The organism is Bacillus sp. sid0103 (assembly GCF_019219025.1).
Genome location: NZ_JAHUWN010000011.1, coordinates 1 through 57671 on the forward strand (window position 1 = coordinate 1; position 57671 = coordinate 57671).

The window sequence follows — 57671 nt, forward strand, 5'->3', positions numbered from 1 at the left end:
ATGACCTACTATAACAATTTTAGATATCAATGGAATTTAAAGAAGATGACTCCTGTTGAATACAGAAATCATCTTCTAAATGTAGCATAACCTTTTTAAAAATGTCCTTTACAACGGGTACAGTTTACATTTTAACTGAGACCTGACCTTTTTTTATGTATTTTGTTATATATTCTCTCTTCTTTTCCTTTTTTGGACTTTCATGACAATTAATCCTGCTAAAATTAAGCCAAGACCAGTGACCATATAGTTGTACATTGGTGATGCTGTGTTCGGTAACTCATTGCCCGTTTCTGTAACAGAGTCGTCCGTTGCTGGGCTGCCTGTATCCATTGGAGCAGGATCTGGATCCGGATTGTTCCCTTTATCGCCAGGTGCAGGGTCTGGAGTGTTTCCGGTATCCCCAGGAGCAGGATCTGGGTCTGGGTCTGGATTATTACCAGGATCTCCAGGAGTCGGATCTGGATTGTTCCCTGGGTCACCAGGGTTAGGTGTTGGATCGTCTGCTTTTATGTTTTCGATCTTAATTGATTTAAAGGCTTTGGCGCCTTTGCTGTCTCTGACATAAATCGTATAGGTTCCATTTTCAGTAACCTCGAACTTGTTGTCTGTAATATTGGTCCCAACATCGACGGAGGCGAAATCATCAATTGTTTTTTCACCTGCAAGCCATTGCATTGCCAGTGCTTTCTTTGCAGTTGTGGACACAGTAATGGTCACAGGGTCCTTTGTTTGTTCTGTTGTTGAAGGGGTTAAGTCGATTGAAATCTCTGCAGGAACTTGTGCGGCTAATAGAGCGGTTGATAAACTAGCTAACACTTGATGACCCGTTTCATTCGGATGAACATCTCCGCCTGGAAAAATATAAGCTGCTTGATTTCCTTTAAATGCAGCGTATGCATCCGCTAATAGTGAGTTGGATTGAACAGCTGCAGCCAGGAATCCTTGGTTAACGGATGGAAGGAATAGTTCGCCAATTGGATAGAGGGCAGCTAATGTATCCGTAAATGGATTGTAAATGTTGTAAATAATAATTTGAGCATCAGGATTTTGAGCTTTAACTGTTGTCATGATCGCACCTAAGTTAGTAAACAGCTTACCCGAAATTTGCTGAATCACTGCGGTGAATACGACTGGGTCAGGTGGTGTAGAAGGGTTAGCCCTTAGAGCTTGAATATTTGGATCTTGTAAAAAATCATTACTGCCAATATCAATTGTAATGACATCCGCATTGTTAATAGCTTCGAGGTTTTCAGGTTTGTTAATCTCGGTTAACAGGCGTTCAGAAGTCCAGCCCCCGCCGCTGATATTTTTCGCGACGTCATATTTCCCATTTCCAATTAAATAGGGAAACGCCTTTAAGGATTGATGAGAGTTCGTTGGATCAGTATCTTTCTCTAAATTCCAGCCATATGTAATTGAATCGCCCAGTGAAACAATGTTTGGCTTGACGTTACTTTCCGCAAAAACAAACGATGAGAAGAATGAATGGAGTGCAAGCATTAGTATGAACAGAACGGATAAACGTTTAACCTTCAAAAATATTCCTCCTTTTAACAAATTTTTTCTACCAAAATCTATTATAATCTTCGTTTTTTCGAATATTCAATATATATAATTCTACAAAATATGCATTTAGTCCTATGAAGAAAGATTCAGATAAATTTAGCTGTAAAAAAAGAACATGTACAGGATTTGGTCACTTTTCGAACTTGTATGTCCAAACTACAAACAAAAATGCACGGCAGCATCTAGCTATAAGGTAAATGGTTAGAGGAAACCTCTCTGGCACAATACTTGCATAATAATAAAATATCATTCTTTTATGGGGGTTAAAATATGCAAATGAATACGTGTCGGGCAGTCGTTACAGGAGGCGCTTCAGGGTTAGGAGAGGCGACGGTTCGAAGAATTGTTCAAACTGGGGGAAAGGCGGTTATTTTTGATCAATCTGAAGAAAATGGTGTCCGGCTCCAAAAAGAATTAGGGGACGCAGTATTGTTTATAAAGGCCGATGTCACCAAAGAAGAGAACGTTCAAGAGGCAATTCATCAAGCAGCGGAATATATGGGCAGTGTAAATACAGTTGTCAACTGTGCAGGGATTGGTATTGCAGAAAAGGTGATTGGCAGAAATGGAGTCCATAATCTTTCGTTATTTTCAAAAGTTATTCATGTGAATCTAATCGGTTCTTTTAATGTGATTCGCATTGCTGCGGAGAAGATGACCACTAATGACGTAAATGAACAAGGTGAAAGAGGTGTGATTATTAATACTGCTTCTGTTGCAGCCTTTGACGGACAAATTGGTCAGGCAGCCTATAGTGCTTCAAAAGGAGGAGTTGTCGGTATGACTCTGCCAATTGCAAGAGAGTTTGCCCGCTACGGGATTCGCGTAATGACGATTGCACCTGGACTATTCCACACACCGATGTTTGATACCCTCCCGCAAGAGGCAAAAGATTCACTTGGAAAAATGGTGCCTTTCCCATCAAGGCTCGGATATCCAAGTGAATATGCACAACTCGTCCAAAGCATCGTCGAAAATCCGATGTTAAATGGAGAAACCATCCGGCTTGATGGGGCAATAAGGATGCAGCCGAAATAATTTAGGAAACAGTTATAGTGCTTAAAGAAGAGGGGAATTCCATTAGGAATCCCCTTTTGTTCATCACCCTCCAAAAAATAGGTCAATGATATTTGAAGCAGTGGATGTTTTTTTGTTATAAAACTCTGAGTAACCGCAGTTCTTGCAAAAAACAACCGTGAAGGTATTGTGTTGAATGTCAAACATCTTTGACAACCCCGTTCCTGTCATTGCTACATCCTTCGTACCTGTATCTCTGCTGCCACATTTAATACAGCCCTTTTCACTCATAGACTCACTCCTCGAATGATTTACACTTAATATTTACGATTAAGGCGGATAAAAGTTTCCGAATAGATTTGATATTGTTGAAATATTCAAAAATATCCCTCACTTTTGTTACAATAAGGATAGGTAAAAAAGGGGGAGCACAAAATGATCCAATTTAACGAGTTGATGACGCCAGTCGACTGCATGGTCACCGAGGATACGCCACTATCTGAAGCTATCAGTCTGATGAACAATAGGAAGTGGAACCTGCTGCCGGTAACAGACATGAGCAGAAAACTGGTTGGCGTTTTTACGAGAAGCGGCTTATTTCAAATGGTTATGGAAGGGAAGCCCCTTACCACCCCTATCAAAACATATATTAAAGAACAGGTTGAAACACTGCCGATTGCCACTCCTTATGAAAAAATTGAAATGATTGTGAAAAACAGTCAGGTGGGTACCGGTGTGGTTATTGATGATCAGAATCGGGTTGTTGGCATCCTCACGAAAACAGATATGGTCATGTCCTTGCTCCAAACCTCACAAGAATTAAAAACTGTAAAAACCTTAAAAAGAACATTAGAAACGGCATTAGATCATGCCTATGATGGAATTGTCATGACGGATGGAAAGAAAAACATCCAGATGGTCAGTCCTCCTCTACTCGAATTATTTAATCTTCAGCCAGAATCCGTTCTTTTTAAACCAGTTGCAAAAGTATTGCCTGAGCTTCTTCTAGACAATGTTTATCATTCTGAAACAGCTGAGGTTAGCGAATTTCTAGAGATCAATGGCATTAAATATATTGTCCACCGCATTCCAATTTTAGCGGATGGAAAAGTCGTCGGAGCGATCGGGAAAATAGTGTTCAGGCAATTAAACGAGGTCAGTGAGTTATTTAAAAAGCTACAAAAAGCGGAGAATAAAGCGAGCTATTACCATCAGCAATTTCAGAAATCAGAGTCTGCTAGGTTTACCTGGGAGAACCTATTAACCGTTGATCCATATATGGAAAAATTGAAGAAAAGTGCAGCAAAGGCGGCAAAAGGCAGGTCAACCATTCTTATACGCGGAGAAAGCGGCACGGGGAAAGAGTTGTTTGCCCAAGCGATCCATAATAGCAGTGCTAGAAGTTCAGGGAAATTTATAGTCGTAAATTGTGCGGCGATTCCAGAGGATTTGTTAGAATCAGAGTTTTTTGGTTATGACGAAGGGGCCTTTACGGGAGCGAGGCAAAAAGGCAAACTTGGCAAGTTTGATTTGGCTAATGGCGGGACCCTTTTTCTCGATGAAGTAGGTGATATGTCCCTCACATTACAAGCCAAACTGCTGCGCGTCCTTCAAGAAAGAGAATTCTACCGGGTGGGTGGAACGGTAAGAATTCAAGTGGATGTTCGAATCATCGCAGCTACCAATCGTAACCTGGAGGAAATGGTCAAAGAGGGACAGTTTAGAGAGGATTTATATTATCGTCTCAATGTAATTTCTTTATATGCTCCGCCACTTCGCGATCGACTTTATGATACAGATCATTTGATTGGTCGGTTCATGATTGAATTGAATCAAATTTTAGGAACGAGCATTACGGGAATTGATAACAGGGCAAGAGAAGCGATGCTTAGTTATCCTTGGCCTGGAAATGTCCGCGAACTGCGTAATGTCATGGAACGGGCGATGACCTTTGCTGAAAATGGAAAAATTAAATTTGAAGATCTTCCAGACTATCTTGTGAAGCAGGTTTCGAGCAATGAACCTTCTCTCAATGTATCACTGGTCGAAAACGCGGAACTCGAAGCGATTAAAAAGGCACTTGTCCAAGTGCAAGGGAATAAGGTTAAAGCGGCTAGATTACTAGGAATCAGTCGATCCGGTTTATATGAAAAAATAAAAAAATACAAACTATTAACATAGAGGGAAAAGTGTCCAGGAAATGGACACTTTATTGTCCTTTATGTTTGGACGAAAAACATATCGTCATTTAATGTTGAAGCTTTTTTCAGTGCAGAGGGACTACATAATGATTTCGTGTAGATTGGCATAAATATTGCATGAAAATTAGAGAAGTCTTTTATTTGAGGGAGGATTCATGTATGAATATCGGAAGCCTATTAGTGCAAAATGCCCGCAAGTTCCCTGAACTACTAGCCATTGAATGTGAAGGAAGAAGCTATACGTATCGCCAATTTAATGAAGAAGTAAATAACCTCGCAAACGGCTTGTTGAAGCAGGGTGTGAATAAAGGTGACAAGCTTGCATTGATGATGAAGAATTCCGATCACTTTGTATTTACCTTTTTTGCAGCTGCTAAAATTGGGGCAGTTGCTGTACCAGTTAACTTTCGCCTTACTGCCTCGGAGGTTCACTACATATTAGAGCAATCCGATACATCCTTGGTTGTGTGTGATAAGGAATTTGAGCCAATCATTGCTGCAGCCAAACAAGGTACAGATGTCCGTTTGGTTATTATCGTCGGGGAACCAGAGGCAACTGGATACTATTCATATGAAAGCATTCTATCTGATAACGAAAATGAGCCAGAAGTGGTGGTTTCCGAGCAGGATGATTTAGAAATCCTTTATACTTCGGGGACGACGGGGCGTCCGAAGGGTGCTCTGTTTGATCATAGTCAAATTTTTAAAGTAGGGATTGCTGTCGTCATTAATATGGGGATTAGACAGCATGAACGAATTCTCCATCTCGCACCGCTGATCCACTCAGCCCAATTAAACCTATTTCTTATTTCGGGTGTAGCACTTGGTGGCACACATATTATCCATCGCGATTTTCATCCAGTAAAAACACTCCAAGCGATTCAAGAGCATAAAATTACCCACCTATTTGCAGTTCCAGCCATGTATAACTTTCTTCTCCAAGTACCAAACGCAGCAGATTATGATTTATCTTCTATTAAAAGAGTCGGATACGGGGCGGCTCCCATGGCACCTGAACTGGTCAAAAAAACCATTCAACTCTTTAAAACAGATCAATTTTATAACCTCTGCGGCTTAACTGAAGCGGGTCCAGGAGGAATTCTCCTCGATCCAGAAGGGCACAAACGCCATCTCGGTAAGGGTGGGAAACCTATTTTCTTAACAGAAACAAGGGTTGTCAATGAAGAGGGTAATGATGTAATACCTGGAGTAATTGGTGAATTTATCGTTCGCAGTGACATGGTGATGAAGGAGTATTACAAAAAGCCGGAGGAAACGAAGAGCACCTTGAAAAATGGCTGGCTCTATACCGGCGACTTAGCAACGATTGATGAGGAAGGTTATATCACGCTGGTGGATCGTAAAAAAGACATGATTATTTCAGGGGGTGAAAACGTATACTCTGTAGAAGTTGAATCCGTTCTTTTTGAACATCCGAATGTCCTCGATGCTGCCATTATTGGTTTACCAGATGAGGTTTGGGGAGAAGCGGTTTGTGCCATTATTGTACCGAAAGAAGGTGCAGTGATTGATGAGCATGAATTAAAAAACTTTTGCCGTCAAAAATTAGCAGGCTATAAGGTTCCAAGGCAAATTTTTATCGAAGAGCAGTTACCGCGTAATGCTTCAGGGAAAGTACTAAAGTATCAATTGCGTGAGAAGATGAGAAATGTAACCATATAGAGCTATTTATAGGGTTTGGGAATTTTATTCCAATTATTGAATAAATCTAGCACTGCTTTGTAAAAATGATAAACGTTTTTGTAAAAAAGGACTCAAAATTTGTAAAAAAACTTCATGTTTACGTAAAAAAATACTAAATATTTGAAAAAATTATCTTTTAATCTAGTGAATTCCAATATTTTTTATCAAAACCACAAAATGTAAACGTTACCACTTAGAAAGAGAGGTTTTTGGTATGAAACATCTTTACTTAAATGAAGATCATGAAATATTTCGCAAGTCATTAAGAAAGTTTTTGGACAAAGAAGCATATCCCTTTTATGAGCAGTGGGAGGAAGACCGGATGATTCCGCGTTCTTTCTGGAAAAAGATGGGCGAGCAAGGATTTCTTTGCCCAGATATCGATGAAAAGTATGGAGGCAGTGAGGTCGATTGGGGATTTGCGGTTGTCATTAATGAAGAGCTGGAACGAGTTGGTTCTGGTTTAGTAGGGATTGGCCTCCATAATGATATTGTCGTCCCCTATATTACCTCCTATGGGACAGAAGAACAAAAGCAGCGCTGGTTACCGAAATGTGTGACCGGTGACATCATTACAGCCATTGCTATGACGGAACCAGGCACCGGCTCTGACTTGGCTAATATTAAAACAACAGCAAAGCTTGACGGTGACCACTATATTGTTAATGGCCAAAAGACGTTCATTACCAATGGGATTCAATCCGACCTTATTGTCGTTGCCGTCAAAACCGACATAAATGCCGTACCGAAGCATAAAGGGGTCAGCCTGCTGGTTATTGAGCGTGATGCACCTGGATTTTCACGAGGGAGAAAGCTAAACAAGGTCGGTCTCCATTCCCAGGATACGGCGGAATTGATCTTTGAAGATTGCCGTGTTCCGAAGGAGAACCTGCTCGGTGAGGAAGGCAAAGGCTTTCTTTACTTAATGGAAAAACTCCAACAGGAACGGCTTCTTGTCGCGATTGGGGCACAAACGGCGTCGGAAGTTATGCTGAAAATGACGATTGACTATGTTAAAAGTAGGGAAGCGTTCGGCAAACCTGTCAGCCAGTTCCAAAACACCCAGTTTAAAATTGTCGAAATGGCTACAGAGATTGAAATGGGCAGAGCCTTTTTGGATCAGTTAATTGCAGAGCATATTGAAGGAAAAAACGTAGTAACGAAGGTCTCGATGGCAAAGTGGAAACTAACGGATATTGCCAAAAGGGTTGCCGCGGAATGTATGCAGCTCCATGGCGGTTATGGATATATGGAAGAATACGAGATTGCGAGACGATTCCGTGACATTCCAGTTTCCAGCATTTACGCAGGTACCAACGAAATCATGAAAACAATCATTGCGAAAAATCTAGGATTATAGAGAGGAAGAGATATATGCGTGAAGTAGTCATTGTTGAAGGCGTACGTACACCAGTCGGAAGAAGAAATGGCGTGTTAAAAGATATCCGTCCGGATGATTTATCAGCTCTAACCTTAAAGGAACTAGTCAATCGAGCAGGGATCGACCCAGCACTTGTGGACGATGTTATTTGGGGTTGTGTGACGCAAGCGGGCGAGCAGGCTGGCGATATTGCGAGAGTAGCTGCGTTAATTGCAGGCTTCCCAATCGAAGTACCGGGAACAACCATTGACCGTCAATGCGGCTCCAGCCAGCAAGCTGTGCATTTCGCAGCACAAGCAATCTTGGCTGGTGATATGGACGTGGTGATTGCAGGCGGTGTGGAAAGCATGTCCCGTGTTCCGATGGGTTCCAACTACAAAGGTGCTGAAGAACCTTTTAGCCCCAATTTAAGGTCAAAATATGAAATGATTCATCAAGGCTTATCCGCCGAGCGGATTGCCGAAAAATATGGCTTTACCCGGGAGGTACTTGATCAATTTTCCCTTGAAAGCCATCAAAAAGCGTTAAAGGCACAGGAAGAGGGGTATTTTTCTAGGGAGATATTCCCAATCGAGGTAAAGCTTCCGGATGGAACAACGACCGTTATCAAAGATGATTCTGGTCCAAGAAAAGGAACATCCTTAGAGGCATTGGCCGGTCTTCGCACTTCCTTTAAAGAAGATGGAGTTATTCATGCCGGAAACTCTAGTCAAATAAGTGATGGATCCGCTGCTTTATTACTCATGTCACGTGAGAAAGCAGAAGAACTTGGTTTGAAACCGCGCTTCCGTGTCCACACACGCGTGGTGGTTGGATCGGATCCCACATTGATGCTGACTGGACCAATTCCAGCTACACAAAAGGCAATGGAAAAGGCGGGCTTATCTATCGATGATATTGATGTATTTGAAGTCAATGAAGCCTTCGCCCCTGTCACCCTTGCTTGGCTGAAAGAGACAGGTGCTGACCCAGCGAAGCTAAATCCAAATGGCGGAGCAATTGCCCTTGGTCATCCGCTAGGCGGCAGTGGAGCCCGTCTAATGGTGACGATGATGTACGAGCTGGAGCGAACCGGCGGACGCTACGGTTTGCAAACGATGTGTGAAGGCCATGGTATGGCAAATGCAACGATTATTGAGCGAATAGATTAAAAGTTATATAGATTCGCTGATTGAATACTGAAATTCGCTGATTGGCCTGGAAAATCCGCTGATTGACCGGGAAAACCAGCAGATAGACTATCAAAAAATGAATAATGGAGGCGATTCAATGACGACGACAATTGGGAAAATCTTTGATTTGACGGTGAAAAAGCATCCAAACAAACAAGCCATTTATGATGTCAGGAAAAATGTCCGCTATACTTATAAGGAATGGAGCGAACAGGTGAATCGTCTCGCCAATGCCCTTTTAGAAGAAGGGGTTAAAAAGGGCGATCGTGTATCGACCTTCATGTTCAATACCGAAGAATTAGGGACAGCTTTTTTCGCTTGTGCAAAAATCGGTGCCATCTTCAATCCGATTAATTTCCGCTTAATGTCAGAAGAAGTAGCCTATATACTCTCGGATGCCACACCAAAGGTTGTTCTTTTTGAAAAGGATTTAGAGCCTGTCATATCAGCGATCGCTAATCGCTTTGAGAAGACATCCTTTTGGTTTATTGATGAAGAAACACCCGCTTATGCTGCAAGTTACCAGGAAAAACTGGCTGCATCTTCAACCGAGGATGTTCAGGCGGACGTGAAGGAAACTGATCTTTATGCGTTTATCTATACCAGCGGAACAACGGGAAGGCCGAAAGGGGTCATGCACACTCACCGCAATATGGTTGACCAAAGTGTATTCTGTATTGCCTCATGCAAATTTAGTGCGGAAGATGTTGGATTGGTAACTGCGCCAATGTTCCATTGTGCGGAACTTCATTGTGCTTTCCTGCCAAGGATTCATGCAGGGGCCAGTAACGTCATTTTGCACCAATTCAATCCAAAGGCGATTCTCCAATTAATTGAACAAGAAAAAATCTCAAAATTCTTTGCAGCGCCAACGATGTGGAATATGCTCCTTCAAGAGGACCTAAGCAAGCATGATCTATCGAGTCTAAAGCTTGGTTCATATGGTGCAGCTCCAATGGCACCATCACTCGTCCATGCACTCCATGACAATCTAGGTATTTCATTAATTCAAGCCTATGGAATGACCGAAATGGGTCCAGCCATTACCTTCCTTTCAGAGACAGACCAATTGAGGAAAGCCGGTTCTGCTGGGCAAGCCGCCCTAAGCCACGATATTCGGGTGGTTCGGACGAGAGAAGACGGTCCTTCAGATCCTGATGATGTCGTTCCAGTCGGTGAAACCGGTGAGATTATTGTGCAGGGGCCATGTATGATGGTTGGTTATTTCAACCGGGAAGAAGCGACGGAAAAAGCCTTGTATAAAGGCTGGTACCATTCCGGAGATATCGGTTATCTTGATAACGAGGGATATCTATATGTCAATGACCGAGTGGATGACATGATTATTAGCGGCGGCGAAAATATTTATCCAAGGGAAGTAGAAGATGTCTTACATGCCCATACTGGTGTCCTCGATGTAGCAATTGTTGGCCAGCCAGATGACCGCTGGGGTGAGACTGTTACAGCATTTGTTGTTAAAAAAGATCCAAATGTCTCGGAGCAGGAACTCGATGAATACTGCAAAAACAGCGATCAGCTCGCAAATTATAAACGTCCACGAAAATATGTATTTTGTGAGGTACTGCCGCGAAATGCCAGTGGGAAGATAATGAAATATATTTTACGAAAACAACTCGAGGAGCTCTTCACCCCTGGCTCAACTAATTCGTAAAAGAGGGTCCTAATTATGTTAAAAGGTATTAAAGTCATTGATTTCACGAACTACTTGCCAGGCCCTTATGCAACATTACGGCTAGCAGAACTGGGGGCTGAGATTATTAAAGTGGAGCCGCCGGAAGGGGATCCTGCCCGGCATACGGGACTATCCAAACAGGGCAATGGCCTGGTTTTTCTTGCTAACAACCGCCAGAAAAAAAGCATCATCCTTAATTTAAAGGAGAAAGAAGGATACGACACCGCTCTTAAATTAATTGCTAATGCAGATGTCGTTGTCGAAAGCTTTAGGCCAGGAGTTATGGAGAAACTCGGTTTAGGTTACGAGGCAGTTCAAAAAGTAAAGCCTGATATCGTCTACTGCTCTATATCCGGCTATGGACAAAAGGGGTTGTTAAGTAAACTGGGCAACCATGACCTCAATTATATGGCGTTAAGCGGTGTTTTGGCCCAGTTCAAGGACAATGCAGGCAAACCTGTCCATCCATCCATAACCGTGGCTGATTATTTAGGCGGTTATGCTGCCAATGAACGGATTTTAGCCGGACTCGTGTCGAGAGCTTTAACTGAAAAAGGAAGCTATCATTCTATCTCTATTACCGACCAACTGGTGTCATTATTAGGAAACCATGTTATGGTTGAAAAAGAAACCGGGGCGGGAAATGGCATTAATGTTTTAAACGGAAGCATTGTTTCTTACGCTTTATATGAAACAAGCGACGGCAGGTTTATGAGCATTGGTGCGCTTGAGCCAAAGTTTTGGGAAAATTTCAGCCGTGCTCACGGTCGTGAAGAATGGATCCAAGCCCATTTTTCCACAACCGATGATGCGAATCCTGTTTTTCAAGAGGTGACGGCACTTTTTAAAAGCAAAACCTTTTATGAGTGGATAGAATTCGCGCAAAAGGTAGATTGCTGTATGGCCCCTGTATTAGAGATTGGGGAATTAAACACTAACCCCTACTTCCAAGAAAAAGAGCTAATCTTTGCTTCTTCCTGGGGAGACTATCAAGTAAAAATGCACAGTGACTTAGAGCAGGAATCAATTTCCCCACCGCCTCAAAAGAACGGGCATAAAGATGAAATATTGAATAATATATTGATATAAACAAAAAACTAGACTGTCGAGAAGTAATTTTGGCAGTCTAGTTTTTGTTAACGGTTGTATGTCTGAATGTTTTTCAAATATATTGCTTAAAGTTAAAATCAACAAAGGACTCTGATCGAAGGGTTTTTTTATCGAAGTTTAAAAAAGATGTAACTTGATTCGGTATCACGATGCATGTTATTCCTGCTTCGATTGCGGCTATAGCTCCATTAATGGAATCTTCAATTGCCAGGGCCTCTTGCGGTTCGACCTGTAATGCCTCTAAAGCCCTAAGATAGAGCGCAGGGTCAGGTTTAACTTTATCGACATCTTCTCTTGTTTTAATAACAGAGAAATACTGCCAAAGCTTAAACTGTTTGAGGAAACCCTCGACCCATTCTCGTGAAGAACTGGAAGCAAGCCCAATTCTAAACCCGAGTTCCCTAGCTTCCTCTAATTTTTCGACGACACCTTCACGTACTTCTAAAATACCCCTTTTTTCTAGGAAGCGGTCACTTGCTAAACGATTTATTTCGTCTGCATCAATCTTCATGCCAGTCTGTGCTTCTAAGTATTGAAAAAAAACTTCATCTGTCGTTCCAATACTTTTTGCAAATTCCTCTAGGGGCAAGTCCATATTGAACTTCTCTTTAAGCAATTCCTCAAATACATGAAACCAAATGGTCTCTGTATCAATAATCGTACCGTCAAAATCAAAAATCACAGCTTTAATGGCCATGGGCTCCTCCATTCTAGTCCGCCACTATGTATTTAGGTTGCTAGATAATAAATAATTGCTATTTTTGTCACAAATTATCTACCAAACGATTTCAATTTTAGCAAAGATTTACTTATTTTTATAGAATAATTGCTTTTTGAAAATCGAATGACTAGCAGTATAATAGAGTAAGAATATCATCGTTAAAGGAGGAAAAATGTTGTTTGAAAAAGCACTGCCTTTATTAGAATCCCATTTCGGTTATAGTTTCTTCCGTACTGGCCAAGAGCAAGCCATTCGCTCTGTTTTATCCAGCAAAAATACAATTACTGTCATGCCAACGGGTGGTGGGAAATCCATTTGTTATCAAATTCCTGCGCTTGTCTTACCAGGTACCACGATTGTTATATCCCCACTAATTTCTTTAATGAAGGACCAAGTAGATGCCCTCAATCAAGTCGGTATTCCCGCAACATTTATCAATAGTTCGCTAAGTTATGGAGAAGCAAATAAGCGGATGCAAGAAGTCATTCAAGGTGAATACAAGCTTTTATATCTTGCACCTGAACGTTTGGAATCCCAAGATTTTCTTGAGGACCTTTACAGCATGGACATCCCATTAATTGCAGTGGACGAGGCTCACTGTATATCACAATGGGGACATGATTTTCGGCCAAGCTATCGCCATATTCAAGAGTTAATTAAAAGTCTGCCGCAAAGACCAAGGGTATTAGCTCTTACGGCTACAGCAACACCAAAGGTTCGTGAGGATATTTGCGATTTATTAGGAATTGATGAAGAGAATACGATTATTACTGGATTTGAGCGGGAAAATCTATCCTTTACGGTCATCAAGGGTCAGGATCGGGACAAGTTTATCAAAGACTATCTAAAAAGGAATGATAAAGAAGCAGGGATTATTTATACAGCGACAAGGAAGAATGTCGACCAAATTTATGAAAGACTACTCAAAGCGAACATTAAGGCGGCCCGCTATCATGCAGGGATGGGCGATGTGGAGCGAAACCGAGAGCAGGAACGATTTCTAGAAGATAAGGCAACTGTGATGGTGGCTACCTCTGCCTTCGGGATGGGAATAGACAAATCCAATATCCGTTATGTTATCCACTACCAGCAGCCCAAAAATATGGAGAGCTATTATCAGGAAGCAGGCCGTGCGGGCAGGGATGGTTTGAAGAGCGAATGTATTTTGCTCCATTCCTCGCAGGATGTCCAGATTCAACGTTTTTTGATTGATCAGTCTAGTGATCGGAGCCGAATGACACAAGAGTTAGAAAAACTCCAGCAAATGGTTGATTATTGCCATACAGAAAACTGTCTGCAGGAATTCATTTTAAAATATTTTGGCGAAACGGAAACAGAACCGTGCGGCAGATGCGGCAACTGCTTAGATACTAGGACAAGCATCGATGTAACGAAAGAAGCACAAATGGTGATGTCCTGCGTTATTCGGATGGGGCAGCGCTTTGGAAAAACGATCACAGCTCAAGTGTTAACAGGGTCGAAAAATAAAAAAGTAACCGAAATGGGCTTTGACAGACTACCAACCTATGGAATCATGAAGGATAGAAGTTCAAAGGATGTCAGTGATTTCATTGAATTTTTGATATCACAGGAATTAATAGCGATCGAACAAGGACAGTTTCCAACCCTGTTTGTTTCACCAAAGGGAAAAGATATCCTTTTAGGTAAGCAGCAGGTCCATCGCCGTGAGACCGTCCAGGTGAAACAGGTATCCAAGGATGACCCATTATTTGAGGTATTAAGAGACGTGAGGAAGCAAATTGCCGAATCAGAAAAGGTACCGCCGTTTGTGATTTTTTCTGATGCATCCCTAAAGGATATGTGTGCAAGGCTGCCAAAGACGACGGAAGAGTTTTTACAGGTGAGCGGTGTGGGAGAACTGAAGCTTAAAAAATATGGCCTTGAATTTATCCAGGTGATCCGTACTTTCTGTGAAACAAATGCAGATTACCAAAGTGAGTTGGTATCTGTTGAGAAGGCTCCAAAGAGACCCGCAAAAAAAAACGGTGTAACCGAATCCCATTTGGAGACGTTGAAATTACACCAAAGTAGTCTTTCCATAAATGAAATTGCCGAACAGCGGGAATTGGCGGTCAGCACGGTTGAAACCCACTTGCTTCAATGCGCACAGCAAGGTTTAGAAGTAGATTTTTCCAAATATATTCCGTCTGAATACTTGCCGCTTTTAGAAAAGGCCTTAGCGGAAGCAGGACGTGACCGTCTAAAACCAATTAAAGAACTTCTGCCTGAAGAAATAAGCTATTTTATGATAAAAGCCTATGTTTATTTTATTAGTAAACAAAAATAGGCTGGTAATAGAAAAGGCACACATGGGGTGATATCCGTTCCATGTGTACTTTTTATTTATCTTAGAAATAAATGTAAATTATGTTAATATTAAACTACTAAATACATAAGAGGTGATTAGCATCGAACTTAATCGAAAGCAAGAAGTGGTACTGTCAATTAAAGATTTAGAAAAAAACTATGATAGGAAAAACGTTCTTAAAGGAATTAATTTAACTGTCTATCGAGGACAAATTATCGGTTATATTGGTCCAAATGGTGCAGGGAAAAGTACAACCATTAAAATTCTGCTGGGTCTTGAAGGGGACTATAATGGTAAGGTTGAGATTTTTGGTGAAGAAGTGACGGAGAAGAATATCGATTATAAAAGAAAAATCGGCTATATTCCAGAAATTGCTGAACTCTATGATAATCTTACCGCGATGGAGTATTTAACCTTTGTCGGTGAGTTATATGGTATGGACTTTCATGCTGCGGATGAAAAAGCGCAACGATTGATGAAGGTTTTTGGACTCGAAGAGATGTACCACGCTAGAATCGCTTCCTACTCCAAAGGAATGCGCCAAAAAGTACTGATCATTTCAAGTTTACTACATAATCCAGATTTATTATTTTTAGATGAACCGTTAAGCGGGCTTGATGCAAATAGCGTTATGGTCTTTAAGGAGATATTAGCGATTCTCGCTGCCCAAGGGAAGACGATCTTTTACTCATCGCATATCATGGATGTGGTTGAGAAAATTAGCAACCGCATTATCCTCATCAATGATGGGAAAATTGTTGCCGATGGAAGTTTCAAAGAATTGAAGGAGCAAAATAGGGAAGGGACATTAGAACAGATTTTTAATCAGCTGACAGGTTTTAATCAATATAAGGGTTTGGCTGAGGAATTTGTGTCCATCGTTCAAGAGGTCTAAGCAATGAAAAACTTTAAAACACTGAGATTCCTTGATTTATTCCTAAGATTTTTTGAGAGGTTTGGGATTAATTATCCAGTCATGAGGAGAATATTGACGGTCAAATTAACGATGGATGGTCGGAGGACCGCGACAATCTTTAACCAACAAGGGAAGAAAAAGAAGAAACCCGAAGAAAATGGCTTTATCAAGTCATTAGGGATGTATGTCTTATTAAGTGTCATGCTCATTCCTTTAGTGATATTTGGCGAGAACTATCTTTATCAGATGAGCATCTTCTTTGGAATCATCATGTTTCTTGTGATGACTTCGATGATTTCTGACTTTTCCAATGTACTTCTTGATGTCAGGGACAAAGGAATACTCCTAACAAAACCAGTGGAAAAAAAGACGCTCAATGCTGCAAAGACGGTACATATTTGTATTTATTTGTTCTTTCTCACAGGGGCGCTTACCATTGCTCCAGTCGTGATAGGAACATTTAGACATGGTGTTTTATTCTTACTCCTAACAATCATAGGGCTTATTTTGGTCAATTTTTTTATTGTCGTGTTAACAGCTATTATCTACTATTTCATTTTGAGATTTTTTGATGGTGAAAAACTAAAGGATATCATTAATTACGTCCAAATCGGCTTATCCGTTTCGATTGCTGTAGGATATCAGGTTCTAGGAAGAGCCTTTAGTATTGTCGATATGGAAATTTCCTTTTCACCCAGCTGGTGGCAATTCTTCATCCCACCCATCTGGTTCGGAGCGCCCTTTGAGTTAATTCTACAAAGAAATTATGACTATTTCCTATTCATGTTTTCACTGTTAGCACTAATCATCCCGATTATTTCCATATTCATCTATAGCCGAATGATGCCTTCGTTTGAACGGAACCTGCAAAAAATAACCAATAATAGCGGTGGGAGTAAACGTAAGGAGCAAAGTTGGAAAAGTTGGCTTGTCCGTGTTATATGCAGAAGTAATGAGGAGAAAGTATTTTTTCGCTTCGCCAATAACATGATGAGGAACGAAAGGGAATTCCGTTTAAAGGTGTATCCTTCATTAGGATTGGCATTAGTTATTCCGTTTATTTTTTTGTTTAATCAAATTCAAGTCAATTCCTATGCTCATCTGATCGCTAGCAAATGGTATCTAGTTATTTATAGTTGTAGTTTGATGATTCCAAATGCGATTACGATGCTGAAATACTCGGGTAAATACAAAGGTGCTTGGATCTACAAAACTGCGCCTATCCAGAATCTAGCACCGCTATATAGTGCAGCCATTAAGGTATTTATTGTAAACCTTTTTCTTCCGGTTTATGTCATTTTAAGTGGTATTTTTCTATGCATTTTCGGATGGAAAATCATTGACGATCTTTTGGTCGTCTTCGTTACCGCTGTTTTATATACGGTCATTTGCTCAAATTATCTGAAAGAAACATTGCCTTTTTCTGAATCATTTGAGGACGCCAAGCAAAGTGGAGGAGTGAAGATTATCCTATCATTTCTTTTGATGGCTGTTTTTGCCGCTATTCATTTTGCAGGTACCTTCATTCCGTTTGGTGAAACGATATATCTTATCTTATTGGTTGCCTGCACTTTTTTTGCTTGGCGATTGGCCTATAAATCATGGTGGAATTATTCATAGGGTGAAAGATTACAATTGATTATATTTTTAGAATATTCTTAATTTTGTCGATAACCCTCTGATATTGTTGATATTTCCCCGGGAATTTGTCGATATCCTTCCAACAACTAAAAGAACAGGGCAGCATTTCAACTTAGCTGCCCTGTTCTTTATCGTAATCATCTAAAAAAGGCTTATTAGCATAATAGTACATCATGGCCATGAAAACTGCACCGCCAATTAGGTTACCAATCGTAACCGGCACTAGATTGTGAATGACTCCGCCCCATGAAATCGTTCCAGGATGGTTTAACACTAAGGCAATGGCAAACGTACACATATTAGCGATGCTATGTTCATAGCCGGAAATAAAGAAACAAAAGACAAACAGCATCATCGCAAACATCTTTGGTCCATCACCTTTTAACCCCATCGGAAGAAAAAAGGCCATGCAGACAAGCCAATTACAGAGGATGGCTCGGAAGAATAACTCCGTAATTGGGACCTGCATCTTAATCTCGACGACATGGAGTAAAAAGCCATTGACCTCTGAACTTTCATAAAGCCCCGTTGTAAAAATAATAAAGGCAAAGACAGCAGCCCCGAGAATATTTCCTGCATAACTGCAAACCCATAGTTTTATAACGTCAGTCCAATTCATTTTCTTGCGAAGCGCGGCATAAGTGTAGTAAAAGGTGTTCCCGGTAAACAAATCTCCACCGCCATATGCGATTAAAATGATTGCTGAACCGAAGGTAAGTGCCGCCATCGGATAGGCGAACGGGTTATCTTTAATATAGAAAAAGTTCCCCGTTTTAAATGCTACGATGACACCAAAACCGATAAACATACTGGCAAGCATTGCCCGTAATATATAACGAAGGATGCTTTGCCGAAAGATTTTCATCTTTTTTAGGGCGAGTTTCTCAGCTTCTCCTAAAGGCTGCATTTCCATATTGACGTTCCCACCATTCACGATTAAATAGTATCCGTTTATTATGTTTCTAAAAGGTTGGGGTTATGTATTTGGAGGTAAATATTTCATTAAACAAGCTTAGAATAATTATATTTTTTAATACATAAACTTTTGTAATGGTTTAAAATAGCAAATACATCCGGAAATCAGCTATAATAGAGAGGTTTTTTGAAGACTGATTTTAAGGAGATATTATGTCGACATTGAAAAAAATTACCCCTTCATATGATCCATGGGAAGCCTATTTAGATATCGAGCAATATGGAAAGCCTCAGCTCACCAATATCGAATTCACCACAACTACCCTTTGTAATATGCGCTGTGAGCATTGTGCTGTAGGATATACACTTCAAACAAAGGATCCGCAGGCCCTTCCTCTTGAACTTCTCATTCAAAGGTTAGAGGAAATTCCGTCACTTCGCTCGCTAAGTATTACTGGAGGAGAGCCGATGCTATCTTTATCTTCAGTAAAAAATTATGTGGTACCGATTTTAAAATATGCCCATGAGCGCGGTGTTCGTACACAGATTAATTCTAATTTGACCCTTGATCTTGATCGTTATGAATTAATCGTCCCTTATCTAGATGTTTTACATATTTCGCATAACTGGGGGACAGTGGATGATTTTGTTGAGGGTGGCTTTGCTCGAATGGAACGGAAGCCAGACTATGAACAACGGGAAAAATATTTTAAGAGAATGATAGAAAATAGTAGAGAGCTGGTAAAAGCAGGGGTGATGGTTTCAGCCGAAACGATGCTTAATAAGCGTACACTTCCGCATCTAGAGAAAATACATCGTCAGATTGTCGATGAAATGCTTTGTCAGCGTCATGAAATTCATCCTATGTACCCAAGTGACTTTGCTAGCAATCTTGAAACCTTATCCCTTCATGAAATCCGGGAAGCGATCCATCACATACTGGATATAAGAGACGAAAAAGTGTGGATGCTGTTTGGGACACTTCCATTTTATGCATGCAGCAGTGAACAGGAGGATCTAGCTCTGTTACAACGTTTGTATCAAAGTAATAACGTTACAGTCAGAAACGATCCAGACGGCCGTTCACGACTCAATGTAAATATTTTTAATGGAGATATTATTGTGACTGACTTCGGAGATACCCCGCCATTAGGAAATATTCAAACTACAAATCTATTAAATGCTTATGAAGCCTGGCAGTCATCCTCTCTAGCAAAGGAACTAAGCTGTCATTGCCCAGCTGTAAAATGTCTTGGACCAAATATATTAGTGAAGAATAGTTATTATAAGGAAATGGATTTTATGACTCGAACAAACAGAATAAATTCATAGACTAAAAGCACTTTAAGTGGCAATCCCATTTAAAGTGCTTTTCTTATGTGGCTAACCAAAAATGGAGAGTTAATCATACCAGTTGGGAATTATATTATTCCATTCCGGTTTATCCTATTTCAGCGGTGCTCTAAATTAAATTGAATGTTTTACAAGCTTTGGATGACGGTGCATAGAAACAAATAATATTAATCCGCTAATGATTAATAATGAGCTTGTGCTGATAAAGACAGCAGAAAAGCCGTAGTAACCAGAGATAAATCCACCTAACAATGGGCCGACGATATTCCCAAGGAAACGTAAGCTGGTATTGTAGCCTAACACCTCGCCTTGCATCGAAATCGGTGCCTCTTGGCGGATATAGGCAATTCTAACAGGAATAATTCCTCCAATCGTGATACCTAGGGCAAAGCGGATAATAACCAACTGCCAAAAGCTTGAAACCGCTGCTCCAGGCAAGTAGACAATTCCTGCTAGGAAAAGAAGAATAACTAATATTTTGATATACCCATACTTATCAGCAATTTTTCCCCATTTCCTCGACATCATCAGGTTGCCAAGTCCAGCAGCAGAAAAAGCAATCCCTGAATAAAAGGCAACATTGGTTGGGCCGTGCAGTTCACTAACAAATAAGGACAAAATTGGTTGAATGCTAAAGTGAGCAACTTGGACAAGAGATGAAATTAGCAGAACCGTTAGTAACACTGGATTCCTAATAATATGCCTTAACACTTCTTTGCTTGAATAATGTGTTTTTGCACCCTTTGAAACGGGAATCAAGAATTCCTTGGTGACAATGACTAGCAGGGCAGAAATAAAAATGGAAATTGACGTCCATTTGAAGGTGGTGGAATAGCCCAGGGAATCTGCTAAAATACCGCCGAGCATGGGTCCTAACAATGAACCAGTAATACTGCCTGTTTGTAAGGTTCCAAGGACACGTCCCGCAATCTCTTTCGGTGTTTGCGTTGAGATAAATGCCTGTGACATTGGTATGAAGCCTGAAAAAAAGCCCATGAAAAAGCGCAGTAACAGTAACTGCCAGACCGATTGGACATAGCTCATGAGAAAAATAGATAGCCCCATCCCTAATCCGGAAATGATAAGGATTTTTTTTCTTCCATATCGATCGCCAATTCTCCCCCAAATCGGTGAAAAGAGGAAGGCAGAGACAAATGTGATGCCAAATGTGATTCCCGACCAATGCTGGACATATTTTTCCGAAAAGTCACCGAATGTCTCAATGTACAAGGAAATAAACGGCATAACCATCGTCATGCTTCCGGCGACAAAGAAGTTCGCAAACCACATGATGATTAAATTACGCTTTGCACTTTCCTGCTGATTCACTATAAATAACACTTCTTTCTGAAATATATTTCGTTTTACTAAATATTATCATACCGAAATTTCTGACAACTTTAAAGGGATATCCTACCTATAAAGTTCGGAAATGCTTTTACTATTATTCCAAGGTCTTTACGGATTGGGAATAATAGCTCTATTAGAAATATTCAAAACACTATTGACAACTTGTTAATGGGAGACTAAAATCAAATTTATTACTTTAACTGAATAATACGTTCTCTTATCAAGAGTGGCAGAGGGACTGGCCCGATGACGCCCAGCAACCGTTCCTTTTTGGAATTGGTGCTAAATCCTGCAAAACAATTTTTGTTTTGAAAGATAAGAGAGGAGTAGTCCTTTAATTTTTGTGATGAAACCTCTCTTTTCTGGAGAGGTTTTTTTATTTTATTAAAAACCAACTTTTCCAATAGGGATAACCTGATATTGATAAGGATAAAAAGGGGGAGCTTTAAAAATGAAAAGAAATATCTTTAAAAGTACGTTTGTATCAGCATTAGCAGCAACACTTTTACTTACTGGCTGTGCTTCTGGGGGAGAAACCAAACAAGCAAGCGGTAAAAAGGTTACCCTTGAAGGGGTACCAGAAAAATTTACGAACGGAGACCAATTGAAAATTAAGGTTATCCGTAAAATCGGCGGTGACGATCACACGGCTCAATTCCTAAGTGGGGCAAAAGAAGAAGGAGAAGTACTAGGCTTTAAAGTAGACGTGTTTACAGCAAATGGTGATACGGCTAAATTCCATGATGCCATTAATCAAGCATTAGACCAAGATTATGATGGATTTATCATTTCCCATGGGGATGACGATGCGACCGTAAATGATGTGAAGAAAATTACTGAAAAGGGAAAAAGTGTTGTTACATTCGATTCCAATGCAAATTTAGCAACTGTTGACGGAGTAACACTTACATCTCAGGATGATGAAGCCTTAGCGACACTAGCACTTGATCAACTTGTAAAAGAAACAAAGGGGAAAGCGAATATTGCTTACCTTTGGGTAGACGGTTTCCCTCCAATGGTTAGACGTAACAAAGTTTATCAAGATGTGCTTGCCAATAATCCTGGAATTAAAGAAGTGGAACGTTTTGGTGTAGCTGCTGCAGATACAAGTGTACAAACGCAAAATGCAGTAGCAGCCATGTTAAATAAATATCCAAAAGGCAAACTGGATGCGATTTTTGCAACCTGGGATGCTTTTGCCATCGGTGCTGCACGTGCTTTAAAAGAAGCAGGCCGTGAAGAAGTGAAAATTTATGGTATTGATGTTTCTAATGCAGATTTACAAGAAATTCAAAGAAAAGGAAGTGCTTGGAAATATACAGCCGCTGTTGATCCTAAACTTATCGGTGCTGTTGATATGAGAATCCTTGCGAAAAAACTTGCGGGTGAAGAAACACCGAAGACCTTTGATTTAGAAGCTTCACTTGTTTCACAGGAGAATCTTCAGAAATCAAAAGACCCTGTAAATATGGTTAATCTTGCAAAAATTATCCCAGGCTGGGGCCAATCGGCTGCATTTGAAGAAGATTGGATTAAGACGTTAAAGAAGCATTATCAATAATAGTCGATAATCAACTAGGCACTCTCTTTTTCATTAGATTAAGAGAGTGTTTGCTTACGGAGGTGGATGTTAAATGAGTTCAACATTGGAGATGAAGAATATCTCGATAGAATTTCCAGGTGTGAAGGCACTGAATCAAGTTGATTTTTCAATGAAAACGGGGGAAATTCAGGCTTTGATTGGCGCAAATGGGGCTGGAAAATCAACCTTAATGAAGGTTCTCTCCGGTGCCTATGACCACTATACCGGTGAAATTAAGCTTGATGAGCAGGAACTGAAGATTCGATCTCCGAAACTGGCACAGGACGCAGGAATTCAAATCGTCTATCAAGAGGTAGATACAGCGCTTATTCCTTATTTAACAGTTGCTGAAAATATTTTGCTTCTAGATACTGTCCATAATATGGGGAAAAAGCAATGGATAAATTGGAAGAACCTTCATCAGCGTGCAGAGGAAATATTAGCGGCTATGAACATTACGCTTTCAACAAAAAAGCTTATCAGTGAGTTAACATTAGCAGAAAAACAAATGATTTTAATCGCTCGAGCAGTGTCTAATCAATGTAAGTTTCTTATTTTAGATGAGCCGACTGCCCCGTTGAGTCATACCGAAACCAGTGAATTATTTCGCATTGTTCGTGATTTAAAAGAGAAAAATGTCGGGGTTATTTTTATTTCCCACCGCTTGCCAGAGATTTTTGACGTCTGTGATGAAGTTACCATAATGAGAAACGGTGAAATTGTTGCAAAAAAGAAGGTTATCGATACATCGACTGACAAAGTGGTTGAATATATGCTGGGTCAAAAATTGGAAGAACAGTTCCCTGCTAAAAACGCTTCGATTGGAACTACGGTCCTAGATGTAAAAGGTCTATCGGATCGAGGGAAAATTAAGGATTTACATATTTATGTTAGGGCGGGAGAAATTATTGGAATTGCAGGGCTTGTTGGTGCTGGAAAAACAGAACTGTGTAAAGCGTTATTTGGCGCAGAGAAAGTAACGGCGGGAGAGGTTATTCTTCATGGGAACATGTTAAAATTAAGGACTCCCTATGACGCGGTCAAGAACGGAATTGCCTTAGTTCCGGAAGAACGGAGAAAGGAAGGAATCCTCGTTTTGGAATCGGTTGAATCCAACTTAACTGCAGCCAATTTAGGGGATTTTGCAAAGGTGTTTAGCTTTTTGGATCGAAAAAAAGAAAAAGAGACCGCCAAGCAGTTGGTCCGCCGCCTCGGGATTAAAACACCTTCAGAAGAAACAAAGGTTCAGAATCTTTCCGGAGGAAATCAGCAAAAGGTGGCAATCGGAAAATGGCTCGTAGCTGAAGCGGATGTTTATATTTTTGATGAACCAACCAAAGGCGTCGATGTTGGAGCTAAAAAGGATATCTTTGAATTAATCGCGGAACTGGCAAAACGGGGGAAAGCAATTATTTATGCTTCTTCGGAGCTTTCAGAGATTATCGGAATTACCGATCGCGTTTATGTTTTATATGATGGTAAGTCTGTTAAGGAAGTTGAAACAAAACTGACAAACGAAGAAGAACTATTATATTATTCAACAGGGGGCAGGTAAAAATGGAGGTAAATATCACAGCAAAGAAGCAGGAGGCCCCAGAAAAAAAAGTCTTTGAGTTATTCCACTTTTTATATAAATACGGGACGATTATTACGATTGTGGCACTTATTCTTATCTTTTCGGCAGCCAATCCGACCTTCATTCAGGGCAGCAATATCATTAATATCTTACGTTCTATCTCGATTGTAACGATCATTGCCATCGGGATTACGATATCTTTGTCCGTGGATGGCTTTGATTTATCAGTAGGGTCAGTCGCATCCTTATCAAACGCGATTGTCATTTCAATGTTCGTTTGGTTTTCCCAAAATACACTGGTAGCGATCATTTCTGCGATTGCTGCATCATTAGTTGTCGGTGCATTAAACTCATTTATGATAGTGAAATTAAGAATTCCTGATATGCTGATGACATTGGCAACGATGTTTATTATTCAAGGGACGGCATTGACCTATACAAAAGGGGCAACCGTTTCGCAAAATATGGTAATGCCTGATGGCTCTATGGCAACAGGCCTAATCAGTTCATTTTTTGCAAAAATTGGCGAAGTGCCCTGGATTATCATTATTATGGCAGTGACGGTAGTTCTCGTGCATATCTTTTTGAATTATACAAAGCATGGCCGTTATATGTACGTGATTGGTGGAAACAAAGAAGCAGCAAGACTATCAGGGATTCCGGTCAATAAATATAAAGTGGCTGCGTATCTGCTTTCAGCATTGTTTGCTTCCATTGGTGGAATCGTGCTGGCCTCAAGGGTGTTAACTTCGGAAATCAATTCTGGTGCGCCTTACTTAATGGATTCAGTTGCCGCTGCGTTTATTGGTTTTTCGGTCCTTGGAGCAGGAAAGGCAAATGCATTTGGAACATTCATTGGGGCCGTCCTGATTGGGATTCTGCAAAACGGACTTGTAATGATGTCGGTCCCATATTATGCGATGGACATTGTCAAAGGCACCGTTTTAGCCTTTGCCTTAGCCATAACGTATTATAAGCAAAAATAAACCTATCCATATTTTGTGGATAGGTTTTTTCCTTCTGAAAAACAGCTAAATACCAATAATCCATGCGTGTTTATCAACTTATTGCTGAGTTATCTACAAATTTTAAGGCATTATTTACAAACTTTGCTGACATAGCTACAAATTATAATGATAAATTTACAAATATTATTAAATTATGAGGAACACTATTTATTGACAGGAGGGAACATAATGGAACATTATGAAGCATTTCTGAGAAGTAAAAAATGGATAGATAACGATTTGGATTCAAGGTACATAAATGTTGATCATCCCTATGCCATTCTAATTTCTGATAATGAAGGGCAAATCACCTTAAGGGGAAACACTGGTTTTGATAATGGTCAGAACGGTGAGGAGATTTTTAGTTTTACCTCTTTAAAAGAGTTGCAGGAATGGTTTGAAAACAATATTGGGGAGTAATATTCTATGAGCCAGGGGAAAAGCCCTGGCTTTTTGTATTTAAGGGGAAACGGTTAGCTAAAAAGGTAACTGGCAGATAAACTTGGAAAAGTGGCCGATAACTTGCCGAAAGAGGCCGATAAAATCCGAAAGCGGCAGATAATTCCTCAAAGGCGGCAGATAATTCCTCAAAAAGCGGCAGATAAATCATCCTGCATTCAAAATTAAAAAAAGTTGGGTATGAAAATGTGAAAAATTATCCAATTTTTATATTGAGAATAATTATATTAACAATGATAATATAAACATAAATAATATGAGGTGAACACAAAATGAATATACAAGACGTAATCTTAGGTTTTTTATATGAGGAACCAATGAGTGGTTATGATATCAAACAGATGATGGAGAACTCCGTCTCTTACTTCTTCGATGCTTCCTTTGGTGCCATTTATCCGGCATTAAGGAAAATGGAAAAAGAAGGGCTCGTTGAAAAACAGGTCATTCAGCAAGACGGAAAGCCGAACAAGAATTTATTTGTCATTACCGAAAGTGGAAAAGAACAATTCCAGCATTACTTAACCAGCCCAATTAATCCGACGATTACAAGGTCAGATGTTCTTATCCGTATCTTTTTTGGACGATTCACCACGAAAGAAAAGATCATTGAGTGGTTAGAGGGAGAACGTGACAAGAGTCAGGCCATGTTCGACAATTTAACAAGAATTGCGGAGCTATTCGGTTCAGATATGGAACATCATAAACGATTTACCCTTGAGTTTGGAATCCGACAAGCAGAAATGATCCTAGGAATGGTGGACGAAGAATTAAAAAAAATAAATCAACAACAAGGGGAGTAATAAAATGAAGAGAACAGGTGGAATGACAGTAGTTTTGCTCATGTGCTTAGGGATATTTGTTTGTATGCTTGATTCAACGATAATGAATATCACACTCCCGGCTATTCAGGATGATTTAAATACTTCTTTAGAAACGAGCTCGTGGATGCTAAATGTATATACGATGACAATAGCAGTTTTAGCGATACCCATGGCAAGGTTTGCGGAAATGTTCGGGAGAAATAAATTCTATATTTTCGGGTTGTTTGTTTTTGGCATGGGATCGGCTTTGTGCGGATTAGCAGACAATGGCAATTTCTTAATTGCAGCACGGTTTATTCAAAGCTTTGGTGCAGCGATTTTAATTCCCTGCAGCATGGTAATTGGAATTGCTGCCATGCCGATTGAAAAACGCATACTCCCATTAACTTTACTAGGTGCAACACAAGGATTAGCCACAGCCTTAGGGCCGACAGTTGGCGGTTTCATTACTGAAAAGCTAAGCTGGCATTGGGTTTTTTATGTCAATGTTCCTATCTGCTTCCTAGCCATAATCGGTGCTTTCCTTATCCTTACCATTAAGAAAGAAAGTCGTGTATCGTCAAAAATAGATTGGTTGGGGTTGATCTTCTCTGTAACAGCGATTTTCCCTTTGAATCTCGTTTTAATCAAAGGAAATTCGTGGGGCTGGGAAAGTTCGCAAGCAATTGTCTGTTATCTCATCACCATCGTTTCTTTAGGACTTTTCATAGTGGTTGAGAAAAAGTCGAAAGCCCCGATGGTTAATCTAAATCTGTTTAAAGACCGCTTGTTTACAGGCTCGGTTATCACAGTGACAACAGGCTTTATCTTCCTCATCGGCGTAATGGTCCTATTACCTCAGTTTCTAACAAACTTTCAGCATAAGACAGAGCTTCAAGCCGCCCTACTCATAACTCCTGCATCAGCTGCCATCTTTGTATTTTCTCAAATCGCCGGTTTACTGACAAAAAAGATCGGCTATACAATTCCCGTCATTCTTGGGTTTGGAATTATGGGAGTCGCCTACTATCTATTACACAATTTAAATCTCAATAGCTCATCCAAAGAAATAATTTTGCTCTGCAGTCTTTTAGGCGTGGGTTTTAGTTTTGTTATCTCCTCTGCTACGATTGCCAGCACTTCTTCATTTGAGGGGGAAATGCTAACTGCTTCCCAGAGTGTCTTTTCGATGCTAAGACAAGTGGGTGTAGTATTGGCAGTTGCCATTTTTGTTTCGGGACTAACCAATAACATACAGGCAAAAAAACAGGATGTCGTCCATTTTGCAGCTAACAAGCTTGAAAAACTCGATCTACCACAAACGGCAAAAGAGAAGATTTTAAGCGAAACGAAAAAATCTATCAACGCACAAAAACAAGAAGTTAAAGCAAGTCCGACCTTGATTACAAGCACTGAACGTCAACAAATCATCGACAGGAATGTTCAAAGGGCACTTGCCGCTATACCTGAAAAACAGAGATCATTGAGAAAAGAACAGATTACAGAAACCATTGAACAACAGGTTGACCAGGACATTGCTCTAAAAGGCAAGATGGTTAAGACTTATGGCAATCAGATAGCGGACTACGGCTTAAAAACAATCTCCTTAAGTTTTGCAGATTTGTATAACGCGAGTATTCCGTTTGTTCTTCTTTGTAGTTTAACAGGTATTATTTTCTGGAAGAGAAAGAAGAAGTCAGCTAAATCTTTTGTGAATACTCCTGCTGTTGATTGAATATCTACTAGGATGAAAGACCCTCTAAGCGACCTAGCTTAGGAAGCAGAAGAGAGAAGGGCCGCGTAGGGGCGTCTAAGTGACCGAATTCAGCAAGAAGAGGAGAGATCAGTCATGGAGTGACCGATTCAAAAAAAGGGGGAGATGTAATGGAAGGTTTAAAATTAATTAATATTGGCGTAAGATTTCTATTAGAAATCTTTGTCCTAATAATCTTAGGGTATTGGGGATTCAAATTTTCGCAGGGAACCATATTAAAGTTCATTGTTGGAATCGGGCTGCCATTACTAATAGCCGTAATCTGGGGATTATTTGGAGCTCCGAAAGCGACATATCTGTTAAGCGGATTCCCTTTTCTTCTTTTAGAGATTGTCGTTTTTGGGTTACCTGTCATTGCATTATTAAGTTTAGAAGAACAAGCGCTGGCCTTTATTTATGGGCTAATCACCGTTATTAATCTAGTTTTAATGAAAATTTGGGATCAATAAGTGGTTATTTGACTCCAATCTACTAATTTTAAAACACCTTCCATTAGGGAGGTGTTGTTTTGTGTCGAGAAATGTCGTTTCATTTTTCTGAAAATTCAATTGACTAGAATTCAGAAATATAGTAATTTATGTATAACAACATATAACGTTATATAAAGTTGTATGTTGTTCGAAACGGTAATTGGTGTTCATTCACTAAAATATTTTATCAGGGAGGCAACAAAAATGACGACTGAATTAGTAGTTGACGTTAAAAATCAAGTTCAACAAGCATTAGCAGAAGTAGAAAAAAGAAATATTTCAAATGTATTCTTTGTAGCATGTGGAGGGTCTTCTGCCATTATGTATCCAAGCAAGTATGTAATTGATCGTGAAGCAAAAGTTCTTGATTCCCACCTGTATAGTGCAAATGAATTTATCCACCGAAATCATGCAAAACTTGGAAGCAATTCCCTTGTCATCCTCTGCTCCCATTCAGGGACAACACCTGAAACAGTGGAAGCAGCAAAATTTGCTAGATCAAAAGGGGCATTGGCTGTCTCTTTAACAAATGTGGAAGGATCACCATTGGCACAAGCTTCTGATGTCGTATTGAAGTATCAATGGGGTGAAGGAGCGAATGCTTTCACAACTAATTATTCTGTTTTATATCAACTAGTTTTTGGTGTACTAAAAGTTGTTGAAAATAACGAAAAAGCTAGTATAGTAGAAGAAAGTCTTGAGAATTTACAGAATGTTTATGAAAAAGCAGCAGCACTCTATCAATCAAAAGCAGAAGCATTTGGACAAGATTATAAAGATGAAAAAATAATTTATACAATGGCAAGCGGAGTAAACTATGGGGTCGCTTACTCCTATGCAATTTGTATCCTTATGGAAATGCAGTGGGTTCATTCCCATGCCATCCATGCAGGAGAATACTTCCATGGTCCTTTTGAAATTATTGATCAAGAAACACCATTTATTATTTTGCTAGGCTTAGATGAAACCAGACCATTAGAAGAAAGAGCACTAGAATTCTCTAAGCGTTATGGCAAGAAATTAATTGTCCTTGATGCAAAAGACTTTGATTTCACTGGGGTAGCGGAAGAAGTACAAGGTTACATCGCTCCTCTAGTCTTAAATTACGTATTAAGAAAATATGCCGATCAGCTGGCAGAAGCACGAAATCATCCGCTATCAAAAAGAAGATATATGTGGAAAGTTGAGTACTAAACCAAGATGAAATAACAAATAGACTGCTTTAATCATAGAAACGGATTCCTTTCTGGAGGGGAAGCTTAATGAAGAAGTTATTGATTTTAAGTATTATTTCTATCCTTTTTCTATCCTTGTTTGCTGGATGTTCAAAGAGTTCCAGTTCAACGAACGGAAAAGATGTCGTTGAACTCAAATTCTTCCATCGCTGGCCGAATCAACCTAAAAAGCAATACTTTGAAAAGGCAGTAAAAGAGTTTGAAAAAGCTCATCCAAATATCAAAATTAAAACAGAGGCCGTCCTAAACGACTCTTATAAAGAAAAAATTCGCGTTGTCTTAGGATCAAGCACCCCTCCAGATGTATTCTTTTCTTGGAGCGGAGAATTTGCTTATAACTTCGCACGTCAGGGACAATCACTTGATTTAACTAATTATGTTAATGAAGATAAAGCGTGGTCGGATCAAATCATTGCATCCCAATTTAACGCCTTCACATTAGATAGTAAAATTTACGGAATTCCATGGTCCACTGACGGTAAGGCATTCTTTTATAATAAGAAAATTTTCAAAGATTTAAATCTCGAAGTTCCGAAAACTTGGTCCGAACTAATTGCGATCTCTAAAAAGGTAAAGGACGCTGGACTTACTCCAATCACTTTTGGAAGTAAAGCACCATGGACCATCTCCCATTATATTGGAACACTGAATCAATTGATGGTTCCACAGGATGTTCTGAATAAAGATTATGATCCTAATAATCCTGGTGATTACTCACACCCAGGTTACGTTAAGGCTTTAGAAAAATTCATGGAGCTTAAGCCTTACTTTAATAAAGGCGTAAACTCTGTGGATCATGAATATTCACGGGAGTTGTTTAACAGTGGTAAAGCAGCAATTGGTTTCTTCCAGCTTGCGGAAATTGGGCTTATTGAACCATCGTTAAAAGAAGATTTAGGTGTCTTTAATGTACCAGGGGTGGAAGGCGGCGAGGGGAATGCTAACTCCATCACGGCAGCACCTGAAGGAATCATGATTTCTTCTAAAACGAAACATCCAAAAGAAGCGATGGAATTTGTTAAATTCTTAACTTCAAAGGAAAAAGGAACAGAACAATTAACAGAAGTAAGTGAATACAGTGCAGTTAAAGGGACAACAACAGAAGCGAATGCATCGAAGCTTCAACAGGATGCGATCAATTTAATTGTTAATGCGGAGCAGACCTACCTATGGTTTGATACTGCCGTAGATATTAAAATTGTCGATGCATATTTAAATGGAACACAGCTTATGTTGGACGATAAGAAAAGTCCGGAAGATGTAATGGAAGATGTCAGAGCAGCAGCAAAAGAAGTAAAGGCGTCTGCTAAGAAATAGGAAACCAGAAAGGTGGTTGCAAGTTGACCACCTTTTTTCCAAAGTTACGCCTTTTAAAAAAGGGGAGTTATTATGCAAAATACAAACAAGTGGTTACCATACCTATATATTGCACCTTGCCTAATCTTTTTGGCCCTTTTTGTTTACTATCCAATTGTTGAAAACTTTTTTTATAGTTTCTATGACTTTTCTGCCTTTTCAGTAGAAAAAACATTTGTTGGCTTCGAAAATTTCTTGAATCTTTTTAAAGATGAAGTTTTTTATATAGCTTTAAAAAATAATCTCTGGTATGCGGTGATCTCGATTGTTTTTCAGGTTTTTGGCGGACTTATATTAGCGGCTATCCTTGAAGATAAACTTATTCGACTCGTTAGTGGATTGTTCAGAACAGTGTTTTTCCTTCCAGTTGTTATCTCGATGACAGTTATCGCTTTACTATTTACGTTTGTTTATAACCCGGATATCGGAATTTTAAATGGGCTATTAAAAATGTTAGGGCTTGAAAATTTAACCAGGGCTTGGCTAGGAGAATCTGAAACAGCTATTTTCGCTGTTATTGCTGTCTCTCAGTGGCAAAGTATTGGTTACATTATGATGTTATTTATTGTTGCGATTCAAAATATCCCCCAAGAATTGTACGAGGCTGCTGAGATTGATGGGGCAGGGAAAATACGTAAATTCTTTTCAATTACCGTTCCACAAGTTAAAGAGATGTTCTTCGTGACGACACTTATTACCTTAACCGGTGCTTTTACTGTCTTTAATGAACCGTATATTTTGACGGGCGGTGGACCTGGTAATTCTAGTGAAGTTTTAGGAACACTACTCTACCATTCAGCTTTCGGGAAAGACCAAATGGGCTATGCCTCTGCTGTGGCTACTGTGATTTTAATTATTACCTTAATTGTTTCCTTGGTCCAATTGAAAGTATTTAAAACAGGAAAGGATGTTTAGAGTGGAGACAAGCAAAGTAATGGACTACCATCATTCGATTCCAATTACATCGAAATATAGGAAGCAAAAGACTGTTGTTAAAGGACTGCCAATCTTTACAATCCTAATCCTCTATTTTGTAGTTATTGCTTATCCGCTTTTTTGGATGGTAATTAACTCATTTAAGTCCACTCCAGAGATCTTCTCCAGCAGCTGGGCATTACCAAAGGAGTGGTTATTTACCAATTATACAGAGGCTTGGAACACAGGGATTTCTGGATATTTTGTTAATAGCTTAATTGTTACAGCTACTACCTGCTTCATAACAGTATTAATAAGTGCTCTTGGAGCCTACAGTTTATCTAGGTTTGACTTTAAAGGGAAGAACATACTGTTAGTTTTCTGTATGGGAGGTATGATGCTTTCCCCACAAGTCAGCCTTGTACCGCTATATAAGCTCATTCAATTATTAGGAATTCATGATACGTATTTTGCGATGATTTTTCCATATGTAGCCTACCGAATTCCCATCACAATCCTCCTGATCAGAGCTGCTTTTCTTGAGGTACCAAAGGAACTAGAGGAATCTGCCTTTCTGGACGGTTGTAATACGTGGACCATTTTTACAAAAATCTTTGTTCCGTTAAATAAGCCAATTCTACTTACGGCGGTTGTGCTTACTGCTTATTACACCTGGAATGAGTTTATGTTTGCTTTAATCTTTGTGGATTCTGATGCGCTGAAAACTATTCCTGCAGGCTTAATGCAATTTCGGGATGCGCTTCAAACCAATTGGGGAGTACTCATGGCAGGCTTAATGATTTCTGCTTTGCCAATTATTCTCTTATTTATGTTCATGCAGAAGTATTTTATTCGTGGCTTATCATCAGGTAGTGTGAAAGGATAAGGAGGAGTGGGGATTTATGAGAATTATTGGAATAGGCGATAGTGTTGTTGACATTTACCAGGATCGTAACGAAATGTTTCCTGGTGGGAATGCTTTAAATGTTGCCGTTTTAGCCAAACAAAGTGGAGCAGAGTCCGCTGCCTTTTTAGGGATTGTTGGAACGGATGTTGAAGGGGACCATATTCTAGATTCTTTAAGCAAGAACTTAGTAGATACTAGTCATGTTAGAAGAGTGGTTGGCGAAAGTGGTAAGGCTTATGTTGACCTAAATGTGGACGGAGACCGAGTCTTTGTTAAATCAAACAAAGGCGGAGTTCAAGCTAAACTAAAGCTTAATCTAGCAGTGGATGACTATGAATATATTAAATCGTATGATGTGGTACATACAAGTATTTATAGTCATTTAGATGAAGAATTACCAAAGCTTAAGCAATTCGTGCCCGTTTCTTATGATTTCTCTAACCATTTTTCAGGTGAACTTTTAGAAAAGGTTTGTCCTCATATCCAATTTGCTTTTATTTCAGGAAGTGAATTTACAGAAGTTGAACTAGAAGAGCTATTTCTTAAAATACATGGACTGGGAACCCCGTTTATCGTGATCACTAGAGGTTCAATGGGAGTAGTTATGTCACATAATAACAAACGATACAAACAGGGAATTGAAGAAGCAAATGTAATTGATACACTAGGTGCGGGGGACTCTTTCATCGCTGGTTTTTTAACCAATCACTTTAATGGGGGGTCCATTGAAGAATCATTGAAAGCTGGTGCACAAATTGCTGCAAGAACTTGTGAAGTGAATGGAGCATTCGGGCATGGAAAACAGTTAACTTTTTAAACTGAAAAAGGAATGATGGGGCTTTAGTTGAAGCCTCATCATTCCTTTTAATTTTAGGTAGTTATTGTGAGTGCTATCAATTTTGTTTGGGTCTTGAAATTTGAAATATGAATCGGGGCTCCTGTTTCATCGAAAACAGTCTTATCAATATTGAATAATGTTTCCCCGATTTCACAATCCAAATATTCTGCCTCAAATACGGAAGCAGGTAGGACTGTAATAATTTTTTTGCTGGAACCAGATTTTATATTGATTTGGTATATATTTTTCAAAACTTCATATGTTGATTCATGTTCGGTGAAGTGTGTCATTAAATTGGGAAAGCGTTCTAAGGAGTAATGGGCTATATCTAGTACAAATGGCTGTTGATCAATCGACATGATTCGGACCAACTTTAAGACAGGGGAATCAATGGCGATTTTCAGAGCCTCAGCAATTTCTGGAGTAGCTTTCATTTCTTCACAGGCAAGAATTCGCTTGGATGGATTTTTTCCTATTTGCTTACTGAAGTCTGTGAATCCATCAATTGAAACCAATTCTCGTGTGATTTTGGTTCTCGTAACATAAGTTCCCTTACCTTGCTTTCGCTCTAAAAAGCCCTCATCGGCTAAATCCTGAATCGCTCTTCTAACGGTTATTCTGCTGACACCATATAAATCACATAATTCGGACTCATTGGGCAGTCTTTCGCCTGATTTATATACCTCTTGATCAATGGCTTCCTTCAAAATTTGTTTTAACTGGTCATATAATGGTGTTGAAATGGAGTTGTTTAATTTCATGGGTAAAATTCCTTTCAAAACAATAAGTCGTTATATAATATTATATAATGAATAAACGCTGACTGTATAGAGAAATGTGATAACATTTATCACATTTATCAAATATTGTATTATTTACTTCTTCATTGCAAAATTGACTGGCGTAGTTAACTTTGATTAAACACTTATTTTCATTTAAACTAAGTAACAAATGTAGAATTGTGTGTGGTGAAATGAATGGAGAATCAAGTAGAACAAACATATGAAATTATGGAGGTCTGTTTGCTTGCAGGGAAAATCATGCTCCAAAGCGGGGGTGAGACCTATCGTGTGGAAGATACTATGATGCGGATGGCCGCTGCCTTTGGGATAGAAAAAACGCATAGTTATGTAACCCCTACTGGAATCATATTTTCTGCGGAAGGGACAGAACCAACGAAGACCAAGCTTATTCGTATCTCAGAGCGTTCAACAGACTTGAAAAAAGTCTCTATGGTAAATAGTATTTCAAGAAGAATTAGCAGTGGTGAAATTAATCTGAAAGAAGCCTTGGAGCATCTAAAGGAAATTGATGCCCGAAATGTAACATTTCCATTTAGGATTCAAGTGGCCGCGGCCTCATTAGCAAGCGGTTGTTTTATGATCATGTTTGAGGGCGGTTGGAATGATTTTTTACCAGCGATGATTTCCGGAGGAATGGGTTATCTTAGCTTTGTCTATTTTCATCGCTTTGTCCCCATCAAGTTCTTCTCTGAGTTTTTAGCTTCTTTTGTAATTGGATTACTTTCTTTTTTGTTTGTCCAAATAGGAGTCGGGCATCAATTAGATAAAATCATCATTGGCTCCGTGATGTCGTTAGTTCCAGGTCTATTAGTGACCAATGCAATCAGAGATTTAATGGCGGGTCATCTAGTTTCGGGGTTATCTAAGGGTGCTGAGGCATTTCTGACCGCGTTCGCGATTGGAGCAGGGATTGCCGTCGTATTATCTTTTTTGTGAAGGTGAGGTGTATTTACCATGGCTGTTCTTGCACAGGCACTAACAAGTTTTATTGCAACAGGCGCCTTTGGAATTCTTTTTAATGCACCGAAAGAATCCTTAGTAAAGTGCGGACTGATTGGAATGGGCGGCTGGTTAATTTATTTTCAGCTTGAAGCCTACTCAAATAACGCCATCTTAGCAACATTGGCTGCCACTATTTTTATAGCTGTCCTTAGTCAGGAATTAGCAAAGTTTTATAAAACGCCAGTCATCATTTTTAGTGTAGCCGGAATTATTCCGCTCGTACCAGGAGGTCTCGCCTATGATGCGATGCGGAATTTTGTTGAGAACGATTATTATTCAGCGATTACATTAGCTGCAAAAGTTTTCATGCTCGCAGGGTCGATCGCCTTCGGGTTAGTTTTCTCTGAAGTAATCAACCAGATAACTAAAAAAATTATACAACATAGGTTGCGAACCTAATCACATTCCCTTTTAGTAAAATCTAAAGGGGATTTTTATTAGGCTATGTTAAAGCCTATTGTTGATTTTGACACCCTGTTGATCTACGTTCCAGGCGCGAAGACTCCCCGGATCGTCCGCGGAAAGCGAAGCTTCTTTCGTTTCAATCAACAGGCAAGTTTAACAGAGTCTTTTATTAAGAATAAATTAAGATTTAAATGGTATCATGAATTGGAAAATGTTTTCCTTTATTGCATTGATCTATTTTAGTAAGGTAAGATAGTGGTATATTACTAGAATTATCAGCAAAGTCTAACACGAGGAATGGTACAATTATTTATGAAAAAAATATTCATTGCTATTATCGTTGTCTTCATAATAGGTATTAGTGCTAAAACGATTTTTGAGGTAAGGTTTAACCGTCTGGCAACCGCTCAAGTCACTGAAGCTGCTTCATTAAAAACCCGGACCTTGGCACTTTTTTCAAAAGAGGCTCCGAAATTACCTGAAAGCATAAAGCTAGATGTGCCGTTAATCAATCAAATGGACGCACCCATTCTTTATAACGGCTGTGAAATAACAAGCCTAGCGATGATACTAAATTATCACGGTGTAAAGGTGACAAAGAATGAGCTAGCAAAAAAGGTGAAAACCGTTCCGTTAACCTATAGTGATGGGAAAAAAGGTAATCCCAATGCCGGATTTGTTGGTGATATGGAACACGGACCAGGGTTAGGAGTTTATAATGGTCCCGTTTTTGAGGTTGCGCAAAAATACGTTGGTGATCGAGCTGTTAATTTAACCAATCATTCGTTTGATGAAATATTAGAGGAAGTAGGCCAAGGGCTGCCTGTTTGGATTATTACGACATCGAGCTTTGCACCTGTCTCTGTTTTTCAAACGTGGAATACACCGCAGGGGAAAATCGATATTACCTTTAGTGAACATAGTGTTGTCATTACAGGGTACGATGAAAAGTATATCTATATTAATAATCCTTATGGGGAAAAAAATCAGAAATTAAACCGTGCAAGTTTTATTAAGGCTTGGGAGCAAATGGGTAAACAAGCGATTGTTATCAAAAAATAAGAACAAAACAAAAAGGCCTGATCTGGAATCAGGCCTTTTATCATAGGTTCTAAAATGGGCGAAGGCAGAGGAATAAAAGATCCCTCTGCCTTCTTTGCTTAATTCTTTAAAGAATTCTTATCGTAACTTGTGATTGGTTGCTGTGTATCTTGTCAGCTATCGCAAGTAAAAACTTATATAATAATCATTGTTTATAAAAACAAGTTTGCCGCGGTTATTCTTCCACCTGAAGGTTTTATACCTAAACGACGTAAGCCCTACCTCTCTTACATCCTAACGGCTCCGAAGCCGATCCAGTGTGAATAAGTTTTTATTTTAAAACATAAGCAGAATGCCAGAATGAATTCTTACTTTGCGTTATCTAATGAATTACAAGTTACATAAATGTGAAGCACAAATACTTATATTACAGGACCTAACTAAAAATGTCAACATAAATAATAAAACTATTTTCTTTTAAAGGAATAAGCAAAGATATAGCAGAAATATATTTCTATTAACCATTAGAACGGGAGTGTAAGAATGGAGAGCTTTGTTTATGCAAATTACGATGGACTTGGTTTGGCGGAATTAATTATGGTCAGCTCGAAACAACTAATGATTGGATAACAGTGAAGAGTAATCCTTTTTATCAGGACATAGCTGTGCATAAAGGAGGTAATATCAATGCTGCTTTTTCGAAGGTTGTTTCTAACCGCGGCAAAGTATCGGTATCGGACGGTACTGTTATTCACGGCCATGTATATTTTTATAAATGCCGAAGTTATGAAAATGCTAGAACCGAAGACATTTGAAACTACTTTCCATGCTGTTTGGTGGATTCTCACAACGATGACCACAGTCGGCTACGGGGATGTATACCCTACGACACAATTAGGAAGAATTTGGGCGATGGTTATCGTCTATACAGCGGGAATTGGACTTTTTGGGACGGTAATTGGGATGATTGTCGATGCCGTGTCACGATACAAACGGATGAAGGAGGAAGGTAGAATGACGTTTAAAGGAGAAAGTCATTATGTCGTGATCGGCTGGACTGCCAAAAGTAAAAGCACAATAAAAGAGCTGTTTATTGGGGACGAAAAGGCAGAAGTCGTCTTAATTGACGAATTAACGACTTCACCTTATGAACATGAACGATTTTTATATATCCAGGGGAGTCCGACCGATGAAGAAACATTGAAAAAAGCAAAAATTGAGAAATCAAAAGCCGTTTTACTGTTTGCGCCAGATGGGATTGACAACGCCGATTTAGCAGATGGAAAAACACTGTTAACAGCTTCCTCCATCGAGCGCTATGATGAAGGAACGGAAAAAAATATTTACACTATTGCAGAAATTTTAAATGAAAAGCATGTCGGTAATTTCAAACATGTCAAAATTGATGAATTTATCCTTTCCCATGAATCGGTATCCAACTTGATGGCAAAATCTGCCCAGACAAACGGAGCCAGCCATTTGTTTACGCAATTATTAAGCCGTAAGGATGGAGACGAGGGAAGTGATTTATGGGAAGTTGAAGTAAGGTCTGACTGGAAGACATACGGTGATGCTTACGAGTATCTCAAGCAAAATGGAGCCCAACTCATTGCCGACCGGAGTGACCTAAATATATTGAAAAAATGGAATGAACCCATTCCAAAAGAGGCCCGTTTATTGGTAATCTGTGACAAGCATACATATCAAACCTTATAAAAAAACGCATCCTTGAGATGCGTTTCTTTAATAGGTCAAGCAGCCCGCAATGACAATGCCGATGGAAACGGATAGCAGCATGAGGAAAAGACCGACTGCCTGGTTATCCTCCTCTATACTTTGACTGACGTTAAATCGAGGTGTAAGCCACTCAGCCAGATAAAACACCACAATCTGGGCTACAATTCCGATTGCTCCCCAAATGACCATATCCATAAGAGAAATAGAATTAGCAGCGGTAGAATACAAGACAATCGCCAGTCCAAGTAGTCTGCCGCCTAGGACATAACTCGCGGCCTTATTTCCTTTTGCCATTAAGGAAAACTCCTTGACCTTGGTGGTAACTTCCATAAGAACCAGTCCAACAAATAAAAGACCAAGTGACACAACTAAATATAATAAGAAATTCGTCATTTACATTCCCCCTAATTTTTGAATACCTACTGGTAAAAAGTAAGACTCGTTTCCGGTAATCTTTCCGCCCGCGCGAATACCGATACAACTCGCTTTACCAGCAATAAGAAAAGCTCCGAATACGAATGAAAGTTCCTCAATCCCCTTTTCAGTTTCCAATGAAACCGTAGGGAGAGTGACATGCTGTTGAAAGACTGATACTTCTTCTTTATAGGTTTGAAAGGAATTTTGTTCAGTAACCTGCGCGTCTTGATCCCAAATCGTCACCGTGTCTCCTTCTCGTCCGAAAGATGGTTTTTGAACATAGGCGCACTGCCCTGAAAATTCCTCTGCTTCAAGGTATGTGGGAAGCATATATTCTTTAATCCATGCCTGCTCTTCATTTGTAAAATAGACACCCTGTTCTGCTAACCCCCATATTAAGCATTGGATGGACTTTGGCTGCAGCAAAAAGGCAGAGACAGGATTTAATATAGACAGTTTGCCTGCCTTTACAAGCTGTAATAAATCGATTCCGACGGTTTCTCCTGTTAGTGGATCCCGATCACAAACCAGGTGTTCCAGTGGATAGGTTTGGCGGTACAATACATCAATTGGAAAACCTTCATCATCGACAAGGATACCGTCTATTAATCGCAGCGCTGACAAAGGCACAATCCGATTGGTAACCTGACACAGTTTGCTTAAATATTGGATGGTATACCAGTCCTCACTATGGTCGGAGTGGGCTGTAAACACAATATTAGGCTCTTGTTTGCCTTTCGATGCTTCAATAACAGCCCGTGTAATGCCGGAAGCAAGTAGGCGTTCCCCGCCTTCATTTGGATCCAAGTATCCAAACTCCTTGCAAACCTGCCCGTTCATCTGGAAACATTCTACAATAAAAGTAGGTGTATCACTGTTGAATTCCAGCAATTTGAAGCCATCTTTGGTCAACACAAAATCAAACCGGCCGATAATAGTTTCAGGATAGAGAGTTTTTAACCTTAAAAATGGGAAACTTTCCGGTGGATACCCCAATTCAAACAGTTGCTCATCTGTTAGACTCCGTAGTAGATTGGCTGTTTTAAAGAAGACAGTGCCCATTCGTTCTGTTGCTTCATGTAAAAGCTTGGAGGTTTGTTCAGAAATAGAATAAATGTGATAAAGGCTGTACTCACTTTCGTATAAATCAGACCAAAAGCTTGGGAATTGGGAATAAAACTTTTTTCGCTTCGATGCATATTGCGACATATTTAACCTCCAAATCCACCTTTAGAGCCACTGCCGAATCCACTTTTAAAACTCGATGAGGATTTGTATGACTTATAAGCCGAAGATTTCAAGAGTGATGATTTATTTCGATAATAACTTCCCCCATAAAAATAATGACCATAATGAGACGAGTGGGTATCATCACATTGCCAGACTCCTTGATCATCGTCCCAGTCCCAGTCTCGGCAGCTGCTGTCGTCTGGTTTTGGCGGACGATCGTTTGAACAGCCAGAAAGGGTGCCGGCAAGAAGGGAAGTAATCACACCAGTCACTAACCATTGGGTTTTCTTCAAAGTTTCACGCTCCTTTTTATTTGATAACTTAATTATAAAAGTAAACCCTAGGAAAACAATGGTAAAATGAAAAGATAGGCTGTGTTAAACTTGCATGTTGATTTACGCAGGCGCTTCGCTCTCCGCTCCAACTAACATTGCTAAATATCAAGAATAACCATTAACACACCCAAAAGAAAAAGAAAGAGGGATGAAACTTGAGGTTGGAATATCGAATGGATGACGAATATCAAAAGTTCCCTGCCCTTTGGAATTATCAAGACCTAACGGTTAGTGAGACCGTAGCCAGAATGTCGTGTGAATACTTTGTAAAAGATGGCGAAACGTATCTGGTAACGGCCACAGCTATCGATCCTGATGGTACAACGGTCCTCTATGTAAAAAAGGAAAATTCCTACACGGAAGTAACAGAGATAAACTATTCACATATTGGTTTTGAGGTGAGAGAACTTCAAAGAAACGGGTCTGTTTTAGTTGAACAAAAAGAAGTTTGGAATCATGAAGAAGTACTTCCTATTTTGCACTCCGATATTATTTACATTCAACGTGAGGGGAAATGGCTAGAATTCACTCTTGATTCCAGAGAAATAGACGAAGACCGAAACTGTTATATTTATTACGGGAGTTTTACGGGAAAAACTAGATAGTTAAAATAGGTAGAAATCCCTGCTATTGTATAGCGGGGATTTTTAAAAAAATTTGCGAGTTTTAAAGGGAAATGGCGTTTTTTGTCGTATTTTTAGGAATATAGATGTATTGTTCTGGGGGAATAACGATGTTGGCAGAAAAACTTCTTTTGAATGTATTAATTACTTTAGCACCTATCCTTCTTTATAGCATAATGATTGAAGGCAAACATAAAGTTAATTCTCCATTACTATGCGGCATTCTACAAAGTATAGCTTCATTAGCGTGTATGATTTTTTCCTATTCGAACTATGGGTTTCATTGGGACCTCCGTTATGTTCCACTGGTCCTTGCCTTTTTATATGCCGGTCCAGTTTCGGGCGGGATGGTTTTAATGACCATTCTTGGAGCACGTCTCATAATGGGTGGGGACACGGTGGTTTTTGGTATAATCAATACGTTTTTCACGGCGCTTCTCCCATTTCTATTCATGAAAAAGATTTGGACGTTTAAGCCGGGAAAAAGAGTCCTGCTCACAACTTTAATTGGGATTTGGTCGTTGCTTCTTTGCTATTTTTCATTAACCGCCTTCCGATATTTAGAAGGAAATTTCTTTAAGCTCGATTTTAATATTCCTGATCTCTTGCTTGTTGCTCTCATCCAAACCATGGCCATTGCCTTAGAAGCAAAGCTTGCTGAGGGAATTATTGAACGAAATCGAATGAAGAAAGAGATTCAACGAAGCGAAAAGTTGAATACCCTCGGGGAACTTGCTGCATCCATTGCCCATGAGGTTCGCAATCCATTAACAGTGGTAAAGGGATTCCTCCAATTAATGCAACAAGAAGAAAAAGGGAAAAATTACGACTATTTATCCCTCGTCTTAAGCGAATTAGGTCGGGCAGAATCCATTATTAATGACTATTTAAATTTTGCAAAGCCTAAATTTGAAAAAATAGAAGAATTTCCGTTGAAAGAAGTATTAACAGAAGTGGTCATGCTTTTGGATCCACTGGCTGCCAAGCAAGGGGTAGAAATTGAAAGCGAATTGGACTCAACTGGATTCGTCCTCGTCACCGATCGCAATCAATTAAAACAAGCATTGGTTAATCTTATTAAAAATGCAATTGAAGCTACCCCTGAAGGTGGAAAAGTAACCATACATAACAAGTCAGACCATAATCAAACGTCCATCCAAATTGTTGATACTGGAAAAGGGATGACATCTGAGCAATTATCACGGATTGGAACTTTATTTTATACGACGAAAGATAAAGGTACAGGGCTTGGTACGTCCGTTTCTTTAAGAATTATCGAAACCATGAACGGAAAAGTTTCCTACAAGAGTCAGCCGGGGGTTGGGACTGAGGTGAGGATGATCCTTCCTGGAAGCATAAAACCAGCATTAGTAAATTTTTAATGAAATGGCTAACCGATCTAAAAGGACGGTTGGCTTATTTTCTTGGTATAGTAGGAGGGAAAAGTAAAGAAGAAAGGTGAGATACCATGCTCGAATTATTGCCTCTCATGCTTGAACGTGTCGGTATTCTTATCATAGTAGCGTTTCTTCTCTCGAGGATGAAATCATTCCGTCAGGTTATTCATAATGAGCACGGGAATACAGCTAAAGTTGCGATGATTGCTATTTTTGGTGCCTTCGGGGTCATCAGTAACTACACGGGTGTAGAGATTGGACATGGGACGATTACCTCCCAGGACTGGCTGACAAATATGGACAGTGAAAGTGCCATTGCTAATACTAGGATTATGGGAGTAACAATTGGTGGTTTACTTGGCGGACCCATTGTTGGAATTGGAGTCGGTTTAATTGCTGGCATCCACCGTTTAACCTTAGGAGGTTTTACAGCTGAGTCTTGTGCCCTTTCCACGATTATGGCTGGGGTTGTCACCGGTTTTTTAAGCAAGCGCTTTAAAATTAAAGAGGGAATTTCCCCTTGGAAGGCAGTTGTCATGGGGATTTTAATGGAATGTGCCCAAATGGGGATCATTCTTTTACAAGCCCGACCATATAGCGAGGCTGTAAATCTAGTTGAAATCATTGCCCTTCCGATGATTGCGATAAATGGCCTTGGGACCCTTCTTTTTGTATTAATTATACAAGAGATTCTACAAGAGCAAGAGCGAATGAGAGCACTTCAAACACATAAAGCATTATATATTGCCAATCAAACACTCCCCTTCTTCCGACAGGGTTTAAATGTAGATTCATGTACAAAAGCAGCGGAAATTATTCTTAATTGGACCAATGCCGATGCGATTTCGATTACAGATCAGACCCATGTTCTTGCCCATGTTGGTAAAGGCTCAGACCATCATATACCATCAGGCAACATGGCAACCGAATTAACGAAAACGGTTCTCGATCAAGGGGAAATCACGATTGCAATGACTGGTCACGAAATTCAATGCTTTGATCCGAGTTGCCCTTTACAGTCAGCGATCGTCTTGCCACTAAAGGTCCATACTAAAACAGTAGGGACTCTAAAGCTGTATTTCACAGATTCTAGTAAACTAGACCGGGTTGAACAAGAGCTGGCAGAAGGATTGAGCAACTTATTTTCGGTCCAATTAGAAATGGCTGAACTGGAAATCCAAAGAAGATTATTAAAAGATGCGGAGATTAAGGCTTTGCAAGCACAAGTTCATCCCCATTTCTTATTCAATGCCATTAATACCATTTCAAGCCTGATTCGAACAGACGCCGATAAAGCTAGGAGTCTCTTAATCAAACTTAGTACCTTCTTCCGAAGTAACCTGCAAGGTGCAAGGCAAATGCTCATACCGCTGGAAAAAGAACTCGAACATGTTGAGGCTTACCTGACTATTGAGCAAGCACGTTTCCCTGACCGCTATCATGTTGAATTGGATATAGAACCAGCGTTAGAGCTGGTATTAGTTCCGCCATTTACATTGCAACCGCTGGTTGAAAATGCGATTCGTTATGCTTTTCCAAAAGCAAAATTTGGAACTGTAAAAGTCCGTGCTTTTCAGAAAGGGGAGAACATGGTCCTTCTAACTGAGGATGATGGTAAGGGAATCTCAGCAGAACTGCTTGGAACACTTGGTAATCAAACAGTGGATTCATCTGGGGGCACAGGAACGGCACTTTGGAATATCAAAAAGCGAATTGAAGAAATTTATGGTCATAATGCTTCTTTTCAAATCGAAAGCAGCATGGATAAAGGGACGAAAGTATCGATTACACTACCGTTAACACAACAAAAAGTGGGGTGAGGATGTTGTTGAAGGCCTTTATTGTGGATGATGAACCGTTAGCCAGAGATGAGTTGGCTTATCTACTAAAACGAAGCAAACAAATTGAAATCGTGGGGGAATCAGATTGCGTAGAAAACGCATTAGAAAAAATAAGCGATCTTGATCCTGATGTAATCTTCCTAGATATACAGCTCGCTGATGAAAGTGGAATCGAAATTGCTGCTTTTGTTAATAATCTTGATCACCCTCCATTGATTGTGTTTGCAACTGCGTTTGATGAATTTGCTCTTAAAGCGTTCGAATTAAATGCCGTAGATTATATCTTGAAACCTTTTGACGAAAAAAGAGTCTTACAGACTATCGAAAAGCTTTCTAAACTAATAGAAAATAAAAAACAAGCGATTCCTTTTTCAACGCAGAAACATAATGTTATTAACGAAAGGTCAGAAAAGCTCGCGATAACGATTGATGAAAAAATTATTATCGTGAACATAGGCGACATTCTCTATATCGGTACCAATGAGGGAAAAACCGTTATTGCAACAGAGAGTGCCAGATACGCTGTTAGTGATTCACTTGTCACCTTTGAGAGGAAACTGCAGTATTCGTCGATTATTCGTGTCCATCGTGCGTATTTAGTTAATATCGATGCTATTGTTGAGATCGTGCCTTGGTTTAATTCAACCTACAACGTAATTATGAAGGATGGAGAAAAGATTCCGGTAAGTAGAACTTATACAAAAGATCTAAAGCAGCTTCTTGGTTTTTAAGAAGCTGTTTTTTGCATTTCAATCTACTATTCTTGTTTTTCATCCTCTAATCTGTGCATTTTAGCCTGAAAACATAATGTTGGCGTTTTCTTTTTTGTATGATAGAGGCAAGCGAAAAGAAGCATGTAGGAGGTTGAAATAAAATGAATGCGGTTTCAGTTGTAATTGGCTCAATCTGTATTTTAATGATTGCTTATCGTTTATACGGAACATTCATGGCAGCAAAGGTTCTAAAATTAGATGATTCAAAGCCGACACCTGCACATGAATTAAACGATGGAAAAGACTATGTTCCAACTAATAAATGGGTAACATTTGGCCACCACTTTGCAGCAATCGCTGCAGCAGGACCGCTAGTAGGTCCAATCCTTGCAGCACAATTTGGATACTTGCCTGGTCTATTATGGCTTTTAATTGGGGCAGTTATTGGTGGAGCCGTCCATGATGCGGTTGTCCTATTTGCCTCGATGCGCAAAAAAGGTAAGTCCTTATCTGAGGTGGCGAAAGATGAACTAGGACCCGTTGCGGGTTTTTGTACCGGTCTAGCAATGTTGTTCATTATTACCATTACAATGGCTGGTCTTTCCATGGTCGTTCTTCATGCACTTGAACACAATCCATGGGGAACCTTCTCAGTAGGTATTACGATTCCTATTGCGATGTTGGTAGGGATCGCTTATAAGAAAACCGGTAACTTGAAATTAACATCCACAGTTGGATTTATTCTCGTAATGGCCGGAGTGTTTGTTGGACCATCTATTCAAAATACAGTACTAGGTGATTGGCTGACATTGGATACAAAAACATTAGCGGTTATTCTACCGATTTATGCATTCTTTGCAGCAGCGTTGCCAGTATGGCTTTTATTAGCACCACGTGATTACTTAAGTAGTTTTATGAAGATTGGTGTATTTATCGCACTGATCATCGGAGTATTCATTATTAATCCTGCGATTGAAATGCCTGCTTTCACAAAATTCACAGCAGGCGGAGGTCCAGTTTTAGGCGGACCTGTGTGGCCGTTCATCTCGATCACAATAGCTTGTGGTGCGATTTCAGGTTTCCATGCTTTTGTTGGCTCAGGTACGACACCGAAAATGCTTGATCGCTGGTCAGATATTAAGGTTGTAGGTTTCGGGGCGATGCTTGTAGAGTGTGTAGTTGGGATCATGGCATTAATCGCCGCAACAGCTCTTCAGCCGGCAGACTACTTTGCGATTAACTCTACACCTGAAGTCTTTAAAACACTTGGCATGCAGGTCCAGGAGTTACCGAAACTTGCCGCTGAAATCGGCATTGATCTTGAAGGAAGAACCGGCGGGGCGGTGACATTAGCAGTTGGTATGACCTATGTTTTCACATCGATTCCATGGTTTGCAAAATTATCTTCATACTTCTTCCAGTTTGTAATTATGTTTGAAGCGGTATTTATCTTAACAGCCATCGACTCCGGAACACGTGTGGCTCGTTATTTAATCCAAGACTTTTTCGGTGAATTCTATAAGCCGTTAAAGAAGACAGATTGGCTTCCTGGATCTATATTTGCTAGTGCATTAGCGTGTTTTATGTGGGGATACCTGTTATTCTCTGGGGACATTGGTTCCGTTTGGGCATTGTTTGGTGTTTCCAATCAGCTAATGGCATCGATCGGACTAATTGTCGGTGCAACAGTAATTCTAAGTATTGCGGATAAACGACGTTATATGCTGACATGCTTGATACCACTTGCGTATCTCTTTGTAACAGTAAACTATGCAGGTTACTGGATGGTGAAAAATGTGTATCTTAATTCGGCATCTGCAGGTTATAGTGTCTTAAATGGAGTACTATCAATCATTATGTTATTACTGGGTATGATTATTATGATTACAGCTATTAAGAAATGGATTAGTATGTGGAATTCACCACGCGTTAAACTTGAAAGAAAGATTGCTTAGACAAAATTGAACCCGCGGACTCCGGAAGGCTATTCCTTCGAAGTCCACGGGTTTTTGTGTGTTAAGAAAGGTAGAAGACGCTGAAATTATTATATTTTAGGAATTAATTAATTATATCTAAATAGTAGTAACTTATAAGCGAGGAAAAAAGAGTAAGCTAATACTACTATATTTTCCATGGAATTATCTTCAAATAGTTTTATTTTTCAAAATATATTGCTTTTTTGAGAAATTAATTATATTATTTCGATATATAATTTTATGCGGATTATTTTTTCAGAACATTCCGACATAAACAATGGAGGTTTATCCAATGAATTTATTTAGAAAAAAGTCAATTCAGGCTCTCATACAAGAAGCTGGACAAAAAGATGTAGTCTTAAAGAAAGATTTAGGAGCATTTGATTTATCCATGCTTGGAATTGGGGCTATTATAGGAACTGGGATATTTGTATTAACAGGGGTTGCTGCAGCCGAACATGCAGGACCTGCACTTATTTTATCTTTTATTTTATCAGGACTAGCGTGCGTGTTTGCTGCCCTTTGTTATGCGGAATTTGCTTCCACTGTTCCAGTATCGGGAAGTGCATATACGTATAGTTACGCTACCTTTGGAGAGATCATCGCCTGGATATTGGGCTGGGATTTAGTTTTAGAATATGGATTAGCTTCGTCGGCTGTTGCAAGTGGATGGTCAGGGTATTTCCAAGGACTTCTTGCAGGTTTTGGTATTCATTTTCCGAAAGCAATAACAAGTGCTTATGAACCCGCAAACGGTACATTTATCGATGTTCCGGCAATCCTTATCGTATTAATCATTACATTGTTATTAACTCAGGGTGTTAAGAAATCCGCTCGATTTAACACAATTATGGTAATTATTAAGTTGGCCGTTGTTTTATTATTTATCGGTGTAGGTGCTTGGTATGTAAAGCCTGCAAACTGGACACCATTTATGCCATTTGGTTTCTCAGGTGTCACAGCTGGTGCTGCAACTGTATTCTTTGCTTATATAGGTTTTGACGCTGTCTCAACTGCAGCAGAAGAAGTAAAAAATCCGCAAAAGAATATGCCAATTGGTATTATTGCATCTTTACTAGTTTGTACCGTGTTATATATTATTGTTTCTGGAATTCTAACAGGTATCGTTCCTTATCATGAATTAGGTGTGAAAAACCCTGTTGCATTTGCTCTTAATTACATTCATCAAGATTGGGTGGCAGGCTTTATCTCCCTTGGTGCGATTGCAGGTATCACTACTGTATTATTGGTAATGCTTTATGGACAATCTCGATTATTCTATGCGATCAGCCGTGATGGGCTATTGCCTAAAGTATTTTCCAAAGTTGATAAGAAGAAGCAGACACCAATGTTGAATTCATGGATTACTTGTTTACTAGTATCGATTTTTGCAGGATTGATTCCATTAAACAAACTTGCAGAACTAACAAATATCGGAACATTATTTGCCTTTATGACGGTTGCGGTGGGAATTTTATATCTTCGTAAAAATAAGCAAGCACCTAAAACAGGATTCCGTGTTCCGTTTGTACCATATATTCCAATCTTAGCCTTTGTATTTTGTGGATATTTGGCACTTCAGTTACCAAAAACAACGTGGATTAGCTTTGGGATTTGGCTTGTGGTCGGACTATTCGTCTATTTTGGATATGGACGAAAACATTCAACTTTGAATAGGACTGTCGACCAAGTGAAAAAAGCTAGCTAGCAGGAAAAAGAATGAATTGATTGAGCTTACATATGGTAAGCTCTTTTTTTGTGGATTTTATCGAAAAATGTCGAATTTCATTAGGGTTTCAAAAATGATGTCATTTACTTGAAGGAAAGATGATAAAATAAGAGCAGGATTTTATCATAAAATAATTCACGTTGATCAGATTAAGGAGAAACTACATGCAAGATAGCATCAGGAATCCAAAACTTATTTTTGAAGAACGGAAGGCAATCATTCTATTTTTATGGTTGTTTAATTTATTGTATTATTCTTTTGAAATTTTCTATTATTGGATAAGGCCTAAAATAAATATGCGAGCAAGTATTTTTGATACAGATGAGGTTGGTCTGGGAGTATGGTTATATATTCTAATCTTTTGTATGCTGCCATTTGCCATTTATTTTATTAAAAAAGGGAATCCTTACATAGTAAAATACGTCTATATTATTGGCTACATTGTGATTGTTACGATTGACAGCCTGATGACATATTTGGGAACAACTGCTTCATATGGTTCTGGGAATATTGTTGAGGTTTTATTTATCCTTTTTTGTCCTATTTTCGTGAATAAAAATTATTTCTGGGTAGTTTCACTAGGGATGATTGGGAAAGAAATATTATTAGGGGTAATATTGCAAGATCTAAACGTTTTAATTCCAACTGTTATATACATTATCTTGTCTTTGATCGCTTATATTTTATTAATCCGTTTTCATTCATATATTAAAACGCTGACTACTGTCTACGAAGAACTGCGGCACAAAGAAAAGCTTGCAGTGATTGGTCAAATGGCTGCAGCTATTGGTCATGAAATTCGTAATCCCTTATCTTCCTTACGGGGGTTTACACAATTACAGCAAGAACGATACCCAAACACCAATGATTATTATCCCATTATGATTCAGGAAATTGACCGAATCAATTCCATCGTTAATGATCTGATGTATATTGGGAAACCGAGAGTAATCAAATTCGAAAAAGCAAGTATTGAAGAAGTAATTGCCTATACGCTTTCCATTTCGCAACAACAAGCAGAGAGACAAGGTGTTACTGTAGAAACCATAATGGCAGGTCCATTGCCGCCACTCGAATGTGATGAAAAACAATTAAAGCAAGTGTTTATAAATTTAATAAAAAATGCAATCGAAGCTATGCCGGAGGGCGGAAGATTAGAAATTCGTGTTAATGTACTAGAAAAACAGAAAATGGTTGTTTCTATTCAAGATGAAGGCGGAGGAATTGCAGACGAGAACATCCTCAATCTAGGAGAACCATTTTTTACGACGAAAAAGGATGGAACCGGTTTAGGGTTAATGGTTACCAATCAAATCATCAAGGATCATAATGGTGAGATGAAAATAGAAAGTAGTATCGATAAAGGAACTAGAGTAATTGTCTCATTACCGATACTACAAATAGATAAATAGTTCTATAATTATACAAAATTCATCAAAATAAAGTATTTCAAGGGTATTCTTAATGAGATATAATGTAGAAGAATATAGAAAAATAGTAGAAATTGCTTAGGGAAAACTATCAACCTACTATTTGTTATCCCAAAATCCAAAAAAACAGATGATGACATGGGAAGGGTACATGTGTGATGTAGACTTGGAGGATTTTATGATACCACATGAAGAAAAACGGATAATGAAATGGTTTCTTTCATTATTCTATCTCATTTTCATAGGATATGATTATTTTTATTACTTTGTTTTTCCAGTTATACGGGATAAAAAGGTCGGCTTACCAAGTAACTTTTGGTATATTACCTATTTTGTATTAATAATCCTGATACCAATTTCTTACTTTTTAAATAAGATAAAAAAAGGATATTGGGTAAAGTATGTATTTAGCATTACCTATCTTCTTACTGTTTTTGTTGTAGATATATTAACCTTTTATCATAAAAAGCCGGACGATTACACTAGTGGGAATATTGTAGAAGTGTTTTTAGTATTATCATTACCCCTTTTCCTAAATACAAGATATTTTTGGATTATCAGTCTGAGTACTATTTTAAAGTACATCTTGATTGGATTAATATTAAAGTCAGGATATGTTGCTTTGCCAGGAATATTACTAGCTGTCTTAACCATTTTGTCCTTCTTTTTACTAGTCCGCTTTCAGGAATATTTTAAGGCAATTAGTACTGCATACGATAAGCAATTAGAAGGAATCGTAAAAGGGGTTATTGCCACACTAGAATTAAAAGACCCGTATACAAGGGGACATAGCGAACGTGTTGCTAGCTATGCATCCATTTTAGCAAGAGAAATCGGTAAGTTTTCGAAAGAGGAACAAAAATCATTTTATTATGCTTGTTTATTGCATGATATCGGGAAAGTCCATATTCCTGATTCTATATTAATGAAGCCTGGGAAATTGACAAAAGAAGAATTTGAAATAATTAAGTCACATCCAAGTGCTGGTGCGGAAGCAGTCGAGAATGTCGAAGGAATCAAGGATAGTCTATCTGTCATCCGTTCGCATCACGAGAGGTGGGATGGAAAGGGTTATCCTGACCGTTTAGCTGGCGAAGAAATTCCCTTACTAGCAAGAGTCACAGCTATTGCCGATGCATTTGATGCAATGACATCATCCAGATCGTACAGAGCAGCAATGCCAGTGGAAGAAGCCTATAAGCGAATTATTGAAGGAAAGGATTCACAGTTTGATCCATCGTTGGTAGAGAATTTTATTAAAGTATTTCCAGCATGGGTCGACTTTCACAAAAAATATCCATGGAATAAAGAAAAGGCTTTACTGAAGGAGGTGGAAGGATGAAAATCCGTAAACTGAAGAAGGTAAAAACTACATGTTGGTGGTGCGGCTTTTTCGGATTAGGGGGATAAGATGCTAGCGAAAGCTAAGCATCTTTTTTTAATACTATTTATAAGATAGGGTGTTGAAATGAGCCTTACACTCGATTCACGTCTATTGTTGGAACCAGTCGACATTCACAAGGATAAAAAAAATTATATTGTTGAAGATAAGGATACAGGTGAATTCTATGAAATGACTGAGGTATGTATAGATGCAATCAATAAGATGAACAATGGAGTGCCATTAGGGCAAATCGAAAAGCATCTTAAAGAAAAATATCCTAAAGAAGTAGTAGACTTAATCGATTTTGCCAATCAACTCCTTGAACTTAATTTGATTGATCAAATTGATGGCATAAAGGTTGAAAAACAGCACCGAGAAAAGGTCGAGTTAGGTTTTTTACGGATTTCCCCCAAGCTAGGGAAATTCTTTTTTAATAGGTTTACATATCCTTTTTATATGATACTATTTGTAGTCATTCTTATCCTTTTTATCAAGAATCCTTCTTTAATTCCGCAGCGTGATGATATTTTTGTGTTTGATATTATGGTGTACAATGTTTTTTTATGGCTGGCATTTTCATTTTTTCTTGTGCTTATTCACGAATTTGGACATGTGTTAGCAATGCGAGCACAGAATCTCCCGACAAAAGTAGAGGTTAGCCATCGTTTGTTCTTTGTTGTCCTTGAAACCGATATGTCACCGGTATGGAAACTTGCACCTAAAGATCGAAATATTCTTTTTTTAGCAGGCCTATGCTTTGATATGGTCATCCTCTTTTTTTCTCTTATCTATTTGTTAATGTTCCCTAACGGTCCAAGGCTTGCCAATGCTTTAATGAGTCTTGCTGTTTTTGATATCGTGATGAGGGTAATTTTTCAATGCTGTATATATATGAAAACTGATCTATACTTTGTCTTTGAAAATTTATCAGGCTGTTACAATTTGATGGAAAATGCAATTCAGACCATTAGAAAGCGTCTTTCTATTCTTAAAGTGAGATTACGAGGAGAAGTGATCTTTGCGAGTGAAAGAACTACGATTATCATTTATTCCATCTTTTATATGCTTGGGATTGCTGTAACTATAGCTGTATATTCCATTTATTATATCCCTGAGGTGATCTATGCGGGAAACCATCTACTCCCAGGTTTTTCACAAAGCCCAACAAATCTGGCTTTCTGGGATGCGCTGGTTTTCTCACTTCAAGTTTCCATCTACTTGCTGTTACTGCTGTACTCTTGGCGGAAAAAATACAAACATCATAAGCTTCGAAACGAAATGTGACAAACCTTTGTCTAAAATAATATTTCTAGGGGTTTTTCCCCCCTATGATAGGGGAACTCCCTGATATTTATAACACTGCCGTTTTTCTTACAATAAGAGTATGAAAAACGGCAGTGTTATTTTTATTTAGGAGGAACTCCCATGGAAGCCAATATTGCAACGACTAAAAAACAAGGGCGATCAGTTAATGATGCGTTTGCATCCCATTTTGCTAAATCAATGTTTCTAACGGTTGTCGGACTGGCGATTTTAACATTTATCGGCACTAGAATGTTTACACATATCGACTTAAATCTTTATGGATATATGGTTGGAACGCTTATATTTATCGGAGGATTTTTCTATCGCTTTATTGCTTGGGGGGAAAGACCGCCAACCAAAATTTTTATCAAAAAAGGTTTAAAGCTATTGTTTCGAAAAAGTACACCTAAAACGGCTGTTAATCATTTAGCCATTTACGATTTCATCCGGAATCGTGGGATTTACCGCTGGGTTCAGCACATTCTTATCGGGTGGGGATGTGTACTTGCGTGCTTGGTGACATTCCCGCTTGTGTTTAGCTGGATGTATTTTACGATGGAAGACAATGGCTACTATACGATTGTGCTATTTGGAATGAACGTAATGCATGTTAAAGCAGAAGGCATTATTGCTTGGTTATCTTATAATGCCCTTAATATTGCCGCTATCATGGTAACGGCTGGTGTGTGTATGGCCTTATACCGCCGCTTAAAAAATATGCAGGCAAGAGCAGAACAAAAATTTATGTACGATTTCTTACCGCTTTACTTATTATTATTTATTTCTGTTACAGGCTTACTGTTAACCTTTCAAAACATAGTACTGCATGGCTGGATGCAGCCGCAAATGTCATTGATCCACCAATTTTCCGTAATCGTGACATTAATTTATTTACCATTTGGAAAGTTAGCTCACATTCCATTCCGTCCAATGAGCGTGTTTGCTAGAAATTACCGTGAACATTATGGTGAACAGCAAATGAAAAAATGTAAAGTGTGCGGCGACCATTTTGTATCCGTGGAGCAATCGAATGATGTGATTCAAGTTTTAGGAGTCAATGAAATGGAATTTAATATGCAGGATGGTTTTAATCTTGCTGAACTATGCCTGCCATGTCGCAGAAAATATAGAATCTCAAGATTCTCAGGCTTTGCAACACATCAAGTTAAGGTCAAGGAGGCAAACCAGAATGCAAAGGGATAAGTTTTTTAAAGAAATAGAAAATCTTCGTCATCCAAATGAAACGCTCGTAAAAACTCACTGCAGCTATTGCGGGATGCAATGTGGAATGAACCTGCGTGTTAATACAAAAACAAATAAAATCATCGGGGTGGAACCACGTTATGACTGGCCGGTAACCGTCGGAAAAATGTGCCCTAAAGGGGTTACTGCTTACCAGCAAACCAATCATGATGATCGGATTTTAAAACCATTAATTCGTGATGATGCATCATTAAAGGGTACAAAAGAAGGATTCCGAGAAGCAACATGGGATGAGGCTTATGATTTAATCGTGAAAAAATTTCAAGAGCTTCAAAAAAATTATGGTAAGGATTCACTTAGTGTCTATAGTGGTGTATCCATGACAAACGAAAAATGTTATTTGACAGGGAAGTTTGCCAGAGTTGGGCTACAAACACGCTTCATTGATTATAACGGCCGTTTCTGTATGGCAAGTGCAGCAGGTGGATTTATGAGATCCTTCGGAGTTGACCGTGGATCGACCCTTCCTTGGACAGATCTTCACGAAACAGATTGCTTGTTTATTGCGGGAAGTAATACGGCTGAGTGTCATCCAACTTCCATGTTCCGAGTGTGGGCTGTACAGGAAAGAGGAGGTTACTTAATTGTAGCTGACCCTCGTGAAACTCCTATTGCAAGAAGAGCGGATGTTCATTTGGATTTACGTCCTGGAACAGACCTTGCATTAGCAAACGGAATTCTAAATTTACTTATTCAAAAGGGTTATGCGGATGAAGAATTCGTAAACAATCATACAAATGGTTTTGAAGAAACAAAAGAATTGGTGAAAGAATTTACTCCAGAGTATACGAGTGAACTGACTGGAGTGGCTCCTGAAAAAATTATCCGTGCCGCAGAAATCTACGGTAAAGCACCAAATGCAATTGTCTTGTTTGCCAGAGGAATTGAGCAGCAGCATAAAGGTGTTGATAACGTTTCAGCATACACAAACATGGCACTTGTCACAGGGAAAATTGGCCGCCCTAAAGCTGGAGTTGCAACATTTACTGGTCAAGGTAACGGTCAAGGAGGCCGTGAGCACGGTCAAAAAGCAGATGCCCTTCCAGGGTATCGTAAAATTGCAAATCCTGAGCATGTAAAGGCAGTAGCTAAAGTGTGGGGAATTGAACCGGAAGAGATGCCGAGAGAGGGTGTATCTGCTTACGAAATGTTCGGATTAATGGAGCAGAAAACCATCCGTGGATTGTACCTGCTTTGCTCCAATCCCGCCGTATCAGCTCCGAACCTAAATTATGTACGTGAACAAATGAAAAATCTGGACTTTATGGTATGTGCAGACTTTTACTTATCTGAATCAGCAGAGTTTGCTGATGTTATCCTTCCAACGACAACCTGGTCAGAAGACGAAGGAACAGTCACGAACCTTGAAGGACGCTGTATTAAAATTAACAAGGCTCAAGAACCGATTGGGGAATCGAAGCCGGATTGGCAAATTCAAGTTGAATTATGCGAGCGTCTAGGCAGAGGAAAATACTTCTCTCATCTAAAAACAGCCAGTGATGTCGGGGATGAATTCCGTTTAGCTTCTAAAGGCGGCTATGCTGATTACTATGGTATCACTTGGGATAAAATCGAAAAGCAAGACGGTGTGTTCTGGCCTTGTAAAGACGAAAATGATCCTGGAACACCACATATGTTTTTAGATAAAAAATTCTATCATCCAGATGGAAAGGCAAAAATTTGTGCTTTACCATATCGTCCGCCAGCAGAAGAGCCGTGTGAAGATTATCCTTTGCGCTTAACAACAGGACGTGTCGTCTACCATTATCTTTCTGGGAATCAGACTCGCCGGATTCAGTTTTTACGTGATATGTGCCCGGAGCCTTATGTAGAAGTACATCCAGAAACAGCTGCAAAATATAACATTGAACACGAAGAATTTGTTCGCCTTTTTACACGTAGAGGTGAGGCTGAATATAAAGTGAAAATCACGGAAGCCATCCGAAAAGATACCGTTTTTGTTCCATACCATTTTGGTCACGATAAATCTATTAATCTACTAACTATTGCAGCGCTTGATCCAATGTCAAGGATGCCGGAATTCAAAGCGTGTGCAGCGCAGATTGAAAAACTAGAAATGAAGAAGGTGCATTAAATGAAAAAGAGGCTATATCTTGAACTTGAAAACTGTATAGGGTGCCGTTCATGTTTGGCGGCTTGTACACAGTGTGGTGGCCATGAGGAACGTAACCGTAACTATGTTTACGATGTGAACCCGCTTGTAAACCGTCAAACAATGCCTCTTATGTGCCTGCACTGCGTAAATCCTGCTTGTGCTAGAAGCTGTCCAGCCCAGGCCATCCAAATCCATGAAACTGGTGCTGTGCTCTCCGCTCTAGTGGAAAAGTGTATAGGCTGCCAAAACTGTACGATTGCATGCCCATATGGAATACCGAAGTTTGATACTGAGCAAAATCTAATGTACAAGTGTGATCTTTGTATCGATCGTACCAAGGATGGTATCCCCCCAATGTGTGCGAGTGTCTGCCCTTCGAATACATTACAATGGCTGACAGATGAAGAGATTGAAGCAAAACAAAAGCAATTTAACCTAGATAACGGTAAATGGGTTACAAGTATGCCTTATTTAGAAGGCGAAACAAATGTAAAAGTGAACCTGCCTGGTATTCTGCAGGGCGTCACTAAACTGTTTTAGGAGGGATTCTCATGACAGACAAAAATAATAAAATCCCGTTCAATGAAGATAATTACACCCATAATATAAACCGCAACAATGAAAGAAAACTTGACCGCCGCGGCTTTATGAAAACACTAGTTGGAGCAGCAGGAGTATTTGCTGTTTCCTCTCTTCCCTGGGGGGCATTGGCGGCAAAAGAATTAACAGGACTGGGAGACAAAAAATATCCAAAGCAAAAAATTACCGATGTTAACTCATTGCCTGTAGGAGATGCGGTTGACTTTGCCTTTCCAGGTGAACATGATAGTGCTATTTTAATTAGATTGTCTGAAAAAAAATATGTAGCTTACCAAAATGCGTGCACCCACTTAAGATGCCCTGTGTTTTGGAAAAAGGATGAAGGAGAAATGC

At 39.3% G+C, this 57671-nt stretch carries 50 protein-coding genes and 1 riboswitch (1 of these 51 running past the window's edge); of the genes, 41 read left to right on the forward strand and 9 right to left on the reverse strand.

What is annotated here, in order from left to right; translation table 11 throughout:
- Positions 1–90: IS3 family transposase (locus tag KW850_RS13465; protein ID WP_218348259.1), on the forward strand; the 90-nt coding region annotated here is incomplete at its 5' end.
- A gap of 75 nt (positions 91–165) precedes the next feature.
- Here the strand turns inward: KW850_RS13465 and KW850_RS13470 are convergent.
- Positions 166–1539: a GDSL-type esterase/lipase family protein gene (locus tag KW850_RS13470; protein WP_218348095.1), complete on the reverse strand. Its 1374-nt coding sequence runs from the start codon at positions 1537–1539 to the stop codon at positions 166–168.
- A 300-nt stretch (positions 1540–1839) separates the two neighbouring features.
- Between KW850_RS13470 and KW850_RS13475 the strand changes: the two genes are divergently transcribed.
- Positions 1840–2607 carry a 3-hydroxyacyl-CoA dehydrogenase gene (locus tag KW850_RS13475; RefSeq protein WP_218348096.1) on the forward strand — a complete coding sequence of 256 codons (768 nt, stop codon included), beginning with the start codon at positions 1840–1842 and terminating at the stop codon, positions 2605–2607.
- A gap of 63 nt (positions 2608–2670) precedes the next feature.
- Here the strand turns inward: KW850_RS13475 and KW850_RS13480 are convergent, their stop codons facing one another.
- Positions 2671–2877 (reverse strand): zinc ribbon domain-containing protein, encoded by a 207-nt coding sequence (locus KW850_RS13480; RefSeq protein ID WP_218348097.1) that lies wholly within the window; start codon positions 2875–2877, stop codon positions 2671–2673.
- Between the two features lie 144 nt (positions 2878–3021).
- Between KW850_RS13480 and KW850_RS13485 the strand changes: the two genes are divergently transcribed.
- The 6 genes from KW850_RS13485 (at position 3022) to KW850_RS13510 (ending at position 11826) form a co-directional block, all read left to right on the forward strand.
- Positions 3022–4767, forward strand: coding sequence for a sigma-54-dependent Fis family transcriptional regulator (locus KW850_RS13485; RefSeq protein WP_218348098.1), 1746 nt, complete (start codon positions 3022–3024; stop codon positions 4765–4767).
- Between the two features lie 179 nt (positions 4768–4946).
- The gene (locus KW850_RS13490) at positions 4947–6470 is read left to right on the forward strand and encodes a long-chain-fatty-acid--CoA ligase (protein ID WP_218348099.1); all 1524 of its coding nucleotides are present in this window, start codon (positions 4947–4949) and stop codon (positions 6468–6470) included.
- Between the two features lie 235 nt (positions 6471–6705).
- Positions 6706–7851: an acyl-CoA dehydrogenase family protein gene (locus tag KW850_RS13495; RefSeq protein WP_218348100.1), complete on the forward strand. Its 1146-nt coding sequence runs from the start codon at positions 6706–6708 to the stop codon at positions 7849–7851.
- A 14-nt stretch (positions 7852–7865) separates the two neighbouring features.
- The gene (locus KW850_RS13500) at positions 7866–9023 is read left to right on the forward strand and encodes a thiolase family protein (protein ID WP_218348101.1); all 1158 of its coding nucleotides are present in this window, start codon (positions 7866–7868) and stop codon (positions 9021–9023) included.
- Between the two features lie 118 nt (positions 9024–9141).
- Complete coding sequence (locus KW850_RS13505; RefSeq protein WP_218348102.1) at positions 9142–10716, forward strand: fatty acid--CoA ligase; 1575 nt, start codon at positions 9142–9144, stop codon at positions 10714–10716.
- Positions 10717–10731: 15 nt separating this feature from the next.
- Positions 10732–11826: a CaiB/BaiF CoA transferase family protein gene (locus KW850_RS13510; RefSeq protein ID WP_218348103.1), complete on the forward strand. Its 1095-nt coding sequence runs from the start codon at positions 10732–10734 to the stop codon at positions 11824–11826.
- Between the two features lie 73 nt (positions 11827–11899).
- Here KW850_RS13510 and KW850_RS13515 read toward each other — a convergent pair whose 3' ends face one another.
- Complete coding sequence (locus tag KW850_RS13515; RefSeq protein ID WP_218348104.1) at positions 11900–12544, reverse strand: HAD family hydrolase; 645 nt, start codon at positions 12542–12544, stop codon at positions 11900–11902.
- Between the two features lie 199 nt (positions 12545–12743).
- On the opposite strand from KW850_RS13515, the gene recQ reads away from it, so the two are divergent.
- The 3 genes from recQ to KW850_RS13530 all read left to right on the forward strand — a co-directional run bounded on the left by recQ (position 12744) and on the right by KW850_RS13530 (position 17433).
- Positions 12744–14876, forward strand: coding sequence for a DNA helicase RecQ (gene recQ / locus KW850_RS13520; protein WP_218348105.1), 2133 nt, complete (start codon positions 12744–12746; stop codon positions 14874–14876).
- Positions 14877–15021: 145 nt separating this feature from the next.
- Positions 15022–15792 (forward strand): ABC transporter ATP-binding protein, encoded by a 771-nt coding sequence (locus KW850_RS13525; RefSeq protein ID WP_308128799.1) that lies wholly within the window; start codon positions 15022–15024, stop codon positions 15790–15792.
- Between the two features lie 3 nt (positions 15793–15795).
- Positions 15796–17433 carry a hypothetical protein gene (locus tag KW850_RS13530; RefSeq protein ID WP_218348106.1) on the forward strand — a complete coding sequence of 546 codons (1638 nt, stop codon included), beginning with the start codon at positions 15796–15798 and terminating at the stop codon, positions 17431–17433.
- Positions 17434–17566: 133 nt separating this feature from the next.
- Here KW850_RS13530 and KW850_RS13535 read toward each other — a convergent pair whose 3' ends face one another.
- A complete protein-coding gene (locus KW850_RS13535; RefSeq protein WP_218348107.1) occupies positions 17567–18367 on the reverse strand; it encodes a formate/nitrite transporter family protein in 801 nt (266 codons plus the stop codon).
- 215 nt (positions 18368–18582) lie between these two features.
- Between KW850_RS13535 and yfkAB the strand changes: the two genes are divergently transcribed.
- A complete protein-coding gene (gene yfkAB / locus KW850_RS13540; RefSeq protein ID WP_218348108.1) occupies positions 18583–19701 on the forward strand; it encodes a radical SAM/CxCxxxxC motif protein YfkAB in 1119 nt (372 codons plus the stop codon).
- Positions 19702–19836: 135 nt separating this feature from the next.
- On the opposite strand, the gene KW850_RS13545 is transcribed toward yfkAB, so the two are convergent.
- Positions 19837–21012 carry an MFS transporter gene (locus KW850_RS13545; RefSeq protein ID WP_256358254.1) on the reverse strand — a complete coding sequence of 392 codons (1176 nt, stop codon included), beginning with the start codon at positions 21010–21012 and terminating at the stop codon, positions 19837–19839.
- A gap of 274 nt (positions 21013–21286) precedes the next feature.
- Positions 21287–21394: riboswitch (SAM riboswitch) on the forward strand.
- Between the two features lie 129 nt (positions 21395–21523).
- Here KW850_RS13545 and KW850_RS13550 point away from each other — a divergent pair.
- The 12 genes from KW850_RS13550 (at position 21524) to KW850_RS13605 (ending at position 33970) form a co-directional block, all read left to right on the forward strand.
- The gene (locus tag KW850_RS13550) at positions 21524–22633 is read left to right on the forward strand and encodes a sugar ABC transporter substrate-binding protein (RefSeq protein WP_218348110.1); all 1110 of its coding nucleotides are present in this window, start codon (positions 21524–21526) and stop codon (positions 22631–22633) included.
- Between the two features lie 73 nt (positions 22634–22706).
- On the forward strand, positions 22707–24209 hold the full coding sequence (locus tag KW850_RS13555; protein ID WP_218348111.1) for a sugar ABC transporter ATP-binding protein: 1503 nt from the start codon (positions 22707–22709) through the stop codon (positions 24207–24209).
- Positions 24210–24211: 2 nt separating this feature from the next.
- A complete protein-coding gene (locus KW850_RS13560; RefSeq protein WP_218348112.1) occupies positions 24212–25216 on the forward strand; it encodes an ABC transporter permease in 1005 nt (334 codons plus the stop codon).
- A 210-nt stretch (positions 25217–25426) separates the two neighbouring features.
- The gene (locus KW850_RS13565; protein ID WP_218348113.1) at positions 25427–25657 is read left to right on the forward strand and encodes a hypothetical protein; all 231 of its coding nucleotides are present in this window, start codon (positions 25427–25429) and stop codon (positions 25655–25657) included.
- Positions 25658–25968: 311 nt separating this feature from the next.
- On the forward strand, positions 25969–26496 hold the full coding sequence (locus KW850_RS13570; protein ID WP_218348114.1) for a PadR family transcriptional regulator: 528 nt from the start codon (positions 25969–25971) through the stop codon (positions 26494–26496).
- 4 nt (positions 26497–26500) lie between these two features.
- Positions 26501–28231, forward strand: coding sequence for an MFS transporter (locus tag KW850_RS13575; RefSeq protein WP_218348115.1), 1731 nt, complete (start codon positions 26501–26503; stop codon positions 28229–28231).
- A 149-nt stretch (positions 28232–28380) separates the two neighbouring features.
- Entirely contained in the window at positions 28381–28719 is a 339-nt protein-coding gene (locus tag KW850_RS13580; protein ID WP_218348116.1) for a YrdB family protein, read from the forward strand.
- A gap of 225 nt (positions 28720–28944) precedes the next feature.
- Positions 28945–29934, forward strand: a complete 990-nt coding sequence (locus KW850_RS13585; RefSeq protein ID WP_218348117.1) for an SIS domain-containing protein — start codon at positions 28945–28947, stop codon at positions 29932–29934.
- 68 nt (positions 29935–30002) lie between these two features.
- Entirely contained in the window at positions 30003–31292 is a 1290-nt protein-coding gene (locus tag KW850_RS13590) for an ABC transporter substrate-binding protein (RefSeq protein ID WP_218348118.1), read from the forward strand.
- 72 nt (positions 31293–31364) lie between these two features.
- Positions 31365–32246 carry a carbohydrate ABC transporter permease gene (locus KW850_RS13595; RefSeq protein WP_218348119.1) on the forward strand — a complete coding sequence of 294 codons (882 nt, stop codon included), beginning with the start codon at positions 31365–31367 and terminating at the stop codon, positions 32244–32246.
- Positions 32239–33132, forward strand: coding sequence for a carbohydrate ABC transporter permease (locus KW850_RS13600; RefSeq protein ID WP_374226330.1), 894 nt, complete (start codon positions 32239–32241; stop codon positions 33130–33132). The genes KW850_RS13595 and KW850_RS13600 overlap by 8 nt, the downstream gene beginning before the upstream one ends.
- 16 nt (positions 33133–33148) lie before the next feature.
- Complete coding sequence (locus KW850_RS13605; protein WP_218348120.1) at positions 33149–33970, forward strand: PfkB family carbohydrate kinase; 822 nt, start codon at positions 33149–33151, stop codon at positions 33968–33970.
- 53 nt (positions 33971–34023) lie between these two features.
- Here KW850_RS13605 and KW850_RS13610 read toward each other — a convergent pair whose 3' ends face one another.
- Positions 34024–34752, reverse strand: a complete 729-nt coding sequence (locus KW850_RS13610; protein WP_218348121.1) for a UTRA domain-containing protein — start codon at positions 34750–34752, stop codon at positions 34024–34026.
- A 216-nt stretch (positions 34753–34968) separates the two neighbouring features.
- Here KW850_RS13610 and KW850_RS13615 point away from each other — a divergent pair, with 216 nt between their 5' ends.
- The 4 genes from KW850_RS13615 (at position 34969) to KW850_RS13630 (ending at position 38958) form a co-directional block, all read left to right on the forward strand.
- The gene (locus tag KW850_RS13615; RefSeq protein WP_218348122.1) at positions 34969–35730 is read left to right on the forward strand and encodes a threonine/serine exporter family protein; all 762 of its coding nucleotides are present in this window, start codon (positions 34969–34971) and stop codon (positions 35728–35730) included.
- Between the two features lie 18 nt (positions 35731–35748).
- Positions 35749–36195, forward strand: coding sequence for a threonine/serine exporter family protein (locus KW850_RS13620; RefSeq protein ID WP_218348123.1), 447 nt, complete (start codon positions 35749–35751; stop codon positions 36193–36195).
- 318 nt (positions 36196–36513) lie between these two features.
- On the forward strand, positions 36514–37263 hold the full coding sequence (locus tag KW850_RS13625) for a C39 family peptidase (RefSeq protein ID WP_218348124.1): 750 nt from the start codon (positions 36514–36516) through the stop codon (positions 37261–37263).
- Positions 37264–37929: 666 nt separating this feature from the next.
- Positions 37930–38958: a potassium channel family protein gene (locus tag KW850_RS13630; RefSeq protein WP_218348125.1), complete on the forward strand. Its 1029-nt coding sequence runs from the start codon at positions 37930–37932 to the stop codon at positions 38956–38958.
- A 27-nt stretch (positions 38959–38985) separates the two neighbouring features.
- Here the strand turns inward: KW850_RS13630 and KW850_RS13635 are convergent, their stop codons facing one another.
- The 3 genes from KW850_RS13635 to KW850_RS13645 are packed head-to-tail and all read right to left on the reverse strand — an operon-like array spanning position 38986 to position 40919.
- A complete protein-coding gene (locus tag KW850_RS13635; protein ID WP_218348126.1) occupies positions 38986–39372 on the reverse strand; it encodes a DUF350 domain-containing protein in 387 nt (128 codons plus the stop codon).
- Entirely contained in the window at positions 39373–40605 is a 1233-nt protein-coding gene (locus tag KW850_RS13640; RefSeq protein ID WP_218348127.1) for a glutathionylspermidine synthase family protein, read from the reverse strand.
- A 2-nt stretch (positions 40606–40607) separates the two neighbouring features.
- Entirely contained in the window at positions 40608–40919 is a 312-nt protein-coding gene (locus KW850_RS13645; protein ID WP_218348128.1) for a hypothetical protein, read from the reverse strand.
- Between the two features lie 197 nt (positions 40920–41116).
- On the opposite strand from KW850_RS13645, the gene KW850_RS13650 reads away from it, so the two are divergent.
- The 13 genes from KW850_RS13650 to KW850_RS13710 form a co-directional block, all read left to right on the forward strand.
- A complete protein-coding gene (locus KW850_RS13650) occupies positions 41117–41566 on the forward strand; it encodes a hypothetical protein (RefSeq protein WP_218348129.1) in 450 nt (149 codons plus the stop codon).
- 128 nt (positions 41567–41694) lie between these two features.
- Entirely contained in the window at positions 41695–42966 is a 1272-nt protein-coding gene (locus tag KW850_RS13655; RefSeq protein WP_218348130.1) for an ATP-binding protein, read from the forward strand.
- Positions 42967–43052: 86 nt separating this feature from the next.
- Positions 43053–44801 (forward strand): sensor histidine kinase, encoded by a 1749-nt coding sequence (locus KW850_RS13660; RefSeq protein ID WP_218348131.1) that lies wholly within the window; start codon positions 43053–43055, stop codon positions 44799–44801.
- 5 nt (positions 44802–44806) lie between these two features.
- Positions 44807–45553, forward strand: coding sequence for a LytR/AlgR family response regulator transcription factor (locus KW850_RS13665; RefSeq protein ID WP_218348132.1), 747 nt, complete (start codon positions 44807–44809; stop codon positions 45551–45553).
- A 143-nt stretch (positions 45554–45696) separates the two neighbouring features.
- Positions 45697–47490 carry a carbon starvation protein CstA gene (gene cstA, locus KW850_RS13670; protein ID WP_218348133.1) on the forward strand — a complete coding sequence of 598 codons (1794 nt, stop codon included), beginning with the start codon at positions 45697–45699 and terminating at the stop codon, positions 47488–47490.
- A gap of 313 nt (positions 47491–47803) precedes the next feature.
- Positions 47804–49219 carry a branched-chain amino acid transporter BcaP gene (bcaP, locus tag KW850_RS13675; protein ID WP_218348134.1) on the forward strand — a complete coding sequence of 472 codons (1416 nt, stop codon included), beginning with the start codon at positions 47804–47806 and terminating at the stop codon, positions 49217–49219.
- A 185-nt stretch (positions 49220–49404) separates the two neighbouring features.
- Positions 49405–50652 carry an ATP-binding protein gene (locus KW850_RS13680; protein ID WP_218348135.1) on the forward strand — a complete coding sequence of 416 codons (1248 nt, stop codon included), beginning with the start codon at positions 49405–49407 and terminating at the stop codon, positions 50650–50652.
- A 196-nt stretch (positions 50653–50848) separates the two neighbouring features.
- Complete coding sequence (locus KW850_RS13685) at positions 50849–52012, forward strand: HD-GYP domain-containing protein (protein ID WP_218348136.1); 1164 nt, start codon at positions 50849–50851, stop codon at positions 52010–52012.
- A 126-nt stretch (positions 52013–52138) separates the two neighbouring features.
- A complete protein-coding gene (locus tag KW850_RS13690) occupies positions 52139–53338 on the forward strand; it encodes a hypothetical protein (RefSeq protein ID WP_218348137.1) in 1200 nt (399 codons plus the stop codon).
- A 141-nt stretch (positions 53339–53479) separates the two neighbouring features.
- On the forward strand, positions 53480–54562 hold the full coding sequence (locus KW850_RS13695) for a hypothetical protein (protein WP_218348138.1): 1083 nt from the start codon (positions 53480–53482) through the stop codon (positions 54560–54562).
- Positions 54549–56717: a molybdopterin oxidoreductase family protein gene (locus tag KW850_RS13700; protein ID WP_218348139.1), complete on the forward strand. Its 2169-nt coding sequence runs from the start codon at positions 54549–54551 to the stop codon at positions 56715–56717. The genes KW850_RS13695 and KW850_RS13700 overlap by 14 nt, the downstream gene beginning before the upstream one ends.
- On the forward strand, positions 56718–57278 hold the full coding sequence (locus KW850_RS13705; protein WP_007086371.1) for a 4Fe-4S dicluster domain-containing protein: 561 nt from the start codon (positions 56718–56720) through the stop codon (positions 57276–57278).
- Positions 57279–57289: 11 nt separating this feature from the next.
- Positions 57290–57671, forward strand: partial view of a QcrA and Rieske domain-containing protein gene (locus KW850_RS13710; protein ID WP_218348140.1) — the 5' portion only. It continues 143 nt past the right edge of the window; 382 of the gene's 525 nt are visible here — the first part of the coding sequence; the start codon lies at positions 57290–57292; the stop codon falls past the right edge of the window.

Coding starts and splice junctions, on each gene's coding strand:
- KW850_RS13605 (WP_218348120.1), top strand. CDS start 33,149: ATGAGAATTATTGGAATAGGCGATAGTGTTGTTGACATTTACCAGGAT.
- KW850_RS13690 (WP_218348137.1), top strand. CDS start 52,139: ATGAGCCTTACACTCGATTCACGTCTATTGTTGGAACCAGTCGACATT.
- KW850_RS13655 (WP_218348130.1), top strand. CDS start 41,695: ATGTTGGCAGAAAAACTTCTTTTGAATGTATTAATTACTTTAGCACCT.
- KW850_RS13580 (WP_218348116.1), top strand. CDS start 28,381: ATGGAAGGTTTAAAATTAATTAATATTGGCGTAAGATTTCTATTAGAA.
- KW850_RS13495 (WP_218348100.1), top strand. CDS start 6,706: ATGAAACATCTTTACTTAAATGAAGATCATGAAATATTTCGCAAGTCA.
- KW850_RS13485 (WP_218348098.1), top strand. CDS start 3,022: ATGATCCAATTTAACGAGTTGATGACGCCAGTCGACTGCATGGTCACC.
- KW850_RS13535 (WP_218348107.1), bottom strand. CDS start 18,367: ATGGAAATGCAGCCTTTAGGAGAAGCTGAGAAACTCGCCCTAAAAAAG.
- KW850_RS13500 (WP_218348101.1), top strand. CDS start 7,866: ATGCGTGAAGTAGTCATTGTTGAAGGCGTACGTACACCAGTCGGAAGA.
- KW850_RS13490 (WP_218348099.1), top strand. CDS start 4,947: ATGAATATCGGAAGCCTATTAGTGCAAAATGCCCGCAAGTTCCCTGAA.
- KW850_RS13630 (WP_218348125.1), top strand. CDS start 37,930: ATGCTGCTTTTTCGAAGGTTGTTTCTAACCGCGGCAAAGTATCGGTAT.
- KW850_RS13610 (WP_218348121.1), bottom strand. CDS start 34,752: ATGAAATTAAACAACTCCATTTCAACACCATTATATGACCAGTTAAAA.
- KW850_RS13480 (WP_218348097.1), bottom strand. CDS start 2,877: ATGAGTGAAAAGGGCTGTATTAAATGTGGCAGCAGAGATACAGGTACG.
- KW850_RS13515 (WP_218348104.1), bottom strand. CDS start 12,544: ATGGCCATTAAAGCTGTGATTTTTGATTTTGACGGTACGATTATTGAT.
- KW850_RS13685 (WP_218348136.1), top strand. CDS start 50,849: ATGATACCACATGAAGAAAAACGGATAATGAAATGGTTTCTTTCATTA.
- KW850_RS13705 (WP_007086371.1), top strand. CDS start 56,718: ATGAAAAAGAGGCTATATCTTGAACTTGAAAACTGTATAGGGTGCCGT.
- KW850_RS13615 (WP_218348122.1), top strand. CDS start 34,969: ATGGAGAATCAAGTAGAACAAACATATGAAATTATGGAGGTCTGTTTG.
- bcaP (WP_218348134.1), top strand. CDS start 47,804: ATGAATTTATTTAGAAAAAAGTCAATTCAGGCTCTCATACAAGAAGCT.
- KW850_RS13625 (WP_218348124.1), top strand. CDS start 36,514: ATGAAAAAAATATTCATTGCTATTATCGTTGTCTTCATAATAGGTATT.
- KW850_RS13510 (WP_218348103.1), top strand. CDS start 10,732: ATGTTAAAAGGTATTAAAGTCATTGATTTCACGAACTACTTGCCAGGC.
- KW850_RS13575 (WP_218348115.1), top strand. CDS start 26,501: ATGAAGAGAACAGGTGGAATGACAGTAGTTTTGCTCATGTGCTTAGGG.
- KW850_RS13635 (WP_218348126.1), bottom strand. CDS start 39,372: ATGACGAATTTCTTATTATATTTAGTTGTGTCACTTGGTCTTTTATTT.
- KW850_RS13555 (WP_218348111.1), top strand. CDS start 22,707: ATGAGTTCAACATTGGAGATGAAGAATATCTCGATAGAATTTCCAGGT.
- KW850_RS13570 (WP_218348114.1), top strand. CDS start 25,969: ATGAATATACAAGACGTAATCTTAGGTTTTTTATATGAGGAACCAATG.
- KW850_RS13600 (WP_374226330.1), top strand. CDS start 32,239: ATGTTTAGAGTGGAGACAAGCAAAGTAATGGACTACCATCATTCGATT.
- KW850_RS13550 (WP_218348110.1), top strand. CDS start 21,524: ATGAAAAGAAATATCTTTAAAAGTACGTTTGTATCAGCATTAGCAGCA.
- KW850_RS13595 (WP_218348119.1), top strand. CDS start 31,365: ATGCAAAATACAAACAAGTGGTTACCATACCTATATATTGCACCTTGC.
- KW850_RS13680 (WP_218348135.1), top strand. CDS start 49,405: ATGCAAGATAGCATCAGGAATCCAAAACTTATTTTTGAAGAACGGAAG.
- KW850_RS13620 (WP_218348123.1), top strand. CDS start 35,749: ATGGCTGTTCTTGCACAGGCACTAACAAGTTTTATTGCAACAGGCGCC.
- KW850_RS13640 (WP_218348127.1), bottom strand. CDS start 40,605: ATGTCGCAATATGCATCGAAGCGAAAAAAGTTTTATTCCCAATTCCCA.
- yfkAB (WP_218348108.1), top strand. CDS start 18,583: ATGTCGACATTGAAAAAAATTACCCCTTCATATGATCCATGGGAAGCC.
- cstA (WP_218348133.1), top strand. CDS start 45,697: ATGAATGCGGTTTCAGTTGTAATTGGCTCAATCTGTATTTTAATGATT.
- KW850_RS13565 (WP_218348113.1), top strand. CDS start 25,427: ATGGAACATTATGAAGCATTTCTGAGAAGTAAAAAATGGATAGATAAC.
- KW850_RS13590 (WP_218348118.1), top strand. CDS start 30,003: ATGAAGAAGTTATTGATTTTAAGTATTATTTCTATCCTTTTTCTATCC.
- KW850_RS13530 (WP_218348106.1), top strand. CDS start 15,796: ATGAAAAACTTTAAAACACTGAGATTCCTTGATTTATTCCTAAGATTT.
- KW850_RS13560 (WP_218348112.1), top strand. CDS start 24,212: ATGGAGGTAAATATCACAGCAAAGAAGCAGGAGGCCCCAGAAAAAAAA.
- KW850_RS13695 (WP_218348138.1), top strand. CDS start 53,480: ATGGAAGCCAATATTGCAACGACTAAAAAACAAGGGCGATCAGTTAAT.
- KW850_RS13660 (WP_218348131.1), top strand. CDS start 43,053: ATGCTCGAATTATTGCCTCTCATGCTTGAACGTGTCGGTATTCTTATC.
- KW850_RS13475 (WP_218348096.1), top strand. CDS start 1,840: ATGCAAATGAATACGTGTCGGGCAGTCGTTACAGGAGGCGCTTCAGGG.
- KW850_RS13585 (WP_218348117.1), top strand. CDS start 28,945: ATGACGACTGAATTAGTAGTTGACGTTAAAAATCAAGTTCAACAAGCA.
- KW850_RS13700 (WP_218348139.1), top strand. CDS start 54,549: ATGCAAAGGGATAAGTTTTTTAAAGAAATAGAAAATCTTCGTCATCCA.
- KW850_RS13505 (WP_218348102.1), top strand. CDS start 9,142: ATGACGACGACAATTGGGAAAATCTTTGATTTGACGGTGAAAAAGCAT.
- KW850_RS13545 (WP_256358254.1), bottom strand. CDS start 21,012: ATGTGGTTTGCGAACTTCTTTGTCGCCGGAAGCATGACGATGGTTATG.